Origin of the sequence: Glycomyces sp. NPDC021274, from assembly GCF_040641195.1 — a bacterium.
Lineage (GTDB): Bacteria > Actinomycetota > Actinomycetes > Mycobacteriales > Micromonosporaceae > Glycomyces.
This window is the reverse complement of the sequence record NZ_JBFADC010000012.1, coordinates 57181-114851: the sequence shown is the minus strand read 5'-3', so window position 1 is coordinate 114851 and position 57671 is coordinate 57181. Positions and strand designations below refer to the sequence as shown.

General features: G+C 71.3%; 46 protein-coding genes (2 of these 46 only partly in view). 15 read left to right on the top strand and 31 right to left on the bottom strand.

Annotation, left to right across the window (positions count from 1 at the left end; all coding sequences use genetic code 11):
* Nucleotides 1-927 carry the 3' portion of a glycoside hydrolase family 6 protein gene (locus AB0I03_RS22410; protein ID WP_360415874.1) on the top strand. It extends 840 nt beyond the left edge of the window, so 927 of the gene's 1767 nt are visible here — the last part of the coding sequence; its start codon lies off the left edge, out of view; its stop codon occupies nt 925-927.
* A gap of 255 nt (nt 928-1182) precedes the next feature.
* On the opposite strand, the gene AB0I03_RS22405 is transcribed toward AB0I03_RS22410, so the two are convergent.
* Nucleotides 1183-1893 carry a TetR/AcrR family transcriptional regulator gene (locus AB0I03_RS22405; RefSeq protein WP_360415872.1) on the bottom strand — a complete coding sequence of 237 codons (711 nt, stop codon included), beginning with the start codon at nt 1891-1893 and terminating at the stop codon, nt 1183-1185.
* A 14-nt stretch (nt 1894-1907) separates the two neighbouring features.
* The gene (locus AB0I03_RS22400; protein WP_360415870.1) at nt 1908-3509 is read right to left on the bottom strand and encodes an MFS transporter; all 1602 of its coding nucleotides are present in this window, start codon (nt 3507-3509) and stop codon (nt 1908-1910) included.
* 286 nt (nt 3510-3795) lie between these two features.
* On the opposite strand from AB0I03_RS22400, the gene AB0I03_RS22395 reads away from it, so the two are divergent.
* Nucleotides 3796-5265: a menaquinone biosynthesis decarboxylase gene (locus AB0I03_RS22395; protein WP_360415868.1), complete on the top strand. Its 1470-nt coding sequence runs from the start codon at nt 3796-3798 to the stop codon at nt 5263-5265.
* Nucleotides 5258-6145, top strand: a complete 888-nt coding sequence (mqnP, locus tag AB0I03_RS22390) for a menaquinone biosynthesis prenyltransferase MqnP (RefSeq protein ID WP_360415866.1) — start codon at nt 5258-5260, stop codon at nt 6143-6145. Before AB0I03_RS22395 ends, mqnP begins: the two co-directional genes overlap by 8 nt.
* A gap of 132 nt (nt 6146-6277) precedes the next feature.
* Here the strand turns inward: mqnP and AB0I03_RS22385 are convergent, their stop codons facing one another.
* A complete protein-coding gene (locus AB0I03_RS22385) occupies nt 6278-7006 on the bottom strand; it encodes an NAD(P)H-binding protein (RefSeq protein ID WP_360415864.1) in 729 nt (242 codons plus the stop codon).
* A 103-nt stretch (nt 7007-7109) separates the two neighbouring features.
* Between AB0I03_RS22385 and AB0I03_RS22380 the strand changes: the two genes are divergently transcribed.
* A complete protein-coding gene (locus tag AB0I03_RS22380; protein ID WP_360415862.1) occupies nt 7110-7787 on the top strand; it encodes a TetR/AcrR family transcriptional regulator in 678 nt (225 codons plus the stop codon).
* Nucleotides 7788-7803: 16 nt separating this feature from the next.
* Here AB0I03_RS22380 and AB0I03_RS22375 read toward each other — a convergent pair whose 3' ends face one another.
* Nucleotides 7804-8544, bottom strand: a complete 741-nt coding sequence (locus AB0I03_RS22375) for a GntR family transcriptional regulator (RefSeq protein ID WP_360415860.1) — start codon at nt 8542-8544, stop codon at nt 7804-7806.
* A 308-nt stretch (nt 8545-8852) separates the two neighbouring features.
* On the opposite strand from AB0I03_RS22375, the gene nuoK reads away from it, so the two are divergent.
* From nuoK to htpX, 5 genes are all read left to right on the top strand, one after another.
* Nucleotides 8853-9173, top strand: coding sequence for an NADH-quinone oxidoreductase subunit NuoK (gene nuoK, locus AB0I03_RS22370; RefSeq protein ID WP_360415858.1), 321 nt, complete (start codon nt 8853-8855; stop codon nt 9171-9173).
* Complete coding sequence (locus AB0I03_RS22365; RefSeq protein ID WP_360415856.1) at nt 9170-10972, top strand: NADH-quinone oxidoreductase subunit L; 1803 nt, start codon at nt 9170-9172, stop codon at nt 10970-10972. The genes nuoK and AB0I03_RS22365 overlap by 4 nt, the downstream gene beginning before the upstream one ends.
* Nucleotides 10963-12744, top strand: coding sequence for an NADH-quinone oxidoreductase subunit M (locus AB0I03_RS22360; RefSeq protein ID WP_360415854.1), 1782 nt, complete (start codon nt 10963-10965; stop codon nt 12742-12744). Before AB0I03_RS22365 ends, AB0I03_RS22360 begins: the two co-directional genes overlap by 10 nt.
* Nucleotides 12745-14214, top strand: coding sequence for a proton-conducting transporter membrane subunit (locus tag AB0I03_RS22355; protein WP_360415852.1), 1470 nt, complete (start codon nt 12745-12747; stop codon nt 14212-14214). It abuts the gene before it with no gap.
* A gap of 74 nt (nt 14215-14288) precedes the next feature.
* Nucleotides 14289-15152, top strand: a complete 864-nt coding sequence (gene htpX, locus AB0I03_RS22350) for a zinc metalloprotease HtpX (protein WP_360415850.1) — start codon at nt 14289-14291, stop codon at nt 15150-15152.
* Between the two features lie 86 nt (nt 15153-15238).
* On the opposite strand, the gene AB0I03_RS22345 is transcribed toward htpX, so the two are convergent.
* The 13 genes from AB0I03_RS22345 to AB0I03_RS22285 form a co-directional block, all read right to left on the bottom strand.
* The gene (locus tag AB0I03_RS22345) at nt 15239-15562 is read right to left on the bottom strand and encodes a DUF2516 family protein (protein ID WP_360415848.1); all 324 of its coding nucleotides are present in this window, start codon (nt 15560-15562) and stop codon (nt 15239-15241) included.
* Between the two features lie 43 nt (nt 15563-15605).
* Nucleotides 15606-15707: an AURKAIP1/COX24 domain-containing protein gene (locus AB0I03_RS22340; RefSeq protein ID WP_081687713.1), complete on the bottom strand. Its 102-nt coding sequence runs from the start codon at nt 15705-15707 to the stop codon at nt 15606-15608.
* 143 nt (nt 15708-15850) lie between these two features.
* Nucleotides 15851-16054, bottom strand: coding sequence for a helix-turn-helix domain-containing protein (locus tag AB0I03_RS22335; RefSeq protein WP_030155806.1), 204 nt, complete (start codon nt 16052-16054; stop codon nt 15851-15853).
* A gap of 197 nt (nt 16055-16251) precedes the next feature.
* Nucleotides 16252-18009 (bottom strand): hypothetical protein, encoded by a 1758-nt coding sequence (locus AB0I03_RS22330; RefSeq protein WP_360415846.1) that lies wholly within the window; start codon nt 18007-18009, stop codon nt 16252-16254.
* Between the two features lie 131 nt (nt 18010-18140).
* A complete protein-coding gene (locus AB0I03_RS22325) occupies nt 18141-19061 on the bottom strand; it encodes a proline dehydrogenase family protein (RefSeq protein ID WP_360415844.1) in 921 nt (306 codons plus the stop codon).
* Nucleotides 19062-19200: 139 nt separating this feature from the next.
* Entirely contained in the window at nt 19201-20817 is a 1617-nt protein-coding gene (locus AB0I03_RS22320; RefSeq protein ID WP_360415842.1) for a glycosyltransferase family 4 protein, read from the bottom strand.
* An 82-nt stretch (nt 20818-20899) separates the two neighbouring features.
* Nucleotides 20900-23005 (bottom strand): glycosyltransferase family 1 protein, encoded by a 2106-nt coding sequence (locus AB0I03_RS22315; protein WP_360415840.1) that lies wholly within the window; start codon nt 23003-23005, stop codon nt 20900-20902.
* Nucleotides 23006-23171: 166 nt separating this feature from the next.
* Nucleotides 23172-24674: a glycosyltransferase family 4 protein gene (locus tag AB0I03_RS22310; protein ID WP_360415838.1), complete on the bottom strand. Its 1503-nt coding sequence runs from the start codon at nt 24672-24674 to the stop codon at nt 23172-23174.
* 13 nt (nt 24675-24687) lie between these two features.
* Nucleotides 24688-25233, bottom strand: coding sequence for a hypothetical protein (locus AB0I03_RS22305; RefSeq protein WP_360415836.1), 546 nt, complete (start codon nt 25231-25233; stop codon nt 24688-24690).
* Nucleotides 25230-26549, bottom strand: a complete 1320-nt coding sequence (locus tag AB0I03_RS22300; protein WP_360415834.1) for a glycosyltransferase — start codon at nt 26547-26549, stop codon at nt 25230-25232. The genes AB0I03_RS22305 and AB0I03_RS22300 overlap by 4 nt, the downstream gene beginning before the upstream one ends.
* Nucleotides 26542-27054, bottom strand: coding sequence for a hypothetical protein (locus AB0I03_RS22295; RefSeq protein WP_360415832.1), 513 nt, complete (start codon nt 27052-27054; stop codon nt 26542-26544). Before AB0I03_RS22295 ends, AB0I03_RS22300 begins: the two co-directional genes overlap by 8 nt.
* Nucleotides 27051-28268, bottom strand: coding sequence for a glycosyltransferase family 4 protein (locus AB0I03_RS22290; RefSeq protein WP_360415830.1), 1218 nt, complete (start codon nt 28266-28268; stop codon nt 27051-27053). Before AB0I03_RS22290 ends, AB0I03_RS22295 begins: the two co-directional genes overlap by 4 nt.
* On the bottom strand, nt 28265-29794 hold the full coding sequence (locus AB0I03_RS22285) for a glycosyltransferase family 4 protein (RefSeq protein ID WP_360415828.1): 1530 nt from the start codon (nt 29792-29794) through the stop codon (nt 28265-28267). The genes AB0I03_RS22290 and AB0I03_RS22285 overlap by 4 nt, the downstream gene beginning before the upstream one ends.
* A 246-nt stretch (nt 29795-30040) precedes the next feature.
* On the opposite strand from AB0I03_RS22285, the gene AB0I03_RS22280 reads away from it, so the two are divergent.
* The 4 genes from AB0I03_RS22280 (at nt 30041) to AB0I03_RS22265 (ending at nt 35332) form a co-directional block, all read left to right on the top strand.
* Complete coding sequence (locus AB0I03_RS22280; protein WP_360415826.1) at nt 30041-30637, top strand: acyltransferase; 597 nt, start codon at nt 30041-30043, stop codon at nt 30635-30637.
* Nucleotides 30634-31719, top strand: a complete 1086-nt coding sequence (gene wecB / locus AB0I03_RS22275) for a UDP-N-acetylglucosamine 2-epimerase (non-hydrolyzing) (protein WP_360415824.1) — start codon at nt 30634-30636, stop codon at nt 31717-31719. The genes AB0I03_RS22280 and wecB overlap by 4 nt, the downstream gene beginning before the upstream one ends.
* A 242-nt stretch (nt 31720-31961) precedes the next feature.
* A complete protein-coding gene (locus AB0I03_RS22270) occupies nt 31962-33224 on the top strand; it encodes a glycosyltransferase (RefSeq protein WP_360415822.1) in 1263 nt (420 codons plus the stop codon).
* Complete coding sequence (locus tag AB0I03_RS22265) at nt 33221-35332, top strand: glycosyltransferase family 1 protein (protein WP_360415820.1); 2112 nt, start codon at nt 33221-33223, stop codon at nt 35330-35332. Before AB0I03_RS22270 ends, AB0I03_RS22265 begins: the two co-directional genes overlap by 4 nt.
* 54 nt (nt 35333-35386) lie before the next feature.
* Here AB0I03_RS22265 and galE read toward each other — a convergent pair whose 3' ends face one another.
* The 8 genes from galE to AB0I03_RS22225 all read right to left on the bottom strand — a co-directional run bounded on the left by galE (nt 35387) and on the right by AB0I03_RS22225 (nt 45188).
* Complete coding sequence (gene galE, locus AB0I03_RS22260) at nt 35387-36367, bottom strand: UDP-glucose 4-epimerase GalE (protein ID WP_360415818.1); 981 nt, start codon at nt 36365-36367, stop codon at nt 35387-35389.
* 2 nt (nt 36368-36369) lie between these two features.
* Nucleotides 36370-37962, bottom strand: a complete 1593-nt coding sequence (locus AB0I03_RS22255) for a glycosyltransferase family 4 protein (protein WP_360415816.1) — start codon at nt 37960-37962, stop codon at nt 36370-36372.
* 23 nt (nt 37963-37985) lie between these two features.
* Entirely contained in the window at nt 37986-39269 is a 1284-nt protein-coding gene (locus AB0I03_RS22250) for a nucleotide sugar dehydrogenase (protein ID WP_360415906.1), read from the bottom strand.
* A gap of 8 nt (nt 39270-39277) precedes the next feature.
* A complete protein-coding gene (locus AB0I03_RS22245) occupies nt 39278-40228 on the bottom strand; it encodes a hypothetical protein (RefSeq protein ID WP_360415814.1) in 951 nt (316 codons plus the stop codon).
* Nucleotides 40228-41235, bottom strand: a complete 1008-nt coding sequence (locus AB0I03_RS22240; RefSeq protein WP_360415812.1) for a Gfo/Idh/MocA family oxidoreductase — start codon at nt 41233-41235, stop codon at nt 40228-40230. Before AB0I03_RS22240 ends, AB0I03_RS22245 begins: the two co-directional genes overlap by 1 nt.
* Nucleotides 41232-42326 carry a DegT/DnrJ/EryC1/StrS family aminotransferase gene (locus AB0I03_RS22235; protein ID WP_360415810.1) on the bottom strand — a complete coding sequence of 365 codons (1095 nt, stop codon included), beginning with the start codon at nt 42324-42326 and terminating at the stop codon, nt 41232-41234. Before AB0I03_RS22235 ends, AB0I03_RS22240 begins: the two co-directional genes overlap by 4 nt.
* A 153-nt stretch (nt 42327-42479) precedes the next feature.
* Nucleotides 42480-44207: a stealth family protein gene (locus AB0I03_RS22230; protein ID WP_360415808.1), complete on the bottom strand. Its 1728-nt coding sequence runs from the start codon at nt 44205-44207 to the stop codon at nt 42480-42482.
* Nucleotides 44208-44387: 180 nt separating this feature from the next.
* A complete protein-coding gene (locus tag AB0I03_RS22225; protein WP_360415806.1) occupies nt 44388-45188 on the bottom strand; it encodes a sugar phosphate isomerase/epimerase in 801 nt (266 codons plus the stop codon).
* Nucleotides 45189-45325: 137 nt separating this feature from the next.
* Here AB0I03_RS22225 and AB0I03_RS22220 point away from each other — a divergent pair, with 137 nt between their 5' ends.
* Nucleotides 45326-46135 carry a hypothetical protein gene (locus tag AB0I03_RS22220; protein WP_360415804.1) on the top strand — a complete coding sequence of 270 codons (810 nt, stop codon included), beginning with the start codon at nt 45326-45328 and terminating at the stop codon, nt 46133-46135.
* Nucleotides 46136-46185: 50 nt separating this feature from the next.
* Here AB0I03_RS22220 and AB0I03_RS22215 read toward each other — a convergent pair whose 3' ends face one another.
* The 3 genes from AB0I03_RS22215 to AB0I03_RS22205 form a co-directional block, all read right to left on the bottom strand.
* Complete coding sequence (locus tag AB0I03_RS22215) at nt 46186-47880, bottom strand: CDP-glycerol glycerophosphotransferase family protein (protein WP_360415802.1); 1695 nt, start codon at nt 47878-47880, stop codon at nt 46186-46188.
* Between the two features lie 93 nt (nt 47881-47973).
* Complete coding sequence (locus tag AB0I03_RS22210; RefSeq protein WP_360415800.1) at nt 47974-48669, bottom strand: phosphocholine cytidylyltransferase family protein; 696 nt, start codon at nt 48667-48669, stop codon at nt 47974-47976.
* A 210-nt stretch (nt 48670-48879) separates the two neighbouring features.
* Nucleotides 48880-50712, bottom strand: a complete 1833-nt coding sequence (locus AB0I03_RS22205; protein WP_360415798.1) for a glycosyltransferase — start codon at nt 50710-50712, stop codon at nt 48880-48882.
* Nucleotides 50713-50959: 247 nt separating this feature from the next.
* On the opposite strand from AB0I03_RS22205, the gene ispD reads away from it, so the two are divergent.
* Entirely contained in the window at nt 50960-51697 is a 738-nt protein-coding gene (ispD, locus tag AB0I03_RS22200; RefSeq protein ID WP_360415796.1) for a 2-C-methyl-D-erythritol 4-phosphate cytidylyltransferase, read from the top strand.
* 80 nt (nt 51698-51777) lie between these two features.
* On the opposite strand, the gene topA is transcribed toward ispD, so the two are convergent.
* The 3 genes from topA to AB0I03_RS22185 all read right to left on the bottom strand — a co-directional run.
* On the bottom strand, nt 51778-54528 hold the full coding sequence (gene topA, locus AB0I03_RS22195) for a type I DNA topoisomerase (RefSeq protein WP_360415794.1): 2751 nt from the start codon (nt 54526-54528) through the stop codon (nt 51778-51780).
* Nucleotides 54529-54703: 175 nt separating this feature from the next.
* Nucleotides 54704-57028 (bottom strand): sodium-translocating pyrophosphatase, encoded by a 2325-nt coding sequence (locus AB0I03_RS22190; protein WP_360415792.1) that lies wholly within the window; start codon nt 57026-57028, stop codon nt 54704-54706.
* A 227-nt stretch (nt 57029-57255) separates the two neighbouring features.
* Nucleotides 57256-57671, bottom strand: the 3' portion of a protein-coding gene (locus AB0I03_RS22185) for an ATP-binding protein (protein ID WP_360415790.1). It continues 103 nt past the right edge of the window; only the last 416 of its 519 coding nucleotides appear in the window; its start codon lies off the right edge, out of view; its stop codon occupies nt 57256-57258.

The following is a 57671-nucleotide window of genomic DNA, read 5'->3' as shown; positions in this document are numbered from 1 at the left end:
TACGCCGACCTCAAGATCGTCAACGTGATCGAGATCGACTCGCTCCCGAACCTGGTCACCAACGTGACGCCGCGGGCGACCGCTGTCGACAACTGCGACACGATGAAGGAGAACGGCAACTACGTCGACGGTGTCTCGTACGCCGTGGCCGAGCTCGGCGCCCTGGGCAACACCTACAACTACATCGACGCCGGCCACCACGGCTGGATCGGCTGGGGCGACACGAACCCGCAGTACGACAACTTCTTCGCCGCGGCCGAGCTGTTCGGCTCGCTCATCGGCCAGAACGGGATGACCGCTGACGACGTGCACGGCTTCATCTCCAACACCGCGAACTACTCGGCGCTGGAGGAGCCCTACTGGGAGGTGGACCAGGTCGTCGGCGGCCAGGCCCTCAACCAGAACGGGAACCTGCCGTGGGTCGACTGGAACGACTTCAACAACGAGAAGGACTTCACCCAGGCGTTCCGCGAGGAGCTGATCGACAACGGCTTCAACGAGGGCATCGGCATGCTGATCGACACCAGCCGCAACGGCTGGGGCGGCGACTACCGGCCCACCGGCACCTCGACCTCGAATGACCCGGTGACCTTCGTCGACGAGTCCCGCATCGACCAGCGCTTCCAGAAGGGCAACTGGTGCAACCAGGCCGGTGCCGGTCTCGGTGAGCGGCCGCAGGCCGACCCCGAGCCCTGGATCGACGCCTACGTGTGGATCAAGCCCCCGGGCGAGTCCGACGGCGCCTCCGAGTTCATCGACAACGATGAGGGCAAGGGCTTCGACGAGATGTGCGACCCCGACTACCAGGGCAACATCCGCAACGGCAACAACCCCTCGGGTGCCCGCGACAACATGCCGCTCTCGGGCCACTGGTCCTCTGAGCAGTTCGCGGAGCTCCTCGAGAACGCGTACCCGCCGGTCAACTAGCGGCCTGAGGAGCTCCGCGAACCAGAACGCGGAGCGCGGAGCTCCTCGCGAACGCGAATACCGCCGGTCGACTAGGCGGTAGCAATCCGGTCCGGCTCGCCGGGAGGCGGTGAGCCGGACCCCCTAGACCAGATCCTCGGTTCCTTCCGGTGACCGGGCCCCGCGGGACGGCGGGGCCCGGTCATATCCGGTCCGGGGGGAACGAACGCGGCCTTCACGATCGGCGGATCGTGAAGGCCGCGAGGCGTTTGCGGGCTAAACGGTCGCTTCGAGCGCCGGGCCGGCGCCGATGCCGCGCAGCAGCGAGTCGACGATGCGCTCGACGGTGTCGGGCGACTGGAGCTCCGCGTACTGGCCGTACACGTAGATCGTCAGCATGGGGCTGACGATCATCGCCACCGCCAGGTGCAGGTCCAGGTCGGGACGCACCTGGCCGCGCTCGGCCCAGTACGCGAAGGTGTCGCGCACGAACTTGCGCCGCCGTTCCACGAGCCGGTCGTGGTGGACCTTGTACTCCGGGTCCTTCATGGCGAGCATCATGCACCTGAGGACCTTCGTGTCCCGCTCGCCGTGGGTGCGGATCATGCTGTGCCCCAGGTGGACCAGGTCGTCGCGCAGCGAGGTGCGCGGCATCTCGGCCGGCAGCGGGGCCTTGATGCACTCCATCGCCGCGGCGATCATCTCCTCTTTGGAGGACCAGCGCCGGTAGATCGAGGCCTTGGAGACGCCGGAGCGCTCCGCGACGGCCTCGATGCTCACGTCGGTGGTGTTCTCGTGCTCGGCGATGAGGTCGAGGACGGCTTCCAGGATCGCCTGGCTGACCGCCTCGCTGCGGGGCCGGCCCTTGTTGGGGGCCGGGGCCGCAGGGCCGTCGGGCGCGTTGTCAGGGGCGGCACCCAGGCCATGGGCGCCGTCTCGGGCGGCACGGTCCGGGACGGTCGGCGTCTCGCTGAGCTCGGGAGGCATGGTGCGATTCTCCCCTAGGCCTCGACGAGGGCGGGTTCGGCGGCCTGCTCCGGGGTCTCGGTCTCGCGGCGCTGCTTGCCGGGGAAGAACAGCAGGATCACGATGAGGCCCGCGAGGGCCACGCCGATCGCGCTGATGGCGGTGGTGTGCAGTGCGTCGAGGAACGAGGCGTTGGCCGCGTCCAGGACGCCTGCGGCCGGGACCTGGCCGGTCTCGACCGCGCCGTACGTGGAGGCGATGGATTCGCGGGCCTCGTCGGACAACTGCGGGGCGGTGTCGGCGATCTCGGCGCGGTAGGCCTGGGCCATGACGGTGCCGAGGACCGCGACGCCGAGGGCGCCGCCGACCTGCCGGAGCGTGTTGGCGAGGGCGGAGCCGACGCCGGCCTTCTCCTTCGGCACGGAGGACATGAGCGTGTTCATGGCCGGGGGCATGAGGTTCGACATGCCGATGCCGGTGATCGTGAACTGCGCGATGAGCAGCCACACGGAGCTGTCGAGGTCCAGGACGAACGCGGAGATCGCGAAGTTGGCGATGACCAGGAGCATCGCGACGGAGCCGACGACCTTGGCGCCGAAGCGCTGCACGAACATGTTCGACATCGGTGCGAAGACGAGCATCGCGGCGCCCATCGGCAGGAACAGCAGGCCGGTCTCCAGCGGCGAGTAGCCGCGGACGATCTGGATGTAGAACGTCATGAAGAAGAACAGGCCCATCATGCCGAAGAACGTGAGCACGATGATGGCCGAGGAGGCCGAGAAGCGGGTGTTCTTGAACAGCTTCATGTCGAGCGAGGCGTGCGGGACGCGCCGCTCCCACAGGACGAAGCCGATCAGGACGATCACGCCGAAGGCGAAGGTGCCCCAGACTCGGACGCCGGTCCAGGAGCCCTGGTCGCCGGCTTCGATGATGCCGTAGGTGAGGCTGACGAGGCCGAGGACGGAGAGGGCCATGCCGACGAGGTCGGGCTTGGCCTGGAGGCCCTTCGACTCGGGGGCCATGATCATGAGCGCCACGATGCCGAAGGCGACGATCGGGACGTTGATGAGGAAGACCGAGCCCCACCAGAAGCGCTCGAGGAGCGCGCCGCCGACGATCGGGCCGATGGCGCCGCCGATGCCGACCGCGCCGGTCCAGATGCCGAGGGCCTTGGGGAACTCCTTGGCGGGGAAGAGGTTGCGGAGCATGGAGAGGGTGGAGGGCATCATCATGGCGGCGCCGAAGCCCATGAGGGCGCGGTACCAGATGAGCTGGTCGGGCGTCTCGGCGTAGGCCGAGAGCAGGGAGGCGACGCCGAAGACGACGAGGCCGCCGAGGAGCATCTTCTTGCGGCCGATGCGGTCGCCGATGACGCCGAAGGCGAAGAGCATCCCGGCGAAGACCAGCGTGTAGGAGTTGATCATCCAGGCCAGCTCGCTCTGGCTGGCGCCGACGCCTTCCTTGGGGTCGGCGAGGGTCTTCATGGCGACGTTCAGGACGGTGTTGTCGAGGACGACGACGATGAGGCTGATGACCAGGACGCTGAGGATGGCCCACCGGCGCGGGTGGCCCGCGTCCTCGACGGCTCCGGTCTCGGGCGCCGCCTCTGGGGTCGGTTCGGAACGGGTGTCGCTCACAGGGTTTCCGTTTCTGTGCAGTGTTCTGCAGTGCAGCAGGTTCGTGATCTGCGTGATGTGGGCCGCGGCGCCGACCGCGGCTCGTGCGCGGGGCCGGCTCGGGCCCGTGGCGCGCGGGTGTTCGATGCCCGGGGTCGTCGGACCCCGGTCGTATCGTGGTGTCGACTCGAGCCTACGCCTATACGAAACGATACGGTAGCGTATCGTAATACGGCTCACAGACGCAAGCGTTGTCACTCCTAGGACGAAGTAGAGCCCGGAAATGTGACCGCGGCCGGGTGGTTGAATGAACGGCGTGGCACCCAAGTTCCCGTACGAAGACCTGCAGGCGTTCCTGGCCGCCCTCGAGGCGGACGGCGACCTCAGGCGCATCACCGCCGAAGTCGACCCGCACCTGGAGATCTCCGAGGTCACCCAGCGGGTGATCCGCGAGGACGGCCCCGCGCTGCTCTTCGAGCGCCCCTCCGGCAGCACGATGCCCGTGGCGATCAACCTCTTCGGCACCGAGGCACGCATGGCCAAGGCCCTCGGCGTGGCCTCACTCAACGAGATCGGCGACCGCATCGGCGCCCTCGCCAAGCCCGAGCTGCCCGTCGGCTGGTCCGGCATCCGCGACGGCCTCGGCAAGCTCATGCAGCTGAAGTCCGTGCCGCCCAAGAAGGTCCGCAAGGCCCCGTGCCAGGAAGTGGTCTTCACCGGCGACGACGTCGACCTCGACATGCTGCCCGGCCTCCAGGTCTGGCCCGGGGACGGCGGCGTCTTCCACAACTTCGGACTCACCCACACCAAGCACCCCGAGACCGGCAAGCGCAACGTCGGCCTCTACCGCCTCCAGCAGCACACCGAGCGCTCGATCGGCCTGCACTGGCAGATCCACAAGAACTCGACCTCCCACTACGCCGAGGCCGAGAAGCGCGGCGAGCGCCTGCCCGTCGCGATCGCGATCGGCCCCGACCCGGTGATGGCCTACGCCGCGACCGCACCGCTCCCCCCGGACATCGACGAATACCTGTTCGCGGGGTTCCTGCGCGGCGAGCGCGTCGAGATGGTCGACTGCCTCACCGTCCCGCTCCAGGTCCCGGCGAACTCGCAGATCATCCTCGAAGGCTGGGCCGAGCCCGGCGAGCGGATGCCCGAGGGGCCCTTCGGCGACCACACCGGGTTCTACACCCCGGTGGAGCCGTTCCCGGTCATGCACATCGAGGCGATGACCATGCGGCAGAAGCCGATCTACCACACCATCGTCACCTCGGCTCCGCCCCAGGAGGACCACGGGCTCGGCAAGGCGACGGAGCGGATCTTCCTGCCGCTCATCAAGATCATGGTCCCGGAGATCATCGACTACGACATGCCCGCCGCCGGGGTCTTCCACAACTGCGTCATCGTCTCGATCGACAAGAAGTACCCGAAGCAGGCGCAGAAGGTCATGAGCGCGATCTGGGGCCTCCAGCAGATGAGCCACACCAAGCTCATCGTCGTGGTCGACGCCGACTGCGACGTGCACGACTACCGCGAGGTCGCCTGGCGCGCACTGGGCAATGTGGACTACTCGCGGGACCTGCTCCTCACCGAGGGCCCCGTCGACCACCTCGACCACGCCTCCTACCACCAGTTCTGGGGCGGCAAGGCCGGCCTCGACGCGACCGCGAAATGGCCCGAGGAGGGCTACACGCGCGGCTGGCCCGAGGCGATGCGCATGAGCTCGGCGGTGAAGGCCACGGTCGACCGCCGCTGGAAAGAGTACGGAATTGACTAACGCCACCGCCCCGAAGCCGAACCACGTCAAGGACTTCCTCAAGCTGGTCGCGTTCGAGCACTCGGTGTTCGCGCTGCCCTTCGCGTACCTCTCCAGCCTTACGGTGATGGTGCGCGAGGACGCCTTCTCGTGGTGGGTCCTGGTCCTCGTGACCGTGGCGATGGTCAGCGCCCGCACCCTGGCGATGGCCGCGAACCGGATCATCGACCGCAAGATCGACGCCCTCAACCCGCGCACCGCCAAGCGCGAGCTGGTGACCGGCCGGGTCTCGCTCAAGACGGCGTACATCGGCTGCGCGGTGAGCCTGGCGGCCCTCCTGGTCTCTGCGGGCCTGCTCAACCCGCTTTGCCTGTGGCTCAGCCCCCTGGCCGTGGCCCCGCTGATCGTCTACCCGTACGCGAAGCGCTTCACGAACTACCCGCACGCGATCCTCGGCCTCGCCCAGATGGTCGCGCCCGTGGGCGCGTGGCTCGCGGTGACCGGCACCTTCGAGGGCTCGGCCCCGAGCATCGTCCTCGGTGCGGCAGTGGGCCTCTGGATCGGCGGCTTCGACCTCATCTACGCCTGCCAGGACGTCGAGATCGACCGCGAGATCGGCGTCCACTCCACCCCGGCCAGGTGGGGCGTGCAGGCGTCACTCCATGCCTCCACGGTCACCCACGCCATCGCCTGGGCCCTCTTCGCCTGGTTCGGCATCCTCACCGGCTACGGCTGGCTGTACTGGATCGGTCTCGCGGTCGTCGCCGTCGCGCTCGCCTACGAGCACTGGGTCGTGCGGCCCGACGACCTGTCGAAGGTCAACCGCGCCTTCTTCACCGCCAACGGCTTCGTAGCGGTCGCCCTGTTCGCCTTCGCCCTGGCCGACCTGCTCCTGCGCTGACAGGCTTCGTTGTTTCAGCCGGCCGCGTAGACGCGGGCCCCCTTCGGGCAGGGTGAACGCCGCCATCCGTCCGTCCTAAGTGCCCTCGAACGCAGATCGTCATCGCCTCCAAGGACCGCCGGCCGGTCGTCCTCAGGACCGCTCGGCGGCGTGGGCGAGGGCTGAGGGGGTGCGGCAACCGACGATGGCCGGGGCCTCTTGGACCAGGCTGTCGTCGGTGACGGCTTCGACCATGAAGAGCGCGTAGTCGATCCTGCGGGTCATGTTGCTCTCCAAGATCGGGTCGCCCACGTGGCGGGCCCACACCGGCAGGCCCTCGCTCTGGCCCTCTTCGAGGTCCGAGCCGCGCACGAGCGTCCAGCGGGTGTCGCTCTTGAAGATGAGGTCGGCGGCGCGGTACTGGTCGTCGAGGTCGAGGAGCCTGGTGAAGCGCATGAACCGTGCGAAGGCGACCGCGGCCTTGATCTTCCAGGAGTAGACGTCCCGGCCGTCGCGGGTGATGTGCCAGCCGCACGAGAAGACCAGGCGTGCACCGGGTTTCGCGTAGTCGATCACCGCGCGCGCGGTGCCCGAGGCGTAGTCGTTCACGCCCCAGGGCACGAGCACGGTGAGGACGGCGTCGCAGCCTTCCACGGCCTTCGCGATGACCTCGCGGTCGTTCGTGTCGCCGCCGATGACGGTGATCCGGTCGGCGACGTCCGCGAGCTTCGAGACGCTCTTCTCCCGGCAGACGCCCACGACCTCGTAGCCCCGGGCGAGCGCGTGCCGCACCATGTACTGGCCCAGCTTCCCTGATGCGCCGACGATGCACATTCGCTTGCCGACGCCGGCCTGCGGGACGATCGGGTTCGACGGTTCCATGACTTGCTCCTCGTTCGAAGGGTGCTTCTACCTTTACACTGTACAGGAAAACTGTACAGTGTAAAGTACCGGCGATGTGCGAACGACGGACAGGAGGCGACGCGTGACGACCGAACCGGCCGATCCGCCTTCCGCTCGGGGCACGCTGAGCAGGGAGAAGGTCGTGCGCACCGCCGTCGCGATGGCCGACGAGTCCGGCGGGAAGGTGCCGAGCACGCGCAAGCTCGCCGAGCGGCTGGGCGTGCAGGCCATGGCGCTGTACCACCACTTCCGCAACAAGGACGCGCTGCTCGACGGCATGGTCGACTTCGTCTTCTCCGAAATCGAGCTCCCGTCCCAAGGCGAGGACTGGAAGGCCGAGATGCGCCGCCGCGCCGCCTCGATGCGGGAGGCGCTGGTGCGGCATCCATGGGCGATCGCCCTCATGGACTCGCGAGCCGACGCCGGCCTGGCGACCCTCCGCCACCACAACGCGGTCATCGGCTGCCTGCGCGCCCAAGGATTCACCGTCGCCGGTGCGGCGCACGCCTTCTCCCTGCTCGACGCCTACATCTACGGCTTCGTCATGCAGGAACTCGCCCTGCCCTTCGAATCGCCCGGCGACCTGGAGGAGGTCGCGGCCCCGATCCTGGAGCAGGCGGCCATCGAAGGATTCCCGCACCTGGCCGAACTGGCGATGGAACACGCCCTCAAACCCGGCTACGACTATGCGGATGAATTCTGGATCGGCCTCGACCTCATCCTCGACGGCCTAGAGCGGCACCGGGACTCCTGGGCCTGAACCGGCTCGGCCGGGCTCAGACCTCGGCGTGGTACTCGAGTTCGTACGCGCTCGCGTCGATGATCATCTCGGTGACCTCCACGCAGCGGTCCTCGGCATCGAATGCGGTGCGCACGACCGCTATGACCGGCGTGCCGCCGGGAAGTTCGAGGGCGGCCCGCTCGGCCGGCAAGGGCATCCGCGCATGCAGCCGCTCGGTGAACCGGACGGGTGCGTGGCCGATCTCGGCGAGCCGCGCGTAGACACCGCCGGGTCCGGTGTCGGTGTAGACGATCGGGGTCGCGCGGACCATGTCGACCAGATAGAAGGAATCGGCGAGCTGGACCGGCCGCTGCTCGACCGCGAAGCGCCTGGAGCGGCGCAGCACCGGGTCGCCGGGCGTGAGGCCGAGCGGGGACGCGACCGTCTCGCTCGCGGGCACTTCGCCGACGGTCACCTCGACCATCCGGGCTCGCTTGCCCGTGTCGGCGTCCTGGATGGACTCGCCCTCGCGCCACACGGTGAGGCGCTGCGGGAAGGAGCGGACGATCCGCTCGAAGCTGCGGACATAACTGCCCGAGCTGGGCTTGGTGATGATGTACCCGGCTTCGCGGAGTTGCGCGAGCACGCTGGCGGCGGTGCCGCGATCGATGCCGAACTCTTCGCTGATCAAGGTGGCGCTGGGCATGCGGTCGCCGGGAGCGTACGTCCCGTCGATGATGCGCTGGCGCAGCGCTTCGACGGCGACCGCCGCTGACGCGCCCCGCTTGCCCGGCATATCCCTTGAACCCCTCCTCGCCTGATGCCGCATCAGCCTACCCAGAGGGCGCGCACGGCTGCGCGGCTCGCGAGTCCGCGGCGCGCCTGCCTCTACACCGCCGGCGCGGCCCAGCGAGCACGATCCGATGCGCCCTCACGTGGAGGTCCGCGCTCGCGCGATCGCAGGGCGGAGGTGAACGGCGCGTCCGCGGCGTGGCGATCGACCCGCATCAACACGCTCCTGATGCTGGACTTCAGGTGCGCGGTAGTCCAAGATGAGGCCATGCGGCCCCCATCGACCCGTCTCGCCCTTCCGGGGAGGACGCCGTGCACCCGCTGATCGGGTTCCTGATCGCCGTGGGGCTGTTCGCGATCGGCCTCTACGGGGTCCTCACGCGCCGCAACGCCGTGCTCCAGTTGGCCGCCGCGGAACTCATGCTCGGCGGCGTGCACCTCGTGCTCGTCACGGCCGACCTCGTCCACAATGCCTACACCGGGCAGAGCTTCGCGCTGTTCATCGTGGTCATCGCCGCGGCCGAGGTCGGGGTGGGTCTTGCGCTCATTCTCAACCTGTGGCGCGAGCGGGCCACCATCGACACCGACGACCTCCCCGAGGAACCGCCCGCCGACGCCCGGAGCCGCCGATGACGTACGGGCTGCTCCTCATCGGCTTCCCCGCGGCAGCGGGCCTGGCCGGGCTGCTGTTCCGGCACCGCGGCCTCGCGAGGTACTTCGCCCTGACCGCGCCCGCGTTCACGCTGTACGCGGCGGCGATGTGCGCCATCGTGAACCCGACGTTCGCGCTGACCCTCGCCGACTTCGGCCCGATCCGGGTCGACCTCGCGCTCGAACTCTCCGGGACCGCGACGGCCGTGGCGATCGCGACCGCGTTCGTGACCCTCCTCGTGCAGGTCTACTCGGTCGCCTACCTGCGCGACGACCCGCACTACCCGGCGTTCGCCGCGCAGGTCAACCTGTTCTGCGCCGCGATGCTCCTCGTCGTGACCGCCGACGACCTCGTGTTCCTCCTCATCGGCTGGGAGGTCATGGGCGCCTGCTCGTACCTCCTCATCGCCCACTACGCGAAGCTGCCCGAAGCGCCCGGCGCTGCGGCCAAGGCGTTCCTGGTGACGCGCTTCGGCGACGTCGCGTTCGTTCTCGGCGTGATGGTCCTCGGCGCCGCCGCCGGGAGCTTCCGGATCAGCGAACTGGCGGACGTGCCGGAGGGGCCCGCCGCGGCGGGGATGCTGCTGATCCTGTTCGGCTGCATCGGCAAGTCCGCGCAGTTCCCGCTCCAGATCTGGCTGCCCCCGGCAATGGCCGGCCCGACCCCGGTGAGCGCGCTCATCCACGCGGCCACGATGGTCGCAGCCGGCGCGTACGTGCTGACCCGGCTCATCCCGGTCTGGCCCGAGCACCTGCTGCTCGTGGTCGCCGTCGTCGCGGCGGTGACCATGGTCGGCGCGGGCCTGAGCGCGCTCGCGGCGAGGGACCTCAAAGGCGTGCTCGCCTGGTCCACGGTGAGCCAGGTCGGGTTCATGTTCGCGGCCGTCGCCGTGGCGGCGGGGGACGCGGCCCTGTTCCACCTCGTCTCGCACGCGGGCTTCAAGGCGCTGCTGTTCCTCACCGCGGGCGTCGTGATCGCGCTCGCGGGCACGAACGGTTCCCTGCGCACGACCAGGCTGCGGCCCGGCGACTCGCGGTTGACGTTCTGGGCCATGACGATCGGGCTCGCCTCGATGGCGGGCCTGCCGCCGCTGGGCGGCTTCTACAGCAAAGAGGCGGTCCTCGGCGCGGCGTACGAGGCCGGGACACCGGCCGGGGTCGTCGTGTTCTGGGCCGGGATCGGCGCGAGCCTCCTGACGGCCGCATACTCGGCGCGGCTGTGGCTGCTGCTGTTCTGGCGCGGCGCGCCCGCGCGGGACGAGCGGCCCGTGGTGCCGAGCGGCGAGGCGTTCAGCCTGTGGGCGTTGATGATCGTGGTCGTCGGCTTCGGCGGGCTGTACTTTGCGGGGCCGTTCCTCCTGCCGGAGCTGCACCTGGACTTGATGGCGCTGCTGCTGCTCGCGAGCCTCGGCGGGTTCGCCGTGATCGCCGACGCGTGGTGGCGCGGACACCGGCGAGAGGTGCCCGCAATGGACGATGCACGCGACCCGGCTGGCGTCCTCGGCCGCGCCCGGCCGGCGATGGCGGAAGGATTCTTCGCGGAGCGGCTGGCGGGCAAGGCGACCCGCGCGGTCGCGCGGACTGCCAGCGCGGCGGCCCGGGTGCTCGATGAGCAGTTGGTGGATCGGACGGCGGTGGAGGGTTCGGCGCGGGCGACGCTCGCGGCGGCCGAGGACACCGCGGCCGGGCACCGGGGCGGGCTGGTGCGGTACCTGCGGTTGAGCGCGGCGGGGACGCTGCTGGTCGCGGCGGTGGCGATCGGGGTGGGCATGTGGAGCTGATGCTGGTGCCTGCGGTGGCGGTGCCGTTCTTCGGGGCGGTGCTCGTGTGGGCTTGGCGGGACCGGGCGTTCGCGCACTGGATCGGGGTCGGCGCGGCGGCGCTGGCGCTGGCGGTGGTCGCGCTGCTGCCGCTGGGGCGCGGCAGCGGCGACTGGTCCACCATCGGCGGGAGCATGACCGGCGGCTGGTGGCACGAGGTCGAGTTCGCCTGGGCGCCTTCGATCTACCTGGACTTCTCGCTGGCGGTCGACGGCATCTCGTGGCCGCTCGCGGTGCTGACGGCGTTGCTGGGCCTGCTGTGCTGCCTCCACAATGCGCTGGGTGCGGAACGTCACACTTCAGCTGCGCTTCAGGTACCGCTCGCTACGGTTGCAACCGGGGGCCCTTCCCTGGCCGCGGGTGGTGTTACCGGGGTGCCCGGGGAATCTCCGCTCGGCGAGCCCGGCGGGGCGGTCGGCGCGAGTGCCGAAAGTCGCACTTCAGCTGCGCTTCAGGTTCCACTCGCTACGGTTGCAACCGGGGGCCCTTCCCTGGCCGCGGACGGTGTTACCGGGGTGCCCGGCGAACCGGCACCCAGTGTGTCCGGCGGCGCGCTCGGCCAGTCCGACGATGAAGCAACCGGCACGGCAGCCGCCGCTTCGCGGCCGTCGCCGACGCTCACCGCGCTGCTCCTCGCGGTGCAGTTCGCGTCGACGCTCGTGTTCTTCGCGGACAACCTGGTCCTCTTCTTCATCGCCTTCGAGTCGGTCCTCCTGCCGATGTGGGCGATCATCCACCGCTACGGCGACCCGGCCGCGCGCCGGCATGCCGCCGCGAAGTTCGCGCTGTTCACCGTCGCCGGGTCACTACTCATGGCCACGGGCCTGTTCGTCGCGGTCGCCGACACCGGCACCGCCGACCTCGGCGCGCTCATCCTCCTCGGCGGCGTCAGCCCGGACCTCTCGCTCCTCGTGTTCGCCCTACTGGCCATCGGATTCGCGGTCAAAGCCCCGCTGTGGCCGCTGCACTCCTGGCTGCCCGACGCGCACACCGCCGCACCCACCGTCGGCTCGGTACTCCTCGCCGGGGTGCTCCTCAAACTCGGCACGTACGGCCTCATCCGCGTCGCCGGAGGCATCGCCCCGCAAGGCGCGGCCGACGCCGCCCCGGTCCTCGCAGTGCTCGCCGCGCTCGGCATCGTCGTCGCGGGCCTGGTGTGCCTGAGCCTCCCCGAACTCAAGCGCCTCATCGCGTACTCCTCCGTGGGCCACATGGGCTTCGTGGTCCTCGCGTTCGCCACCGGCACCGAAGCGGGCATCCGCGCCGCGCTCTTCGGGAACCTCGCGCACGGCCTCATCACCCCCCTGCTGTTCTTCCTCGCCGGAGCCCTCAAGGCCCGCACGCACACCGGACTCCTCGGCTCGCTCGGCGGGCTCCGGCTCGCCGCGCCGACGTTCGCCGGGCTCCTCGGCTTCGCGGCGTTCGCGTCGCTCGGCCTGCCGGGCCTGGCGGGGTTCTGGGGCGAGGCCTTCACGGTGTACGCGGCGGCCGAACGCGGCGGGGCCTGGCTCGCGCTGGCCGCGGCGGCGGCGTTCGGGGCGTTCCTGGCCGCGGCGTACCTGCTGCGGATGCTGCGGCGGGTCAGCCACGGCCCCGTCGCGCCCGCAGTCTCCGGCATCGGTGACGTCTCCACAGTGGAATTGATCGTCTGGTCGCCGCTGGTGGCGGGGACGCTGCTGCTCGGCCTCATGCCGGGCCCGCTGCTGGACCTGTTCGGTGAGGGGCTGCTGTAGATGCAGGTGCAGGCGATCGACCACATGGCGCTGCTGCCGCTCTACCTCGCGGCCGGAGCGGGAGTGCTCGCGCTGTTCGCGGGTCGGTTCGCGAAGGCCTGCACGATGATCGGACTCAGCGCGGCGGCGATCGCGGCGGCCTGGGTGGGCGGCGGCGAGGACCGGGCCACGTTCGCGGTCGGCGGCTGGCACTCGTTCGTGGCCGACGACGCCGCGATGGGCGCGGCGGTCGTGTTCGCCGGATTGAGCGTGCTCGTGGCCGCATTGAGCGGGCGGCAGGCCGGGGAGTACTGGTTCCTGCTGGCGGTCTCGGCGGCGGGCGGCATCACGCTCGCCGGCGCGCGCGACCTGATCACGCTGATCGTGGCCCTCGAGACCCTCACGGTGCCGCTGTACGTGCTCGTCACCCGACCCGGCCGCGACGGGGCCGAAGCGGGCGTGACGTTCCTCATCGCCTCCATCGTGTCCTCGGCGACCGCGCTCATGGGCGCGGCGCTCCTCTACTCGGCGGCGGGCACCGTGCACCTCGAAGGGCTCGCGGCCGGCCTCGCCGGGGCCGACGCGGGGCTCGTGGCGGCCGGAGCCGCACTGCTGCTCGGCGGGCTCGCGTTCAAGCTCGCGGCCGCGCCGCTCCACGCCTGGGCGCCGCTCGTGCTCGAACGGGCCCCGCTGCCGATCGCCACGTACCTCGCCAGCGCCTCGAAGCTCGGCGGCGCGGTCGCGATCGTCTGGGTGGTGCACTTCGGACTCGGCGCGAGCGCGGGGACGAGCACCGGGATCGTGGTCGCGGCGCTGAGCGTCGCCTCGATCGTGACCGGGAACCTCGGGGCGCTGGTGCAGCGCCGGACGGTGCCGCTGCTGGCCTGGTCCGGGATCGCCCACGCGGGCTACGTGCTCGCGCCGCTCGCGGTGGTCGCGACCGCCGCCGGGCAGGAGGACGCGGCGGCGGCCGCATCGGCGGCCCTGGCGTACGCGGTGTTCTTCGTGCTGCTGGAGGCGGGCGCGTTCGCGGCGCTCACGGCCATCCGTTCAGGAGCGGTGTCTCCTGCCGACGGGCTCGACGCGGCACCGGCCGGGCGAGGCGTTCACGTTTCCGGCGAGGGCGGCTCGATCGCCGAGCTCGCGGGTCTCTGGCGCGCCGCTCCCCTGCCCGCTTCACTCCTCCTCTTCTCGGTGGTCGGCCTGGCCGGGCTGCCGCCCGCGCTCGCCGGGACGTTCGCGAAGGTGGCCGTGCTGGAGGTGCTGGCGTCCTCGGCCGTGTGGCTCGCCGTGATCGTCGCCGCCGGGGCCGTGCTCGGGCTCGCCTACTACCTGCCGCTCGCCCGCACCGTGCTCATGGGCCGCGGCGCCGCAGGCCGAGGGACCGGCAAGGGCCGCTTCGCGATCGCCCTCGCCTTGATCGGCATCGCGCTGCTCGCCGTCACGCTCGCGCCGCAGCTCGTGTTGGACTTCACCGCCATTTCTCGGTAAGTTCCCAGCTCACAGAGAAATACTGGCCGTAGTCAGGACGTTGCTTTTCCCACAAGAAGGGAAACCCAAGCATCATGAAGCATCACAACGGCCTCAAGACGGCAGTGTTGCTCGGCGCGATGTCGGCGCTCGTGATCGCCATCGGCTACGTGCTCGGCGGCTCCACGGGCATCCTCATCGCAGCGGTCATCGCCGTCGGCATGAACGCCTACGCCTACTTCAACTCCGACAAGATCGCCCTGCGCTCCATGCGGGCGCAGCCGGTGTCGGAGGCGCAGGCACCGCAGCTGTACGCGATGGTCCGCGAGCTCGCGCACCGTGCGAACCAGCCGATGCCGCGCCTGTACGTCTCACCCACGATGCAGCCGAACGCGTTCGCGACCGGCCGCAATCCCGAGAACGCCGCGGTCGCGGTCACCCAGGGCATCCTGCAGCTGCTCACGCCCGCTGAACTGCGGGCGGTGATCGGGCACGAGCTGTCGCACGTCTACAACCGCGACATCCTCATCTCCTCGGTCGCCGGGGCGCTGGCCAGCATCATCACGATGCTCGCGAACCTGGCGATGTTCCTGCCGTTCTTCGGCTCGAGTGACGAGGACCGGCCGAACCCGCTCGTGCTGCTGCTGACGATGATCCTCGGCCCGCTGGCCGCCGGCCTCATCCAGATGGCCGTGTCGCGCTCGCGCGAATTCGAGGCCGACGCCGACGGCGCGCGCCTCACCGGGGACCCGCTCGCGCTCGCGAGCGCGCTGGAGAAGATCTCGGCCGGGGTCGATCGGATGCCGGCGCGGTCCGACAGCCGCATCGCGGAGCAGTCGCACCTGATGATCGAGTCGCCGCTGCGCGGCGGCGGGCTCGCGAGCCTGTTCTCGACCCACCCGCCCACGGCGGAGCGGGTCGCGCGACTGCGGGCGATGGCCCGCGGCATCGTGCGCTAGGCCGCGACAGGCCGCGGTCAGGGCATGCCGAAAGCCGCGTCGACACTGGTCGACGCGGCTTTCTCACGTGTTCGAGCGGGAACCGCTCAGTACGACGAACCGCCGCCGCGAAGGTCTTTGAGCCCGGTCCGCACGTCCAGGAGGTACACCAGCGCCGCGGCGATGGTCACCAGGGTGAAGATGAGCCCCGACCCGGGACGCTGCATGAACAGCAGCGTCAATGCCAGGCTGACGGCCAGGATGCCGAGCCACGCGCCCTTGGACAGGGTGCCGACGGCATTGAACGCGTCGGGCTTCTGCACCGCGCAGTGGGTGAGAGCGATGACCGAGAGCAGGGCGGCTCCGAGCGTAATGAGCAGAAAGACGTAATAGCGCACGTCGAAGGCGAACACTGCTGCGAACTCTGGCATGCGCCCAGCCTACCCGCAGGTACTCGGGAGCCGGTCGACTCGGCTACTTGCCGAGCTTGCGACGCTGCACGCGGGTCTTGCGGAGCAGCTTGCGGTGCTTCTTCTTCGCCATGCGCTTGCGCCGCTTCTTGATGACCGAGCCCATAGAGCTTCCTCACAGATGTTCACTAGACAATTTTTCGAGCCCGACCAGCCTAACGCGCCTGCCCGGCGGCCCCCGCGCCGGGCGAGCGGAACCGCAGGCCCCGTCACAGCTCGCGCGTGGCGGGACCTGCCGGGCCGAGGGGATCAGTCGTCGGTCTGGAGCGCTTCGGAGAGGTAGGTCTTGACCGCGCTCTCGGGAACGCGGAAGGAGCGCCCGACCCGCACCGCCGCGATCTCGCCGTTGTGGACGAGCCGGTACACCGTCATCTTCGAGACGCGCATCAGCTCGGCCACCTCCGTCACCGTCAAGAACTTGACCTCGTCGAGGAGGTCCCCGGGTTCGCTCATGTGTCTCACCGTTCTGTCGAGGGCTGTTGCGAGCACTTATGCAAGGACGTGGGGTGTGTGATGTGTTTGCGGTGCGGCGGACGCGAATGCCCATATGAACCGAAACAAGTCGGTCGTCACAGACTGTGACGTTGATGTCTTTCGATTGGGATGAGGCTCATGTTACGGCAGTCCGGGCCACCCGGCAACACCCGATCTCACACGGTCTGGGCAATGAAGGCCGTAATCTCCTGCATCAGATCCGCATAGCTCTTTCCGTAGATCTCCTGCACCGCGTCCACCGCCGGCCCGCCCTCACGGGCCGTCGCGCCGAAGAGCTCGGTGAACTTCTCGAGCCCGTACTCGTCGATCAGGTAGGTGACGCCGAGGAACCCGCACCCGTACTTGCCGGAGCCGGCGAGCGCGTCGTCGTCCCCGTCCGGCGGGAGGATGTCGGTCTCGCAGCCGCCCTGCTCGACGTACTCGCGCACGTCGCCCCGGCGGGTGTACTGATCGTAGGGGCGGTCGCCCTCGTCGATGTACTCGGCGACGCCCTCGACCATCCACCAGGTGTCGTCGGCGTACCGCTCGGACGGCGCGGCCCACAGGGTCACTGCGTGGCCGAGCTCGTGCCGGATCACCGAGTCGAGGCCGGGGCCCCAGCCGGAGAGGTCGACGTTCATGACGGTGGCGTACGTGGACGGCTGGCGCTCGCCTTCGAGCGTGCCCGAGAGCGGCAGCGCGAACCCGACCACGCCCTCGGAGTCCCAGAAGCCCCCGAACCAGACCTCGAACTCCTCGTCGCCGGCGATGTAGACGACGTACCGGTCGGGCTTCTCCCAGAACGCCCACTGGTCCGCGTTCACCGCGGCGGCCTCGGCCACCTCCAGGGCGTCGTCCAGGCGGTCGGCCATCTCCAGCGGCACCGCCGTGACGGTGCGCTCGCCTACGGCCGCAACGAGATCGGTGACCTCCCACGGGTGCGGGCCCTCCCCGAACTCCGAGTTGGAGACCTCGACCATGACCAGGCCGTCAGCGCCCGCGCGCCAGCGCGAGTCGAAGACGATGTCGGCGGCCTTGCACGTGTCGGCCGGGTCGACGAAGCAGTAGGAGAGCGCGACCGAGATGTCGTAGAGCGGGACCGCGCCGGAGGAGTCCTCGATGGGTCCCGAGGCGATCTGGTAGTCGAAGCGCGAGACCTGCATCGAGCTCAGCGACTCGAAGCGGCGGGTCATCTGGTCGTGCAGGGTCGGGTCGTACGCGGCCAGCCAGCCCTCGACGCTGTTGTTGAGGAGCGACTCGCTCTGGGCGTCGAGGACGAGCTGCGCCTGCTCCTTGAGGTAGGCGAGGATCTCCGCCTCGGACGCGTTCGGGCCCGGGCTGGGGACGGTGCCCTCGCCGGGCTGGACCGCGAGCCCCTCGATCGTGCCGGTCTCGGCGGCGGGCATCCCCGGACGCCAGCCGTTGACGAGGGCCCCGCCGAAGACGGAGCCCGTGACGAGGAGGAGGACGACGAAGAACGTCCCGATCCGGGACGGCTTCCTGTCAGGGCGCGGGAAGTGGACGTGCCCGCCGGGCCACGGCGGCATCGCCGTGACCGGGATCGGCCCGGCCGGCACCTGGTGCGGCCCGCCCGGGTAAGGGGCCGTGGGGTACTGGCCCGGAGGCATATGACCCTGCATGTGCCCCTGCGGGACCGCTCCGGGCGGGAGCATGTCGACCGGCAGCGTCGAGGGCGGGGCCGTGGGCTCCGGCATCGGCGGCATCGGCGCGGCCTGCGGGATCACCGCGTCGCCCGTGCCCGCTTGCGGCAGCACCGGTTCAGGCGAGATGCTGCGCGGCGTTTCACCCGGCGCGGCGCTGACCGAGCGCTGGCCGGGCACGAGCGGGGACGAGGCGGCCTGCCCGGGGCGGGGTACGCCGGGGCGGTCGCGCTCGTGGGAGTCCGGGGTGAAGTCCTCGGGGGCTTGAGTCACGCTCGCAACTGTAGTCGCCGATCGCTACCCGTGCGAACCCCGAATACGCGGTGTGTGCTGGGCGTCCAACGCCATGAGCAGGAACGGACCGGGTCGGAGACCACTCCGCCCGGCCCGGTCCTCAGAACTCTCTAAGACTTGGTCCACAGTGAGCGCGCGAACACGGCCAGGTTCGCCGGGCGCTCGGCCATGCGGCGCATGAGGTACCCGTACCACTGGTCGCCGTACGGCACGTACACGCGCATCCGGTACCCCTCGGCGGCCAGCCGCAGCTGCTCGGCCGGGCGGATGCCGTACAGCATCTGGAACTCGAACGACTCCTTGCCGCGGTCGTACCAGCGGGCCCGGTCGATGCCGATCTCGATCAGCCGCGGGTCGTGCGTCGCGAGCATCGGGTAGCCCTCGCCGGCCATGAGCGCGTTGATACAGCGCACATAGGACCGGTCGACGTCGAGACTGCGCTGGTAGGCGACCGACTCGGGCTCCTTGTAGGCGCCCTTGCAGAGCCGGATGCGCGAGTCGGGCACGGCCTGCGTCTTGCAGTCGTCCTCCGTGCGGCGCAGGTACGCCTGGAGCACGGCGCCGGTGGACGGGTAGTCCTCGCGCAGGCGCTGCACGATCTCCAGAGTGGAGTCGGTGACGGTGTGGTCCTCCATGTCGACGGTGACCGAGGTGCCGGCGTCCGCGGCGGCGGCGCAGATCTCGCGGGCCCGGTCGTAGGCGAGCTCGGCGTCGATGCGCTGGCCGACGGCGGAGAGCTTGACGCTGACCTCGGCGGAGCCCGCGAGGCCCTCGCCCTTGAGGGCGGCGAGGAGGTCGAGGTACTCGTCGCGGGTGGCGTCGGCCTGCTCGACGACGACCGTGTCCTCGCCGAGGTAGTCGAGTGTGGCGAGCAGTCCGTCGGCCGCGAGGGTCCGGGTGGTGGCGACGGCATGGGCCGTGGTCTCGCCCGCGACGTAGCGGCGGACGAGCGATCGCGTCACCGGCGCGGTGCCGACGAGCCGCTCGATCTTCGATGACCTCGCGGCGGCGAGGATGACAGAACGCAGCATGTCTGCAGCGTAGCCGCCCGCGTCCCGGCCGCAGGTCACGGTGGCATAACACGTGTGCCGCAACATTGGAAACCAAGACGAGAATGCCGAGGAATCTTATGCTTCCAAGGTATTTCGGGGATCGAACCTCTGTTCCCGCCTATACCGGGAGTTGATTTGCCGGGTTCACACCGCTCTGGCCGTTCCGTGCCGCGGGCACCTTCGGCGCGGGACCGGCCGCGAGCAGGCGACGGTACAGCTCGTCGTACCGGGCCGCCTGCGCCTCCCACGTGAACTCGTCGAGGAAACCGGGCTCGGCATAGCGCTTCGTGTAGCCGGGCCGGTCGTCGAGCACCGCCCGCACGCCCCGCGCCAGGCCCTCCGCGTCCCCGTACCGGAACACCTCGCCGATGCCGAGGCGGCGCACCTCTTCGGACATCACCTTCACGTCGCTGATGACGATCGGCAGCCCCGCGTGCATGAACTCGAAGAACTTGGTGTTCAACCCCACCTCGTGGTTGACCAGACCGGTCTCCAGCGGGTGGACCCCGACGTCGGCCGTGGCCAGGAACGTCGTCAGCACGTCGTACGGGACGTACGGCATGAGGTGCACCCGGTCCGCCGCACCCAGCCGCTCCGCCTGCTCCAGCAGCGACTCCGCGTACGGACCGGTCGTCACGTTGACCACGAACGCCGCGTGCAGCTCCGGCTCCAGACCGAGCGCCTCGACCATCAGGTGGAGCCCCCGCTGCGGCGACGCCCCGCCGCAGTACACCATCAGCGGCGTCCCGGCATCCAGGCCGCAAGCGGCCCGCACGTCGCCGAAACCCTCAGGCGTCGCCCACGCCGCGCGCGCCGGGTCGGGGCGCGGCGGCGAATTGAGCACGACCGCGGGAAGCTCGGCGAGCCCGTGGGACTCCACGAGCAGCTCGGCGATCCGCGGCGAGACCGTCACCACCGCGTCCGCGTACGGCACGTACTCGCGCTCGTGCGCGATCTGCGCGACCTGCCACTTCCGGTTCCGCGGCTTGACCCCCGGCAGGAACTCGTGCGCGTCGTACACCACCGGGACCTTGCGGCCCTTGGCGCGGGCGCGGCCCGCCGCGCGGACCCCCACCCCGATCATCCGGTAGTCGTGCACGTGGATCAGGTCGGGTTCGAGCCGATCGAGGAGCGGCGTGAACGCGATGTCGAACCGCAGCGACCACGGGTCGAGCTTGCGCCAGCTCCGGTCCCCCAGCACCAGCTTCCAGTAGGCGGCCTCGAACCGCTCCAAACGCCCGTCGGGACGGGCCTTCTGCGCCTCGGCCATGCACCGGGTCTGGTCGAGGCGGAAGCGCAGCCAGCGCACGCCCGCCTTGACGCGGACCCGGTGGAACAGGAGCGGCAGGCCGCCTCCCAGGTTCTTGCGGCCCTCGGCGCGCAGCTCGGCCCGGAGGCGCCGCTGCGCGAGATCGGTGCGCAGGATCCGCCGCTGCTCCCATGCGAGTTCGGCTTCGGCGAGCCTGGCGTGCGCGAACGGGAAGCGGACGCGCGCGAGGCGCTGGCGCAGGGGCTTGAGACCGGGCCAGAGCTTCACGACGCGGCGGTACGCGGTGGCGCCGCCGAGTTCGAAGCGCGAGGCCTGCTTACCGGGCGCGATGCCGATGAGGTGCACGTCCCAGCCCGCGTCGGCCATCGACGTGGCGGCCTTCTGCACGCGCGAGTCGCCGTCGATGCCGTTGTCGACCAGCATCACCACCCGGCGCCCGGCTGTGGTTCGAGCCTCGTGCGTCATCCTCATCGCTCCCTTTGCGGCCCGGAGTGCAGCATGCGCCGGGCGGGCCCCATCCTAACAACCGTGCCGACACTGCAGGTCTTCACGATCCTGCAGGCAGCGCTTGCGGAACACCGTCGAGGAACGCCGCGAAGCGGGCCGCGCTGAGCGTCCCGTCGTGGACCTCGCGGACGTAGCGGCGCGAGGCGGCGCCGATGGCGCGGGCCCGGTCGCGGTCGTCCAGCAGCGACGCCACCGTCGCGCCGAGCGTCTCGGCCGTCGTGTGCAGCACCGGCAGGTCGGGCCCGTAGGCCTTCGCCGCGGTCTCGCCGATGCAGCCGGTCACGGGCTTCCCGGCGGCCATCGCCTCGCAGGCGAGCACGCCGTAGATGCCGATGCCGATCTGGTCGACGACGAGGTCGGCGTCCATCACGAACTCGCGCATCCGGGAATGGGCGACGCCTTCGAGGAGCCGCAGCTCGATCGCGCCGCGCGCCTGGAGGTCCTCCAGGACCGGGAGGATCAGGTCGGTGCCCTTGGTCCAGCGGTTCGAGGGGGCGTGAACGACCACCGGGACCGTCCGCTCGAAGACCGGGCGGTCGCAGTCCCACGAGTCGACGTCGACCACCACCGGGACCCACACCGCGTCGGGCAGGTCGTCGAGCAGGTCCGGAGTGGTGCAGAACTGCGGGAAGCCGCTCTCGTCGGCGATGCGCCGGTTGCGCTCGGTGGTGCCGACCAGGCGCGCGACGAGGTCGGCAGGGGCCGCGCGGTAGGCCGAGAACTCGTTGCGTTCGAGGTGGCGCAGCGGGTGGCGGACCTCGCTGCCGTGCGCGAGCAGCGCGGTCGGCAGGCCGAGCCGCTGGAGGGCCCGGATCTCGTCGCCGACATGGCCGCCGAACCGGCGGCCGAACACGGTCCGGAACCCGTCGGCCACCAGGTGCGTGTACGCCTGCGTGACCCGCTCCCAGCGCCAGTCCTCGTACCCGCCCTCGCCCTGGTGCTTCGGATCGACGAAGACGTCGGCGTCGTAGCGGAGGTGCTCGGCGTAGGGGATCATGACGCTCTCCGCGCCGAAGTCGGGCCGGGCGCGGGCCAGGACGCGCGCGAACTCGGCGAGCTGCCCCGCGGAGTTCGCCGTGCCCAGGCCCAGGCGCACCCGCTTCCCGTCCACGGCGGGCCAGGGGACCGGTCCGGTCCGGTGCGGGAAGGCGGCGGCGCGCAGGCTCTCGGCGAGCGTCACCGGCGCGGGCCGGGCCGGGGCCGGGCAGAGCCGCTCGTAGACGGCGAGCATCGCCTCCACTTGCGATTCGCTGGCGGGGTCGGCGGCGAACTGGAGGCCGGGGTCGGGCAGGACGTCGCCGACGACGACCGGGCGTTCGGGGAGGCGGTGCTCGGCGGCGAGGCGGTCGGCGAGCGGGCCGGTGGCCGCGGCGACCGCGTCCGCGCTCGCGGCGTGTTCGCGGAGGTACGCGGCCAGGCCCAGGTCCGCGCGGGGATTGCCTGCAGGGTCGGGTTCCCTTGCGTCCCAGACGATGCGGATCGTGCGGCCCGCGGCGGCGGCCCGGAGTTTCGCGCGGGCGGCGACGCCGAGGAGCTCGGGGTCGCCGACGTGGATCAGGTCGGGTGCGAGGGTGTCGATCTCGGGGCCGAAGGCCAGTTCCCAGTCCCACAGGGACGGCAGGAACCGCCGCCACAGCAGCGAGTCGGGGGCGAGCGTCCACAACCCGGTCGCGGCGCGGTCGAGCGCGGAGGACAGGTCGCGGCGGCGTTCGAGGAGCCGCGTGGTGCGCCCGGATCGCTTGCGGTACCAGAAGCCCTGGCCGCGCAGTACGACCGCGCGGGCTTTGAGGGCGGCGCGGCGCAGCGGTCGGGCGGCGTCGGCGCGCAGGCGGTCGTGGCGCAGGCGCAGCCGCGCGACCTCCAGCTGCCGCCGCCGGTAGGCGCGGGCGGGACCGTTCGGGTAGGCGAGCGGGTCGCGCCGCCAGGAGGGCCGGACCTCATGCGGCCGCAGGGCGAAGCCGTCCTTCACCGGGACGAGCGTGACGTGGCCTTGGCCGATCCGGCGTTCGCGCGGAGTGCGGGCCGGCGAGCGGCCGAGGACGCGGACGTCCCAGCCGGCGACGGCGGCGGCCTCGGCGAACCGGTGGGTCCGGGTGCCGGAGTCGGCTTCGCCGACGGTCAGCATCACGATTCGATGACCGGTCACGTGGGACTCCTTGGTCGGGCGAGGAGGCGGGGTGGACGGCATCGTACCGCCCCACCTGCGGTCCGAAGTGCCATGGGCGGCGGTGACCGGGCGGAGGCCCGGAGGGGCCGCAGTGGAGGGCGCGGGTGGCGACGGGGCGGCGTGCGGCGATCGACCGGGCCGGCGCTCAGCCGCCCAGGAGCCGCCGGTAGATCGCGTCGAGCTTGCGGGCCTGGACCTCCCAGGTCCACTCGTCGAACCGTTCGGGATCCTCGTAGGGCCCGCGGTAGCGGCCCGGGTCGTCGAGGACGGCCTTGAGGGCGGCGGCCAGCGAGGCCGGGTCCTCGGCGGCGAAGACCTCGCCGATGCCCATGTCGCGCACCGCCTCCGACATGGCGCGGACGTCGCTGACCACCACCGGGATGCGGGCCTGCATGAATTCGAAGAACTTGGTGCTCAACGCGACCTCGTGGTTGACCGGGCCCCTGCGCAGCGGGTGCACGCCGACGTCGGCGGTCGAGAGGAACGCGGGCAGCTCGTCGTAGGGCACGTACCCCATGGCGTGCAGGCGGTCCCGGGCCCCGGCGGACTCGGCGGCGGCGTACAGCGCCTGCATGTACTCCGAGTCGAGGGTGTTGACGACCAGGGCGATGTGCAGGTCGGGCAGGAGCGCGAGGGTGTCCACGAGGGTGTGGAGGCCGCGCTGCTCGGATGCGCCCCCGCAGTAGACGGCAAGGGGCGCTTCGGGTCCGAGACCGCACGCGTCGCGCACGTCGGTGCAGGTGCGGGCCGCGGCCGCGGTGAGGCGCGGCGGGGTGTTGAGGACGACCTCGGGCCGCTCGGCGAGGCCGTGCTCGGCGACGAGGAGGTCGGCGAGGGGCTCGGAGACGGTGACGACCGCGTCGGCGCAGCGGAAGTACTCGCGCTCGTAGAGGGTCTGGGAGACCAGCCAGCGGTGCCCGGCCGGGTTGGTCATGCCGGGCACGAACTCATGGGCGTCGTACAGGAGGGCGACGTGCTCGCCGCGGGCGCGGGCGCGCGCCACCGCACGGGCGCCGACGCCGATCATGCGGTAGTCGTGGGCGTGGATGAGCGCGGGCCGCAGCTCTTCGATGGTCTTGGCGTAGGACACGTCGTAGCGCAGCGGGGTCGGGTCGAGCCGCCGCCACGCCCGGGTGCCGTGCAGCGCGGACGCCCAGGAGGCGTCGGCGCGTTGGAGCCCGCCGTGGATCCTGGCCTTGCGCCACCTGAACATCGCGCGGGTCTGGCGGATCCGGGTCCGGAGCCACCGGCGGCGGACCTTCCCGGCGAGGTCGCGCAGGGGCCGCGGGAGGGCCGTGCGGCCGCGGGCGCCGGGGGCGTGGGCGCGCTGGGCCTCCTCGGTCAGGGAGACGGTCATGTCGCGCCACCGGATGTTCGCGATCTCGCTGCCGGCGTAGGCGAGCGGGTGCCGCAGGCGCATGGCCCGGTCGAGCATGGACCTGGGCTGGCTGAGATCCCGGAGCGGCAGGCGGTGCACGTGCGCCTCCCCGAGGAGGTACTCCTCGGTCTCGGTCCCGGGTGCGCGGCCGATGAGGTGGACCTCCCAGCCGGCGTCGGCCATCGAGCGGGCGCTCTTCTGCACGCGCGAGTCGCCGTCGATCTGGTTGTCCACCAGCATGACGACGCGTCGGTTCGGGTGCGGTTCCATCAGGCTCTGCCTCTCAGTCGGCGGAGAAGGAGTCGAGGCGGCGGGTGACCCGGAGCCCCGGGCGGCGGCGGGTGAGGCCCCAGCCGAACGGGACGGCGGCGTTGTCGACGATGACGACCCGGTCGGCGCCGTCGAGGTCGAGCGGCCCGGTGCGGCGGCGGGCGATGGCGCGCAGGGCCTGCGGCCGCACGAGCCGGTACACGGGCCAGAAGACGCGGCGGCGGATCACCTTGGCGACCTTGCGGTGCAGGGACGCGAGCTTCCCGAAGGCGCGGCCGGGGAGACCGGGCACGCGCTTCGCGGCGCGGTCGAGGACGATCCCGGGTCCGCGTTCGATGCAGGCGAGGTAGAGCCAGACGAGCGGCTGGCGGTTCTCGGCGCGGCCGATGGAGTGGACGGCGGCGGCCCCTTCGATCCGGTTGCCGCGCTTCCAGGCCTGGCCGCCCTCGGCGGTGAGCACAGTGACCGCGACGCCCGCCGCCCCGGCCTCGGCGACGAAGCGGTTGACGCGGCCGACCTGGCCGCCGGTGAAGAGCACGACGACGACATGGCCGCTCATGGCCGGCCTCCGATGGTCCGGCGGGCCTGCCGTTCGAGTTCGGCGAGGGCCCGGTCGCGGGTGTAGGCCGCGCCGTGGGCGCGGGCGCGGGCGGCGGTCTCGGGGTCGTGCTTGGCGGCGGCGTCGCCGGCCTCGGCCATGGCGCGGGCGACCGCGGCGGGCTCGAGCGAGGCGGGCCGGAACCACAGCGGGTAGTCGCGCAGCAGCGGCTCGGCGGCGCTGCCGGGCTCGTGCACCGACACGATGGGCTTCCCGGTGGCCATGTACTCGAAGATCTTCCCGGAGGTCACGTACTTGGAGCCGCCCGCGAGGAACACCAGGACGTCGCTCGCGCCGTAGGCGTCGCCGATGGCGGTCTTGGCGACCGGGCCGCGGTAGCGGACGTCGCCTTCCGCTGCGAAGTCGAGGCCGAACTCGGCGCGGAGCTTGTCGGGGCTGCCGGTGAAGAACCCGAAGTGCCCGTACAGGTCGAGGGTGGCGTCGGCGTGCTCGCCGGCGGCGGTCATGGCGCGGAAGCCGTCGATCATGGCGCGCACCGGCTGGTTGGCGGTGAGGGTGCCGACGTACGCGAACGAGAGCGGCCCGTCCGCCGCGGTCGCCGCGATCCGCTCGGGGTCCAGGAGGTCGGGGTCCCATCCGTTGGGCACCACGGACATGCGGTCCGCGGTGCCGGGGTAGCGGGCCGCGTGCCATTCGCGCAGGGCCTCGTTGACGAACACGGCTCCGGCGGCGCGGTCCATGACCCGCCGCTCCCAGGCCCAGGCCGGGTGGCCGGGCGGGAACGCGTCGGCGTTCGCGAAGAGGTCGAGCGTCCACGAGTCCCGGTAGTCCACCAGGTAGGGGACCTTGGCTCGGCGTTCGAGCTTCCAGGCGGCGGCGAAGGACGCGAACGGGTTCCCGGTGGCGAGCACCAGGTCGAAGGGGCGCTCCCGGTGCAGGCGAAGGCCTTCGGTGACGCAGTTCGCGCCCCAGGACCGGTAGTTCTCGGGGAAGGAGCGGCGCTGCCGCCATTCGTGCAGGGTCTTGGCGAGGACCGGCGCGTTCCCGCGCAGCCACCCGTACCGCGCCACCTCGGTCTCCCACGCGAAGAAGTCCATCGGCACGGGGACCGTCTCGACCGACGGGTCGATCCCGGCGACCAGGCCGGGGTCCTTGGAGCCGGCGACCTCGTCGAAGAAGCGGTCGGGGGCGCGCAGGACGGTGACGTCCCAGCCTGCGGCGGCGAAGTGGTTCGCGGTGGCGCGGGCCCGGAACACGCCGGAGGCGCGCGAGGGCGGGAAGTAGAACGCGAGGTAGAGCAGGCGCGGCCTAGGCACCGGGGTCCTCCGCGAAGTCCTCGTAGGAGTAGGTGGTGCGCAGTTCCGGGCGGCGCGCGAGCAGGCCGGGGAGCTCGTCGGCGAGCAGGTCGATCGCGCCGGGCTCGCCGAGGACGAGCCAGTCCGCGGCGTCGACGAGGTCCAGGACCGCCTGGCGGCGGTACGCCTGGCGCAGCGCGTTGGTGCGGTCCTGGCGGCGCCGTTCGATCGGGTCGGCGACCCGCCGGTTCCAGGTCTGCATGGCCCGCTCCCCCGGGCCGCCGAGGCGGCGCAGGACGGCGCGCGGGCCGCGGCACAGCGCGAGGGTGACCAGGCGGCTGCGGCGCGCCTTCGGGCCGGCGCCCAGCCAGTGCACCTCGACCCGCGGATCGAGCGGGTGCGCCTCCCAGTAGTTGCGGTGCTGCGCCACCAGGCAGATCTCATGGCCGTGCTCGGCGGCCAGGCGCGTCTCGGTCGCCATCGCGTTGTAGCGCTTGGAGATCGGGGCGGCGTACAGGATTCTCACGAGGTCTCCCGACCGGTCTCGGCGGGCCCGGACCAGGCCCGGTGGTGCTGGGCGGCGACGGCCTCGTATCCGTACCGGGCCTCCAGTGCGGCGCGCGCCCGGGCGAGGTCGGTCCCGCCGGGGTGGCGGCCGCGCAGCGCCTGCCAGGCCTTGACGAGGACCGCCGGGTCGTCGTCCACGTCGAAGTACTCGCCGGCGTCCGCGGCCGATCCCGCGAGGGCGTGCTCGGGGCCGCCGCAGCGGCTCACCAGGACCGGGATGCCCGCGGCGACCGCCTCGACGACCACCATGCCGAAGGTCTCGTGGCGGCTGGCGTGCACCAGCAGGTCGTGCTCGGCCATGGTGCCCGGGATCGTCTCGGGGGCGACGGAACCGCGGAAGTCGACGGCCTCGGCGACGGCGAGTTCGGCGGCGAGCGCCTCCAGGGCGGGTCGCTCCTTGCCGTCGCCGACGAGCGTCAGCGTCAGGTCCGGGTCCTCGGCCCGGCAGACCGCGAACGCCCGCAGCAGGTAGTCGATGCGCTTGCGCTCGGTGAGCGAGGAGACCGCGAGCCAGCGCCGCAGCGGCCCCGGGGCGCGGACGCCGCCGGAGCGGAAGTCGATCGGGTTGGCGATGAAGCCGATCTTGTCAGCGTGGTGGGGGAAGGTCGCGGCGACGAGGTCGCGCAGGGGCTCGCCGACGACGAAGTAGCCCTCGAGGCGGTCGAGGATCTCGTCGTAGCGGTCGCGGGCCGGGCCTTGGGCGAGGATGTCGGCGAGGAAGGAGGCGTGCTCGGTGGCGTAGACCTTCGCGCCGGGGGCCGCGTTCTCCAAGGCGGCCCAGCCGGCGGTGAGCGGGACGTGGGCGTGGATCACGGGGGCGGCGAGCCGGGCCCCGTCGAGGGCGACGGCGAGCCACTCGGCGAACAGGTCCGACTTCTCGCGCCAGTCCTCGGTGGGCGGGGCGAGGACGGGGACGCGGCGCAGGACCGAACCCGCGGCGGACGGGATCGGCGGGACGGAGCGGGGCAGGAGCAGCCGCTGCGCGGCCCAGGTCTTCTCGAGGCGCTCGGCGGTGCGGACGACGGTCCACAGGTTGAGGTGCCAGACGTCCACTTGCGAGCATCCGGGGGCCGTGGCCTCGACCATGGCGCGGACGAAGGAGCCGCGGAAGGGCACCTGCGGCTCGGGGTACCAGGGGGTGACGACGGCGACGTGCGGTCCCTCGGGGGTCACTGCGGGGCGGCCTCTCGGTCGGGGCCGCCGGGGCGGCCGATGAGTCGCTCGTACACGCCGCACAGGACTTCGGCCTGGCGCGCCCAGGTCCACTCGCCGAGGGGGACGCGGCCGTCCTCGTAGGCGGAGCGGTAGGCCTCGGGGTCGGCGAGGACCTGCTTGACGGCGCGCGTGAAGTCCTCGGTGTCCTCGGCGCGGAAGACCTCGCCCTGGCCGGTGCCGCGGACCAGGCCGGACATGGTCTCGACGTCGCTGACGACGATAGGGAGGCGGGCGTGGGAGTACTCGAAGAACTTGGTGATGAGGGATATCTCGTGGTTGCCCCAGTGGTGGATGGGGATGACGCCGATGTCGGCGCCGGAGACGAACGGCACCACCTGCCGGTGCTCCACATAGGAGAGCACGTGGACGCGGTCGGCGACGCCGAGCTCGGCGGCGCGCTCCTGGAGGCGGACCACATAGCGCCAGTGGGGCTTCGAGACGATGAACGCGGCGTGCGCGTCCGGCAGGGACGGGAGGGCCTCGACGAGGATGTGGAGGCCGCGCTGCTCCAGGGGCGCGCCGCTGTAGACGAGCAGGGGCGTGCCGGGGCCGATGCCGCAGCGCTCGCGCAGCGACGGCTCGGGCGCCGGGGCGGTCTCGGCCAGGTCGGGCGTGTTCATGACGACGGCCGGCGCCTCGTCGAGTCCGTGGCGTCCGCGCAGGAGCGCGGCGACGGTGTCGGAGACGGTGACGACCGCGTCGGCGTACGGCGCGAACTCGCGCTCGTGCGCGACCTGCGCGGCGTGCCACCACGGGTGGTCCTTCCACGGTTTCATGCCGGGCAGGAACTCGTGGGCGTCCCACACGAGCTTGACGTCCCGGCCCTTCGCGGCGGCGCGGAGCTTCGCGCGGGCGCCGACGCCGAGCATCTGGAAGTCGTTGGCGTGGATGAGGTCCGGGGCGAGCGCGTCGACGACGGGGCCGAACGCGAGCTCGAGCTCCCACAGGGCCGGGTCGAGCCGCCGCCAGGACCGGTCGCCGAGCAGGGCGCGCCACCAGGCGGCGGCGAGGCGCTCGGCCGGGCCGCGGGCGGCGGCGCGGGCCTCGCGGACGCGGCGGCTGGAGCGGGTGCGGGCCCCGATCCACAGCGACGCGCAGGTGACGGCGGCGGAGCGGACGGCGAGGCCGAGCCGCGGCAGGGACGCGCCGGCCACCGCCGCGCGGGCCCGGTCGCACTCGAGGTCGGCCCGCCAGGCGCGGACCTGCTTGCGGCGATAGTGCTCGAGGGGGCCGGGCGGGTAGGCCAGGGGACTGCGGAGCCAGGGGCGGCGGACCTCGTGGCGGCGCCGGTCGAAGTCGCGTCCGGTGGGCACCAGGCGCACCTTCGCGCCGCCGATGGTCCACTCCTCGGCGCGGCCGTCGGTGCGGCCCAGCAGGGTCACGTCCCACCCGGCGGCGGCGGCCGTCTCGGCCTCCTTCTGGATGCGGGAGTCACCGACCACGCCGTTCTGCACGAGCATCACGATGCTCCGGGGTTTGTCCATCGCTCCTCCGAACTGGGCCACTGCGCGACCGGGGATCGAGGGGCGACCCAGTCGCCGCAATCGTAGGATATTCACCGCTTCACTCGGCGTTTCCCTAAGTTCACCGGAGATTCGGCCTGCTGTTCAGACGCCGTTTCCCGGGGCGCTCGCGGCGGCGTTCTCGCGGAGCGCCCCCAGGCGGGTTCCGTATAGTCGACTCGACCGAACCCGGCGCGACGCCGGTTCCCATTGCAACGGAAGCGACGAATGTCCTACAGAGTCCAGGAAACCGCGCAGGTGCACGACAGCGCCGAGATCGGCGCCGGCACCTCGGTCTGGGAGCTCGCGCAGATCCGCGAGCAGGCCGTGCTCGGCACCGACTGCGTGATCGGCCGCGGCGCCTACATCGGCACCGGCGTGCGCATCGGCGACAACGTCAAGATCCAGAACTACGCGCTGGTCTACGAGCCCGCGACCCTCGCCGACGGCGTGTTCGTCGGCCCGGCCGCCGTGTTCACCAACGACCACAACCCGCGCGCGGTCGCCGCGGACGGGACGAAGAAGGCCGCCTCCGACTGGGAGGCCGTCGGCGTCGACGTCGCCGAGGGCGCCTCCATCGGCGCCCGCGCCGTCTGCGTCGCCCCCGTGCGCATCGGCCGCTGGGCCATGGTCGCGGCCGGGGCCGTCGTCACCAAGGACGTCCCGGACTTCGCACTCGTCATGGGCGTCCCGGCCCGGCAGGCCGGATGGGTCGGCCGCACCGGCGAGCGCCTCGTCACCGCCGGAGACGGCGTGTGGGAGGACCCGAAGGCGGGAGACCGCTACCGCGAGACCGAGACCGGACTCACCGAGGAGAGCAAGTGAAGGTCGTCAGCATCGTCGGGGCCCGGCCCCAGCTCGTGAAGCTCGGCGCGATCGCCGCCGCGTTCAAGGACTCCGAGCACGAGCACGTCGTGATCCACACCGGGCAGCACTACGACCCGGAGCTGTCGGACGTGTTCTTCACCGAGTTCGGCATCCCCGAACCGGACTTCCACCTCGGCATCGGCTCGGGCAGCCACGGCGCCCAGACCGGCGCGATGCTCGCCGCCATCGACCCGATCCTCGACGCCGAGCAGCCCGACTGGGTGCTCGTCTACGGCGACACGAACTCCACGATCGCCGGGGCGCTCTCGGCGGTCAAGCAGCACCTCAAGGTCGCGCACCTCGAGGCCGGCCTGCGCTCGTTCAACCGGCGCATGCCCGAGGAGCACAACCGGGTGCTCACCGACCACTGCGCCGACCTGCTGCTGGCCCCCACCGAGGAGGCCATGCGGCACTTGGCGAACGAGGGCCTGGGCGACCGGTCCGCGAACGTCGGCGACGTCATGGTCGACGTCTGCCACCGCACCCGCGACGCCGTCCTCGCCGCCGGGGAGCGCCCGGAGCTGCCCGCCGGGATCGACCCCGAGCAGCCGTTCCTCGTCTCGACCCTGCACCGGGCCGAGAACACCGACGACCCCGAGCTGCTCGCCGCGCTCGTCGAGTCCCTTGCGGGCCTGCCGATCCAGGTGGCGCTCCTGGCCCACCCGCGGCTGCAGGCCAAGGCCGACCAGTACGGGCTCAAGCTCACGCAGGGGAGCCTGCACGCGGGCAAGCCGCTGCCGTACCGCCAGCTCGTGGCCGCCGTCCTGGCGTCCTCCGGCGTCGTCACCGACTCCGGAGGCCTCCAGAAGGAGGCGTACCTGCTCGGCCGCGCCTGCACCACGCTGCGCACCGAGACCGAATGGGTCGAGACGCTCGCAGAAGGCTGGAACGTCCTCGTCCCCCGGCCCGACCGGCTCACCCGCGAGGAGTGGCACGCGACCGCCACCCGCCCAGCCCCCGAGACCGCGCTCGACGCCCCGTACGGGGACGGCCGGGCCGGGTTCGCGGTGGTGCGGGTCCTCGCGGAGCGGCTGGCGTAGCAGGCTCCCGGTCGGGCGGCCGCCGCCGCCCGGCCGGGTGCGTGAGGGGCCTCCCGCGCCCGGATCCGGGCAGGTCAGGGGTATTCCCTTACGTGCTAACGTCCACTATTATGTCTGCGTTCTCAACAGCCGGGGCCCCTCGCACGGACAAGGCCCCCGAGCCGGGTCCCGACGGGCAGCGCCCACACTTGGTCTACCTCGCGATCGGGTTCCCCCCTGCCGCGAAGAGCAGCACGTACCGCATGCGCGAGACCGCCAACCAGTTCGTGGCCCAAGGCTGGGACGTCACCGTCGTCAACCTCGAGGACGACTCCTGGCACCTCGAGTCCGGCCTCGACCACACCCTGTCGGACAAGGTCGACCCGCGGATCGAGATCGTGAAGCTCCCGCTGCGCCGCGAGGACGTCGAGACCGACATCCGCCGGTACAGCGAGGAGCGGGCCGCCTCCCCGTCGACCTGGCTCAAGGCGATGCGCGGACGCCCGCTGGAGCACTTCCCCGAGGCGGTCTTCGGCGACTGGCGCCCCGCCCTCGAAGAGGCCGTGCTCCGCATCCACAAGGACAAGCCCGCCGACCTGCTCCTGGCCACCTGCGTGCCGTACGTGAACCTCGCCGCGGCCTGGAAGCTGTGGGAGGCGTGCGGCGTCCCCTACGCCGTCGACTTCCGCGACGGCTGGTCGATCGACGTCGTCGACGGCCGCGTCGCCTTCGGCCCCGACACCGAGGAGGGCCGGTGGGAGGCGCGCATCCTCGGGTCCGCGGTCAGCCTGTGGGTCGTCAACGACCCCATCGCCGAGCACTACCGCGCCCGCTACCCCGACTTCGCCGACCGCGTCCACGTCGTCCGCAACGGCTATGACGCCGACAGCACGCCCGGCCGCGCGCACCGGCCCGACCCCGAGTCCGGCCTCGTCTTCGGCTACCTCGGCACCGTCAGCTTCTCCGCCGACCACTTGGGCGCGGTCCTCGAAGGCTGGCGCCGGGCCCGGCAGCGCGAGCCGCTGCTCGCCAACGCGCGCTTCGAAGTCCGCGGCCACATGGGACACGGCGCCTCCCGCGGCGCCACCCCGCAGGCCCAGGCGCTCCAGAAGGCCGAGGCGGACGGCGTGAGCTACGGCGGCCCCGTCGCCAAGGCCGACGTCGCCGCCACCTATGCCGGATGGGACGCCATGGTGCTCATCCTCATCGGCGGCCGCTACGTCACCTCCGGCAAGGTCTACGAGTACATGGCCACCGGCCTGCCGATCGTGTCCGCGCACGCCGTCGAGCACGACGCGTCGAACGTCCTCCAGGGCCATCCCCTGTGGACCGGCGCGCACGGCATGGGCGCCGAGGCGCTCGCCGAGGCCTTCGCGGCCGCCGCGCACCTCGCCGTCGAGTCCACCGACGCGCAGCACGCCGAGGCCATGGCGCACGCGGACCGGTTCACCCGCGAGGCCATCATGTCCACGGCAGTGAAGCACCTGGTCGAACAGTTCGAGGCTGAGAAAGGCCGCATCCAGTGATCGAGGTCCTGCTCATCAGCGGCGGCGCCCCGCCGGCCGCCCTCGTCGCCGACACCGTCGGCAAACTCACGGCCGCGGGCGCGCGGGTCTGCTACGCCGGCTCGGTCCCCGACGACTACCTGGAACGCGACCTCGCCGGGGCCGGCCTCGCCGAAACGCACCAGCTGGCGCGCTCCAACCTGCGCCGCGCCGCCAAGCTCCCGTTCGGCGAACGCGTGTGGATCCGCAGCCGCAAGGACCGGTGGCTGCGCGAGCACGCCGCCCGGGCGCACGTGATCGCCGCGATCGACGACGGCGGGGTGTACACCGTCTGGCAGCTCGCCCAGCGCAACCGCACCGCCAAGGCCGTCAACGGCTTCTCCCCCGCGGTCGACGCCGCGCGCGAGCTCGCCGCGCAGGGCGCCCCCGAGCCCGGGCCGTTCCGCGCCCCGGCCTCGCTCGTCGCCCGCGAGTTCGGCCGCTCCGTCAAGGACCTGCCCGCCGCCGCGGCGCGCCTGGCCAGCTCCCGGCGCATCATGCACAACCGCCTGGGCGCGAAGCTGTGGCGGCTCCCGCTGCGGCTCCCCGGCGTGCCGGAGGGTCTGCGCCTCGCGATCGGCAGGCGCGTGGCCGAGGCCATGGGCTGGGCGCGCCGGCACGCCGACGCCGAGTACGCGCTCGCGCAGACGGCGTCGAAGATCAGCGACCCGGAGACCAAGGCGGAGCTGCTCGACGAGGCCGTCAGGCTGTCCGTCAACCGCGGCGCCAACCCGAAGTACGTCGACCGGGCCGTGTCCGCGCTGCTCGCCCTGGCCGACCGCGAACTGGCCGCCGGGAACTTCGACGGGGCCGCCGACCGCCTCAAGCGGGCCCACCTGTGGGCCTTCCACCGGGTCATCCACATCGACCAGCTCTCCACGAGGCTCTCCACCGACACCGCCGGATTCATCAAGCCGTTCCACGACTCCCAGGTGATGCGGCAGTTCGCGACGCCTCGCGGCCGCCGCCTCCCGGCGGCCCCGCCGCCGACCGACCGGCCGGTGCGGCTGCTGGTCGTGACCAGCGCCAACGACAACTTCCTGGGGCACATCCTCGACCGCTACCGGAAGCACCCGGACGTGGAGGTCCGCTACCTGGACCTGGCGACCCATGCGTCCCTCAAGCGGATCTCCTGGAGCGACAAGCAGATCATCCTGGACCGGCTCGGCCACGACGACGGGTACAGCGCGCTCGCCGAGGACCTTCTGCGCCCGTACCTGGACTGGGCCGACACGGTGTTCCTCGACTGGTGCGTCGGCCCCGCCGCCATGCTCACCACGATCGACCCCGGCGACACCCGGATCGTCGTCCGCCTCCACTCCTACGAGGCGTTCACCCGCTGGACCCAGCTGGTGGACTTCTCCCGCATCGACGACCTCGTGTTCGTCGCCGACCACGTGCGGGACCTGACGAAGGCGCTCGCGCCGCAGCTGAACGGCCCGCTCGCCCCGCGGATGCCCGTGGTGCACAACGCGATGGAGCTCAGCGGCTTCGTGCTCGAGAAGACCGCCGACGCCCGCTTCAACCTCGGCCTCATCGGTGTCAACTCGGTCGCGAAGGACCCGCTCTGGGCGCTGGAGGTGCTACGGCTGCTGCGTGCGGAGGACGAGCGCTACCGGCTGCTCATCGTCGGCGGCGACATGGACCCGGCCCTCAGCAAGGCCACTCGGAAATACCGCAAGCAGTACGAGAAGGAGCTCGAGCCCCTGGTCGAGTCCGGGGCCGTGCTGCGGCTCGGGCCGACGGACGATGTGGCGGGCAAGCTCACCGACATCGGGTTCGTGCTCTCCTCGTCGGTGCGCGAGGGCTCCCATGTGGGCCTGATGGAGGGCGCGGCGAGCGGCGCGGTGCCCGTCGTGCGCGACTGGCCGTTCTACGCGGGCAAGGCGAACAGCGCCCGCACGCTGTACCCGGAGGGCTGGGTCGTGGAGACCCCCGCCGAGGCGGCCCAGCGGGTGCTGGAGGTCAACGCGACCGAGGGCGGCTGGGGGGACCAGGCCAAGCTCGCCTCCGAATACGCCCTGTCCACTTGGGACTGGTCGGTGGTGAGCGCCGACTTCGACGAGCTGCTCCTCGGCGAGCGGCCGTAGCCGAAACGAGCGAAGCCTCCCCGGCCGTCGGCCGGGGAGGCTTCGCTCATGCGTTCAGTGCGCGGCCTCGGGGTGGCGCAGGCACCAGCCCTCCCAGGCGGACTCGACCATCTCGCGCACGCCGTACCGCGCGGACCAGCCCAGTTCCTTCAGGGCCAGTTCGGCGGAGGCGACGACGCGCGCGGGGTCGCCCTCGCGGCGCGGCGCGATCTGGGGCTTGACGCCCTCGCGGCCGGTCACGTCGAGGATGACCGCGGCCATCTCCGCGACCGAGGCGCCCTCGCCGCGGCCGATGTTCAGGACCAGGCGGGTCTCGGGGTCGGCCGTGAGGCGGCGGACCGCGGCCAGGTGCGCGGAGGCGAGGTCCTCGACGTGCACGTAGTCGCGTTCGCAGGTGCCGTCGGGGGTCGGGTAGTCGTCGCCGAAGACGACCGGCGCCTCGCCCTTCGACAGGCGGTCGAAGACCATGGGGATCAGGTTGAACACGCCGACGTCGGCGAGTTCGGGCGCGGCCGCGCCCGCGACGTTGAAGTAGCGCAGGCAGACCGTGGCCATGCCGTGGGCCCGGCCCGCGGCCCGCACCAGCCACTCGCCGGCGAGCTTCGTCTCGCCGTAGGGGCTCATGGGCGCGCACGGCGTGTCCTCGGTGACGAGGTCGACGTCGGTCATGCCGTACACGGCCGCGGAGGACGAGAACAGGAACCGGGTCACCCCGGCCGCCGCGGCGGCCTCGAGGACGAGGCGGAGCCCTTCGACGTTCTCGCGGTAGTACAGGAGCGGCCGCTCCACCGATTCGCCCACCTGCTTGCGGGCGGCGATGTGCACGACGCCGGTGACCTCGTGCTCGCGCATGACCTGCTCGAGCCGGTCCCGGTCGAGCACGTTGCCCTGCGCGAGCGGCACGTCGGCCGCGAGCCGGTCGGGGATGCCGGAGCTGAGGTCGTCGAGGACGACGACCCGCTCGCCGGCGGCCGTCATCGCGCGCACCACATGGGAACCGATGTATCCGGCGCCGCCGGTGATCAGCCAGGTCATTGTCACACTTCCTTAGGGGGTAGAGCCTTAGGAGGTAGGGCCTTAGGCGGTAGAGCCTGAGGAGGCAGGGCCTGCTCCAGGCCCGGGGAGGGCGAGGGGGCGGGCCCGATGAGCCGCTCGTAGACGCGCACGTATTCGCGCGCCTGGTGCTCCCAGGAGTACTCCTCCAGCAGCGCCGGGTCCTTGTAGGCGCGGCGGTAGCCGTCCTTGTCGGCGAGGATCCGCTCGACGGCCCCGGCGAGGCTCCGGGCGTCGCCGGAGGTGAAGACCTCGCCGTTGCCGAGGCGCCGCACCTCTGCCGAGAGGGTCTTCACCTCGGTGACGATCAGCGGCAGCCTGGCGTGGCAGTACTCGAAGAACTTGTTGGGCAGCGCGATCTCGTGGTTGACCGAGCCCGTGGGCATCGGGTGGATGCCCATGTCGGCGGTCGCGATGAACCGGGGCAGGTCCTCGTAGTCGACGTAGCCGCGGAAGTGGAGCCGGTCGGCGATCCCGTACTCCTCGCCGAGGGCGATGAGCCGCTTGACGTAGGGGTTCGTGGTGTGGCGGCTGACCATGAACGCGACGTGGAGGCCGGGCACGAGCCGGGCGGCCTCGACGATGACCTCGATCTGGCGCTCCGGTGAGGCCCAGCCGATGTAGACCGCCAGCGGCGTGTGCGCGTCGAGTCCGCAGTCCGAGCGGAGGTCGCCCGGGTCGGGGCGGGGCGCGGGGTGCGCGAGCGGCGCGTTGTACACGACCGAGGGCTCGCGGTCGAGGCCGTGGCGCGCCTTGAGGAGCTTCGCGAGCGGGTGCGAGACAGTGACGACGGCGTCCGCGCCGGGCAGGTACTGGCGCTCCCAGCGCGACTGGGCCTCGAGCTTGTTCGGTTCGAGGCCTTCGTGGCCGGGCACGAACTCGTGGGCGTCGTACACCACTGCCACCGTCTTGCCCTTGCGGCGCAGGTGCTCGGCGGCGCGCACGCACACGCCGATCGAGTAGGCGTCGTGGGCGTGGAGCAGGTCCGGTTCGAGCTCGACGATCTCGGGCCGGTACGCGAGCTCGAAGCGCTGCATGGCGATGTCGAGCCGGCGCCAGGCCCGGTCGCCGAGGAGCGCGCCCCACCAGCGCCGCTCGATCCGGTCCAGGCGGCCGTCGCGCTTGAGGTACCGCTCGCGCTGCTTGGTCTGGCGGACGCGGCGGCCGACCCAGGCCCGTTCGAGCCTGCGGCCGACCCGGTGGGCGAGCAGCGGCAGGCGGACCCCGCCGTGGACGTCGCCGCCGCCGCGGAGCGCTTCGAGTTCGAGCCGGGCGGCCTTCAGGTGCCGCTCGCGGCGCTTCGCGCGCTCCAGGTCGACGTAGGCGAGCGGGTAGCGCAGGGCCGCCGCGTTCCGCCGGAAGGACCGGGGCGGGTCCATCTTCGGCAGCGGGATCTTGTGGATCACCGCGCCGTCCTGCTCGTACGGCTCCTGCTTCCCGGTGACGGAGACGCCGATGAGGTGCGTCTCCCACCCGGCGGCGGCGATGGACGCCGCCGCCTTCTGGACGCGGGAGTCCCCGTCGATCCGGTTGGGGACCACCATGACCACGCGGGCGGGGCCTGGAGCGGGCTCCATATCGATTCCTTACCTGTCCGGGGTCAGCTGCCGAGCACGATGTGCTCGCGGCCCTCCCAGACGGCGGGGTCGGTCACGCGGCGGCCGTCGAGCAGCACCGTGACCTCGGGAAGATCCGCAGGGGACAGCGTACGGTACTCGTCGTGGTCGGCCTGGACGACGGCGGCGGTCACGGCCTCGCCCCGGTGGGCCGGCAGCCCTTCGGCCTCGAGTTCCGCCACGGTGTACATCGGGTCGGACACGTACGGCACGGCGCCCTTGGCCCGCAGCGACTCCACCAGCGGGAAAACGCCGGAGAACGCGGTCTCCTTGACGGCGCCGCGGTAGGCGGCGCCGAGCACGAGGACGTGTGCGCCCGCGAGGTCGCCGTAGGCGGCGGCGAGCACGTCGACGGCGTACGAGGGCATCGCGGCGTTCGCTTCGCGGGCGGCCCGGACCACGGAGGCCTCGGGGTCGTTCCACAGGTACATCTGCGGGTAGATCGGGATGCAGTGCCCGCCGACGGCGATGCCGGGCCGGTGGATGTGGCTGTACGGCTGGGAGTTGCAGGCCTCGATGACCTTCATGACGTCAAGGCCCTGCTGGTCCGCGAACCGCGCGAACTGGTTCGCGAGGCCGATGTTCACGTCGCGGTAGGTGGTCTCGGCGAGCTTCGCCATCTCGGAGGCCTCGGCGGAGCCGAGGTCCCACACGCCGTTGGGGCGCGGCAGGTCGTCGCGCTCGTCGAAGTCGAGCACGGCCTCGTAGAACGCGACGCCCGCCGCGGCCGAGGCCTCGTCGACGCCGCCCACGAGCTTCGGGTACCGGCGCAGGTCCGCGAAGACCCGCCCGGTGAGGACCCGCTCGGGGCTGAACACGAGGTGGAAGTCGGTGCCCGCGGTCAGGCCGGACCCGGCTTCGAGCATGGGGCCGAACCGGTTCCGGGTGGTGCCGACGGGCAGCGTGGTCTCGTAGGAGACGAGCGTGCCCGGCTTGAGCCCGGCCGCGACGGCGTTCGTCGCCGCGTCCATCCAGCCGAAGTCCGGCACGCCCTGGGCGTCCACGAACAGCGGCACCACGATGACCACGGCGTCCGATTCGGCCACTGCCGCGGCGGTGTCGGTGGTGGCCTTGAGGTTCCCGGCGGTCACCGTCTCCTTGAGCAGCTCGGCGAGGCGGTGCTCGCCGGGGAACGGCTCCACGCCGTCGTTGACCGACTGCACCGTGCGGGCGTTGACGTCCGCTCCGATGACTTGGTGGCCCTTGTGGGCGAACTGGACCGCCAGCGGCAGCCCGATCTTGCCCATGGCGACGACACAGATCCGCATCTCACGCATCACTTTCTGAAGTCCAGTAGTCGGAGGCGGGAAAGGCCCCGCCAGGTGGCCCGCTCGTCGACCTTGACGACCAGGCTTCGTTTCTCGCCCCACGCGACAGCGAGGCCGATCGGCATCCCCAGGCGCTGGAGGTAGCCGCGCGGGGCCTTGAGCGGGAGGTCGTAGCCGAAGCTCCCGAGGTCGAGGTACACCCGCAGGGACCATCGGCCGACCCCGCGGGCGGTGAGCTCCTCGGTGCGCACGGCCGCGGTGAGCGTGGCGGTCGCGCCTTCGGCCCGGATCTCCACGACAGCGTCGATCTCGGGTCCGGCCGCCTCGGCGGCGGGCGCCGCCGTGCGCTTGCCGGGGGCCTCGCCTTCGGCAAGGCGGACCACGCCGACGCGCACGGCCGCATCGGGCAGGCCCTCCACGGGCAGGTAGCAGGAGTACTCGAGCCGGTAGTTCTCGCGCTTGACGCCGGTCCACACCAGGTACCGCGGTTCGATGCCGAGGGCGAGGGGCGCGGTGACGCGCTCGTCGGTGGCCTCGAACCACTCGTCCGCCAGGTCGTGCGCGGCCTCGCGGAAACCGGGGTAGCGGGCGAAGAGCCGGCCGTCCTCGAGCAGGAACCGCGGCTTCCGCTCGGCGATCGCGGCTTCGAGGAGGGCGTGGTCGCGGTGCTGCGCGAGCGAGAGGCGCACCCGCTGCTCGACGGGGAGCCGCAGGCGGATCGCGTCGGTGAGGTGCGCGTCGGCGAGGTCGGCGATCGCCGACCAGCACTTGACGCGTTCGTCCGGGGCCAGGGTGAGCGTGAAGGGCTGCAGGGCTTCGGCGACTTCGCCGGCGAAGACCCGGTAGGCCTGCTCGTCGTGATCGGGCCCCGCCGCCGAGTCGAGGATCCGCTCGGCGGCCGCGACGCGCTCGGCAGGCTCGGAAGCGTGCGCCGGGGCCGCAGGAGGGCTCGCGTTCATCATCGCTTCCCGGCGCCGTCCAAGACCACGGTCTGGCCGGTCGCCGCCGAGCGCAGCATCATCTCGGAGACTTCGACCGTGGCCGCGCCGTGGCGCAGGTCCACGATGTCGTTCGGCTTGCCGAGGACGGCGTCCCGGAACTGCTCGTGCTCCACCAGGAGCGGCTCGCGCTTGCGGATCGCGTACCGGATCATGTCGCCTTCGGAGACGCCGCGGAAGTTGCTGATGGCCTCCCACTCGGTGTCCACCACGCCGTTGGCGTAGAACGTGAGGTCGGCGGTGAGCGTGTCGGCGACGAAGCAGCCGCGGTCGCCGGTGACGACGGTGGTGCGCTCCTTGAACGGGCTGAGCCAGTTCACCGAGTGGTTCGCGATGGTGCCGCCCGAGAGCTGCCCGACGGCGGCGATCATGTCCTCGTGCTCGCGGCCCGAGCGCGAGACGGTCTGGGCGCTGATCGTGCGGTAGGTCTGGCCGGTGACGAAACCGGTCAGGTCGATGTCGTGGGTCGCGAGGTCCTTCACGACCCCCACGTCGGCGATGCGGCCCGGGAACGGGCCCTGGCGACGCGTCACGACCTGGAGGATCTCCCCCAGCTCGCCGGCCTCGAGCCGCTCGCGCAGCGACGCGACGGCCGGGTTGAAGCGCTCGATGTGCCCGACGCCGGCGACCAGGCCGGCGGCCTCGAACGCGGCCGCGAGCTTCACGGACGCCTCGGCGGTGTGCGCCAGCGGCTTCTCGATCAGGGCGTGCACGCCGGCGCCGGCCAGTGCCAGGCCGACCGCTTCGTGGTACGCGGTCGGGCAGGCGACCACGGCGTAGTCGATGCCGAGCCCGATGAGCTCCTCGACCTGCGCGACCAGTCCCACTCCCGTGGGCAGGGCGGCCGCGTCCGCGACCGGGTCGGCGACGGCGACGAGTTCGACGCCGTCGAGGGCGTTCAGCACCCGGGCGTGGTTGCGGCCCATCGCGCCGAGGCCGATGAGTCCGGCGCGCAGCTGTTCGGTCACTGGTCGAGCTCCAATGCGTTCACCGCGGCGATGACGCGGTCGATGTCGCCGGCGGTCAGCGACGGGTGGACCGGGATCGAGAGGACCTCGGCGGCGGCCTTGTCGGTGACGGGCAGGTCGACGTCCATGTGGGCGTACGGGACGAGCTTGTGGATCGGCGTCGGGTAGTACACGGCCGAGCCGACACCGGCGTCCTTGAGCTGGGCGAGCGCGCTGTCGCGGTCGCCGGTGACGCGAACGGTGTACTGGTGGTAGATGTGGCGGGCGCCGGGGGCCACGGGCGGTGTCGCCACGGTGGTGATCTCGGCGTCGAAGCGCGCGGCGTTGGCGCGGCGCTGCTCGGTCCAGCCCTCGAGCTGGCCGAGCTGGACGCGGCCGATCGCGGCGGCGACGTCGGTCATGCGCATGTTCGCGCCGACGATCTCGTTCGCGTAGCGCTGCTCCATGCCCTGGTTGCGCAGCAGGCGCAGGGTGCGCGCGAGCTGGGCGTCGTCGGTGGAGACCATGCCGCCTTCGAGGGAGTGCATGTTCTTGGTCGGGTAGAAGCTGAAGGTCCCGGCCTTGCCAAAGGAGCCGACGGGCTTGCCGTCGACCTGCGCGCCGTGCGCCTGGCAGGCGTCCTCGAGGATCGCGAGGCCGTGCTTGTCGGCGAGCGCGGTCAGGCGGGCCATGTCGGCGGGGTTGCCGTACAGGTGGACCGGCATGATCGCGGCGGTCTTGGGGCCGATGAGGGCGGCGACCGAGTCGGGGTCGATGTTGAACGAGTCGGCCTCGATGTCGGCGAAGACGGGCTCGGCGCCGACGAGGCGGACCGCGTTGGCGCTCGCGGCGAAGGAGAACGAGGGCACGATGACCTCGTCGCCGGGGCCGATGCCCATGGCGAGGAGGGCGAGCTGGAGCGCGGAGGTGCCGGAGTTCACGGCGACGCAGTGCGCGGTGCCGGAGACCTTGGTGAACTCCTCCTCGAAGGCCGCCACCTCGGGGCCCTGCACGACCTGGCCGCTGCGCAGCACGCGCACGGCGGCTTCGATCTCGGCCTCGCCGATGTGCGGTCGCGCCGGGGGAATGAACTCCCTCTGGTCGTCTGGCATTCGTCCCCCCAGGGATGTCGGTACACGGGCATCGGTTCGTGATGCGCCATCGATGATACAGAGGTGATCTTCGGTTAATTTACTCAGAACCCGAGGAAGCGACCAGGTTCCGGAGGGGAATCCGCAGGGTGAACCCCGCGGGTCCCGGGCTGGTCAGCGGCGTTCGTAGGGCGAGGGGAACGGGAAGTAGCGCTCGAGGAACCCGCGCACCATCGCGTCGACCGCCGCCTCCCGCTCGGGCGGCGTGTCCACGTCGTTGACGCAGAAGAACTCGGCGTCGCGCTCGGACGCGAGGGCGTCGAGCTTGGCCGGGGCGCCGGGGTCGGCGACGTCGACGTACATGAGCTTGGAGGTGCCGGGCACGCCGCGGCCGGTGAGCACCGAGTAGTGGTGCAGCAGCCCGGCGAACTCGATGTCGGCGGGGTCGCGGAAGCGCGAGCGGGCGGTGGCGGCGACGGCTTCGGGGTGGCGCGCCTCCAGTTCGAGGGCGACCTCGCGCAGCTGCGGGTGCGGGACGTGCTTGAACTTGCTGGTGATGAAGCGGTCGAAGTCGGCTTGGAGGAGGCGCCTGGCGTTGCGCCCGGCGAGGTTCGGCGCGGAGTCCTCGGGCCGGGCGTCGCCGAGCCCGATCTGCATGGAGGAGAACGGGACGCGGGCGATCCCGTTGGCGTGGAAGAACTGCTCGGGGCGGCTGGCCCGGCCGAAGAACACGTCGTCGTTGAGGATCACGTAGTGGTCGGCGAGGCCGGGGATGCGGTGCAGCTGCGTGGTGATCGCGTGGGAGTTGAACACCGGGAGCGCCGTCGGGTCGGCGAAGATCTCGCTGTGGTCGACCACGCGGACGCCCGGGGCGTCGGTGTCGAGCCAGGCGGGGGTCTGGCCGGCGGTGACGATGAAGACGTTCCGCAGGTACGGCGCGAACGTGTGCAGCGAGCGCAGCGAGTACTTGAGCTCGTCGCGGTCGGTGTAGCGGGAGGCGCCGCTGAGGTGCGAGTGGCCCTCGGTTCCGGTGCCGTCGTACTCGGCGCGGCGCGCCGCCCAGGCCGGATCGGCGCCGTCGACCCACATGTAGACCGCGTCGATCGGGAAGTCGACGTCGTCGACGAGCCTGCGGGTGAACGGCTCGAAGGTCGCGTACTTGTGCTCGCCGATCACCTGGGTGGCGGCCTTGCGCGCCTCGGCGGGCAGCACGTCGGCGATGCGGTTGGGCCGCGGTGCGACCCAGGCGCCCGCGAACATGGGCTTCGGGACCAGGACCTTGACGCGGTGGATCCGCTCGCCGTAGTCGGGGTGGGCGGCGAAGTCCTCGCCGTCGGTCCAGAACTCCACGTCGCAGCCGTACTCGAGGCCGGCCAGCAGCTGGTCCTCGGGGCCGAGGAGGAAGCGGCCGTAGCGGAGCGTGGAGGAGCTCTTCACGTCGCGCGGCAGCGCGCCGTCGGCGTAGAGCGCGGGCCCGGCGGTGATCTTGTCGGTGCGGCCGGTGCGGGCGACGTAGAGCTCGGTGTCGCCGTGGCGTTCGCGCACGGACTCGAGGAAGGCCTTCTTGTCGGCCCGGCGCAGGCCCACGACGTAGCGCTCGGGAGCGGCGCCGCGGACGAGGAAGTACTCGAGTCCGGCGGCTTCGGCGGCCTCGACGACGAGGCGCAGGTTCGCTTCGGCGGCCTCGGCGGCGGTGAAGTGCTCGACGCGGCGGCCGACGAAGGCCCCGCCGTCGTGCTCGAACCGGCGCAGCGCCGGGTCGGCGGCGAGGAGCCCGGCACGGCGCTCGGCGGCGCGGCCTTCGCGGATCCGCTCGGACCGCTTCTCCTTCAAGGACGCCGGGACGAACCGACCCACGACACGTCGCATCCGCGCGGTCGAGCTCCGCTGCTCGTTCGGCATCCGTACTCCTCCATGATCGGCCGCCCGCCAACGGTTGTTGCACGGCGAGGCGCCTTCCGATGATACAAACGCACGAGCCGGTGACCGGGTTGCTGGTCACCGCCGCGAATCGGAGGGCTCCGGAGCCGCCGCTGCGGGTTGCGAAGCGGTGCGCTGATCGCTACGGCGATCCGCGGCCGGTCACTCGCGCGCGCGGCCGCCCAGGGCGTCCCTGGCGAACTTCAGCGATTCGTGCAGGTCCGCGGACCGGCGGGTCCGGTTGCCGCTCTTGCGGGTGTTGACCTCGACGGTGATCGAGCCGTCCCAGTCGGAGGCGCCCAGCGAGCCGAGCAGCTCCGCGCACGGCTGCGTCCCGCGCCCGGGGACGAGGTGCTGGTCCGCGCCCGGATCGGTGCCGTCGCACAAGTGGATGTGCCGCAGGCCCTTGCCCATCCGCTCGGCCATGGCCACCGCGTCCGCGCCGGCGGCGGCGCAGTGCGAGAGGTCGAGCGTGTAGGCGTCGTAGCCGTGCCGGGTCGGGTCCCAGTGGGGCCGGTAGGGCACGAGCTTGCGCTTGCCGAGCTTGAGCGGGAACATGTTCTCGACCGCGATGGTCACGTGCGGGTACCGGGCCCGCAGCCCGTCGAGGACCGTCGAGAACTTCGACGCGTACTCCTTCTGCCACGAGAACGGCGGATGGATCACGACCGTGGGCGAATCGAGGTACTCGGCGGCCTGCACCGAGCGGCGCAGCCGCGTCCACGGGTCGGCGCTCCACACGCGCTGCGTCACGAGCAGGCACGGGGCGTGGACCGCGCCGATCTTCACGCCGTAGTGCTTGGCGAGGCTCGCGGCGGCCGACGGGTCCTGGGAGACCCGGTCGGTGAAGACCATCAGCTCCACCCCGTCGTAGCCGAGCTCGGCGGCGAGCTCGAAGCCCACCGCAGTGGGCTCCGGGTAGACGGAGGTGGTCGACAGCAGAACCGGGACGGACTGGGTCACGCCCCCCAGAGTACGCCGTTCGGTTTTCCGGCTCGCAAGCTTCGCCGCCGGACCGGTCCGGCGCCGCGCCCCGCGGCCGCCCGCTGCACCGGGCGCGGTTCCCGTGCAACCCGTACCGCTCCGGGTACCTTGGTGGGATGACCGACGAGGTGGCGCAGGACTTCGACCGCGAATGGGTCGAGTTCCTCGATCCCGACGACCCCGGGACCATGGTCCGGGCCGATCTCACCTGGCTGCTCTCGCGCTGGGGATGCATCTTCGGCAAGCACCCCGATGAGGGCGGCTGCCCCGGCATCGAAGCGGGCCAGCCCGCCGACGGCTGCTGCCTGCACGGCGCGTTCTACACCGACGAGGACGACATCAAGCGCACCAGGCAGATCGTCAAGAAGCTCACGCCCGAGACGTGGCAGCTGCACCGGCGCTGGAAGGACACCATCGTCGACGACACCCTCGAGAACGAGGACGGCGAAGAGGAGCCCGCGAAGAAGACCGCGGTCGTCGACGGCGCGTGCGTCTTCCACAACCGGGAGGGCTTCCCCACCGGGGCCGGGTGCGCGCTGCACCAGCAGGCGATGCGCGACGGCGTCCACCCCATGGAGTACAAGCCCGAGGTGTGCTGGCAGCTGCCGGTCAAGCGCGATTTCAAGACCGAGCACCGCGCGGACGGCACGGAGGTGTCGGTCACCCTCATCACCGAGTTCGACCGGGCCTCGTGGGGCCCCGGCGGCCACGACTTCGACTGGTGGTGCACCGCCTCCCCGAAGGCGCACACGGCCGTCGAGCCCGTGTACCTCTCGTACGCGGTCGAACTCACCGAACTGCTCGGTGCGCGGGCCTACGAGAAGCTGGCCGACCTGTGCGACGCGCGCGACAAGCTCGGCCTCGTCGCCCCGCACCCGGCGAGCGAGCGCGCACTGCGGCTCCTACCCATGCCCCGCCGCCGCTGAGACCTCTAAGGGGCCCTGCTTCCGCAGAGCCCCTTGGGAAAGCGTCAGATTCAGGCCGCGAGCGCGGACTCGCCCTTCGCGGTCTTGCGCACCGGCTCGGCGTAGGTCGCCTTGACCTCGGCGACGAACAGCGGCACCAGGTCCTGCGGTTCGACGTCCCCCAGGTAGTACTCGCGGGTCTCCGCGCGCAGCATGGCCTTCGAGTCGGTCACCAGGAGTTCGTCGAGCACCTTCTCGATGTTGCCGGCGTCCGGCTCGAGCAGGTACGCGGCCTTCGCGAGCGGGAACTCCTCGAGGTAGGCCTCCTTGAAGCCCTTCGGGTCCGTCATCGCGAACGGCCGTCCGCTGTAGATCCAGTCCGAGGCGGTGCCGCTGATGTCCGAGATCGCCACGTCGGCGGCGTTCACGCAGTCGGTCAGGCTCACCTCGGTCTCGGCCAGCGCGCCCCACAGGTGCGCGCGGCCGGTCTTGGCGGCGTCGGCAGCGATCAGGGCCTTGATCTCGTCGGCGAGCGCCTGGTAGGCCGCGTTGGTCCGCGTGTACGGGTGGGTGCGGAAGATCAAGGTCACGTCGCGCTTGAGCACGGCCTCCACGATCTTCCTGCCCTGCTTCAGCGACGAGTAGTTCACCTCGGCGGTCAGCCCGGTCCAGGTGGGCGTGTAGAGCACGACCGGACGCGCGCCGTCGACCTTGTCGCGCTCGCCGACCCGCATGTCGTGGAGCTGGGGGCGGGCGATCTTCCGGAACTTGTAGTTCGGGATGTCGACGCCGTGGCGGTGGTAGCGGTCGACGCCGGCCTGGCCCGCGACGAACACGCGGTCGTACATGAGCGAGACGGGGCTGCGGCTGATGGCCTTGTCCGAGTCGCCGTGCATGAGCTGCACGTGGAGGTAGTTGTCGAGCTTGATGAGCTGGGCGTTCTTGACCGCGTGGTTGACGTAGTAGCAGGCGCGGACGCTCCTGGGGAGGATCGTGTCGAGCACCGACTGGGCGGGCACCAGGACGACCGGAGCGCTGGTGCGCGCGACGATGCCGTCGTAGAGGTAGCGGTCGCGGATGAGGATCATGTACGGGTCGCCGACCTTCTCGAAGTACGGCAGCCACATGGTGAGCTGGTACTCGGACTCGCGGGCGCCGGCGAAGTGGATGATGAACTTCGGCTGGAGCCGCGTCACGGCGGTCATGACGCGCCCGTCCACGGGGTGCGGTTCGCGCTTGCGGTGCAGGTAGCCGCCGAGGACGGCGATGCCGGTCCAGGTGACGGCGGCGACGGTGAGCGCGGCGAACGCGACGTCGCCGGCGGTGCCGAGCGGCCAGGCCGCGAGCGCGTAGGCGATGGTGAGCCAGTTCAGGACGCCCCCGACCGCGGGCGGGGTCGAGCAGCGTTCGCGCAGGGACCGCTCGACGTCGAGGTTGCTCGTCTGGAGGTAGCCGACGTTGAGCGCCTTGGCGATGTTGTCGGCGCCGACGATGAAGAGCGTGACCAGGACGGCCGCGGCGAGGAAGGGCCAGCGTTCGGCGCCGTCGTGGTTCCAGACGGTGATGAGGACGCCGAGCGCGGTCATGGTGCGGGCCATGCGCATGCCGGTGAGGGCGTCGGGGACGCGGAAGGTGATGGTGGCGAACACCGCGAGGGCGAGCAGGAGGGTGAGTCCCGCGAGGTCGGGGAGCGCCACCGCGGCGACGACCGTGGCCACCGCGAGCAGGTTGAGCCAGATCGGCAGGGACTTGAGCAGGTTCTTCAACGGATCGCGCCTTCGGCTGGAATCGTGCGCGCGGGACCGGGTCGACCCCGGTCCCCCACGGTGCCTGTCGAGGTGGTCACTCCTGCGGGACCCTTACTTGAATGCCTGGTTGACGTGGTTGAGGTCTTCGGCGAAGTCGACCTCGATGACGTTGTGCTGCGAGATGTCGACGGCCTCGAACTTGAGGCCGTCCTTCTCGATGGCGAGTTCGATGCCGCCCTCGAAGTAGTCCTGGTCGTCGACCTCGGCGAGGCGCTTGGCGACCAGGGCGCGGTCGTCGGCGGAGACGTAGTTGATGCCCACGGCCTCGCCGAGCGCACCGTCGGTGACCTGCTTGGAGAGCTTGTTGATGTAGCCGTCGGCACCGAGCGTGTACTTGACCTCTTCGTCGGAGACCTTCGCGGTGTTGACGGAGATGAAGGAGCGGTCCATCGCGATGTGCGGGAGGATCACGTCGAGCACCTGGGGGTCGAACACGACGTCGCCGTTGAGCCAGAGGACGCCGCCGGGGCCGAGGATGTTGAAGGCCTTGAGGAGGCTCTTGGAGGTGTTGGTGTCGCCGTAGGCCTGGTTGTAGATGAAGCCGACGTCGGGCACCTCCTCCATGATCATCTCCTTCTTGAAGCCGACGACGAGGTGGATCGAGTGGCGGCTGAACCGGGAGGTGAGCAGCCGCAGGGCGCGGCCGAGGATGGTCTCGCCGGTGTTCAGGGGCGTCAGCGGCTTCGGGTGCGGCTTGCCGAGCCGCGAGCCGACGCCGGCCGCGAGGATCACGATGTTCGTGGACATGTCGGTGCCACCTCGTTCGGTTTGGATACTGGACCGGTGCAGTTTACCTAGGCAAACGGACGTCGACGCATGCGCCAACACCAGGTTTACGGGAGCGTCACACAAGAATCGGCTGATGGCACCGCCCGTCGCCGAGGCCGGACCGCGCGTAGCCGGGCCGGACGGCGTGGAACGCCGCCGTCCGGGACCGGCCGCTCGCGCGGTCCCGCGTCAGTCCTCGTCAACCGGCGGATACAGGACTTTGGCGCTCATATTCCCCTCAACCGTGGAATATAGTTCGATACTACTGGTCTTGAGCGCCACGGTGTCGGCCGCGGCGACCCGCCGCTTGGCGAACCCGCGCGGCGTCTCGATCTCGATGTGGAAGTCGAGGATGTCGCCCTCGGCCTCCCGCGACCGGGCGATCGGCCAGGCGGCTTCGAACTCGAGCGCCCCGTCGGCGCCGGGGCGCTCCGTGACGGGCACCCTGCCGTACACCGGGACGCGGCGGGCCGACCACGACAGGGCCACCGAGGCGTCCTCGACGTTGACGCAGTCGCGCAGCGTCCCCTTCACGTGCAGCACGTCCTCCTTGACGAAGGCCTCCTCGACGAGCGGCTTGAACGAGGGGAGGCGCACGGGCGTCTTCCGCGCCTTCGCCGCGACGAGCGCCTCGATCCAGGCCTTGGTCACCGCTTCATCGCTGAAGTCCGAGGCGCGCTTCTGCGCGTTCCTGCGAAGCTCGGCGAGCGTCGCCTCCGGCAGGGACGACACGCGGGCGACCGCGTCGGCGAGCGCTTTGACGTCGCCGGCGGGCACCACGAACCCGTCCACCCCGTCGGTGATGATGTCGCTCGGCCCGTAGCGGATGTCGTAGGCGACGGGGATGCAGCCGGCGGCCATGGCCTCGATGAGCACGAGCGGCATGCCCTCGAACCGGCTGGAGAGCACGCTGAAGGAGGCCGTCGCGAACTGGGCGGAGGCGTCGGGCTGGAACCCCATCAGCTTCACGTAGTCGCCCGCCTCGGCCTTGTCGATCCGCCCCTGCAGATCGGGGCGCGAATCGCCGTCGCCGAAGATGCGCAGGCGCGCTTCGCTGCCGGCCGCGTGGGCGAGCGTCAGTGCGGTGATGGCGTGGTCGATCCGCTTCTGGTACCCGAAGCGCGCCAGCATGATCCCGTCGTTGGGGTCCCGGTCGTGGCGGATGGGCTGCGTCTTCACCGGGCGCGAGTTCGGGATCGGCGTCATGTTGGCGCCCGCGAGGTCCGCTTCGGCGAGCTCGCCGGCCTGCCGGGGCGTCAGCGGGGCGACCATGTCGAAGGACCTGAGGTTCTTGATGATGGCGATCTTGCCGCCTGAGAGCCTGCCGAAGGCGTCGGGGGCGTCGCGGTCGAGGTGGGAGTTGTGCAGGACCTGGACCGTGGTGACGTTCTCGCGCCGGTACCGGTGCAGGAACTTGGCGACGAAGTGGGAGTCGTTCACCAGGTAGGCGTGCTCTTTGCCGATGACGTGGTCGAGCCAGGCGAAGTAGAAGTCGGCGGCCCGGGTCCAGCGGGCGACCACCTCGCCCTTCCTGGTGAAGAGGGTGATCTCGCGCCCGCCGACGACCCCCTCCTCGTCGGCGTCCTTCCGGTCGGACACCAGGAGGGTCCCGTTGGACCGGAAGGTGTCGACCTGCAGCTCGGCGCCCTCGGGCGACATCCGCTTGGCCTGCTTCTTCCCCTTGTAGGGCAGCAGGATCGCGGGCCGCTCGAGGCTGCCGCCGCGCTTCCCGTACCGCCGCACCAGCGCCGCGTCGGAGGTCGACGCGATCTCCTCCCAGAGGTTGCGCAGCCGCACGCCCTTGCCGATGTACCCCTGCTTCCAGAGCCGGAGCTTGGCCGCCCGCGTGTCGAAGTTCGGCGCCAGCGTCAGGATGTCGATCCGGCGGCGGCCGAGACTGGAGAACACGGCGTTGCGGTGGAGGAGGACGTTCGTGAGCCCTCCGAACTCCTTCCCGACCGACCAGGTCAGGCCGTAAATGGGATCGTCTGGCAACGCGATGGCGGGCTTGCGTTTGAACATGCTGAAGCGCTTTCGCTATCGGGGTTCGCGGAAAGAGTTATCCAATTATCGACGATGATAGGACTCTGCGATGAACGGACGATGACGCTCGGGGGTCGAGGTCGGCCGTTTCCGCACGATCGTAACCCTTCCGCACCACGCCGCCCTGTCCACATCGGCATTCGGCGCGCCGACCGGATCCCGCGGCCGGGCGACGCCCCTCCGATATCCTTTGGCGGCCATCCGGACCCCGCCGACGGGAGCGACCTTGCGGACACCGAACGCCCTGCCCCGACCGCCCGTCATCGCCGCCGTGCTCGCCGGAGGCAGGGGGACCCGCATGGGCTCGCCGCTCCCGAAGCAGTTCATCGAGGTCGGCGGGAAACCGGTGCTGCAGCACACCTTGGAGGCGTTCGAGGCCGCGCCGGCGATCGACACGGTGGTCGTGGTGACCGCGGCCGACCACCGGGAGCGCGTGCTGGCCCTGGCGCGCGAGTGCGCGCCGAAGGTGGCCGACGTGGTCGACGGCGGCGAGACCCGCTCGGACTCGTCTCAGGCGGCGATCGACTGGGCCGGGGCGCGGGTCGGCGCCGACGCGCTGATCCTCCTGCACGACGCGGCGCGGATGCTCGTGCCGGGACGGGTCATCGCCGACGTGGCGCGGGCCCTGGGCGACTGCGAAGCGGTCACCGCCGCGGTGCCGTCAGCGGACTCGATCATCGAGACCGGGGACGGCGAGACCATGACGGCCGCGCTGGACCGGTCGCGGCTGCGGTGCGTGCAGACCCCGCAGGGCTTCCGCCTCGGGACGATCGCCGAGGCGTACCGGCGCGCCGCATCGGATCCGGCGTTCACGCCCACGGACGACTGCTCGGTGGTGCTGCGGTTCCTGCCGGAGGTGCCGGTCCGCATCGTCGAAGGCTCCGAGCGCAACCTGAAGGTGACCACTCCGATCGACCTCGTGGTCGCCGAGGCGCTCCTGGCGGATCAGCGTTTCGGCGGATGAGCCGTCGCCAGGGCTGACCGCTCGAAACGCGCAGCACCGCCGGAACGCGGCAGCCGCCCGGGGCGGTGCCGCGTTCCCGCTCATCCGCCGCCGGGCGCGGCCTTCTTCACTGTCTTTTTAGCGGCCTTCTTGACCGTCTTCTTCGCGGCGGTCTTCTTTGCCGTGGTCTTCTTGGCCGCGGTCTTCTTCACTGCTTTCTTGGCCGCGGCCTTCTTCGCCGTCTTCTTGGCGGGCACGGCACCGGAGGAGACCTTCTCGCGACGCTCGGCGAGGAGCTCCGCGGCGCGGTCGATGGTGAGGTCCTCGATCGAGTCGGTCTTGCGGATCGACGCGTTCGTCTCGCCGTCGGTCACGTATGGGCCGAAGCGGCCGTCCTTGAGCGTGACCTCTTTGCCCGTCACGGGGTCGGGGCCGAGCTCCTTGAGGAGGGTCTGGGCCCGCTGCTGGCGACCGCGGGTCTTCGGCTGCGCGAGCAGCTTCTCCGCCTCGTCCAGCGTGAGCGTGAACAGCTGCTCCTCGTTCTCGAGCGAGCGGAAGTCGCGGTTCTTCTTCACGTAGGGGCCGTGCGGGCCCAGGCCGGTGCGGATCTCCTCGCCCTCGGCGTCCTTGCCGACCAGGCGCGGCAGCGTCAGGAGCTTCACCGCGTCCTCGAGGGTGATCTCCGAGAGCTTCTGTCCGGTGAGCAGCGACGAGGACTTCTCACCGCTGGTCACGTACGGCCCGTACCGGCCGGTCTTGGCGAGCACCGGCTCTCCGGTCTCGGGGTGCGTGCCCAGCTCGCCCTCGTTCTCGGCCAGCTCGAACAGCTCCTGGCCCTTCTCGGGGGTGAGCTCGTCGGGCGCCATGGACTCCGGGATCGACGGGCGCTTGCCCGGTTCCCCGCCCTCTTCCTGGTTCGGCGTGGTGCGCTCCAGGTAGGGCCCGTACCGGCCGACGCGGGCGACGACCTTGCGGCCCTTGTCGTCCGTGTACAGCGGGATCGAATTGACCTCGCGGGCGTCGATCTTCGCGAGCTCTTCCTCGATCATGTGCCGCAGTCCGCCCGAGGCGGCGACGGTGCCCTCTTTGTCCTTGCCGCCGAAGTAGAACTTGCGGAGGAACTCCTCGCGCGACTCCTGCCCGGCGGCGACCTCGTCGAGCTCGTTCTCCATGCCCGCGGTGAAGTCGTAGTCGACCAGGCGCGGGAAGTGCCGCTCCATGAGGCCGATGACGGCGAACGCGCGGAAGGCCGGCACGAGCGCCTGGCCCTTCTTGAACACGTACTCGCGGTCCTGGATGGTCTGCATGATCGACGCGTACGTCGACGGCCGCCCGATCCCCCGCTCCTCCAGTGCCTTCACGAGGCTCGCCTCGGTGTAGCGCGCCGGCGGCTGCGTGGTGTGCCCGGCGGCCTCCAGGCCCCGCTCGCTGAGGTGCTGACGCTCGTGGAGCTCGGGGAGGCGCTTCTCGGCGTCGTCCGCGTCGCCGTCCTCGATGGACTCGACGTAGGCGAGGAGGAAGCCCGGGTTCGTGATGGTCTTGCCGGAGGCCCCGAAGTCGGCCTGCTCGCCGTCGGCCGTGGTGGCGCGGGTGCGCACCGACGTGGAGTTCCCCGTCGCGTCGACCATCTGGGACGCGAGCGTGCGCCGCCAGATGAGCTCGTACAGCCGGTACTCCTCGGCGGAGAGCTGGCCCTTGAGCTGTGCGGGGGTCTTGAAGCGGTCGCCCGAGGGCCTGATGGCCTCGTGCGCCTCCTGCGCGTTCTTCACCTTCCGGGCGTACCGGCGCGGCTCGGACGGCACGTACTGGGCGCCGTAGAGCTCCGCGGCCTGGGCGCGCGCGGCGTTGATCGCGGTGTTCGACAGGTTCGTCGAGTCGGTCCGCATATAGGTGATGTGGCCGTTCTCGTAGAGCCGCTGGGCGACCCGCATGACCTGCGCGCTCGAGAGGCGGAGCTTGCGCCCGGCCTCCTGCTGCAGCGTCGAGGTGATGAACGGCGCGTACGGCTTGCGCCGGTACGGCTTCTTCTCCACTTTGAGCACGGTGAAGTCGCGGCCCTCGAGCCGGCTGGCGAGCCCGCGGGCGCCGGCCTCGTCGAGGTGCACGACGTTGCCCTTGACGCGGCCGGTGGCCGCGTCGAAGTCCTTGCCGGTGGCGACCCGGTCGCCGTCGACCGCGATCAAAGTGGCCTTGAACCGCTCGTCGCCGTCGGTGGCCAGATTGGCCGAGACGTCCCAGTAGTCGGCGGCGCGGAAGGCCATGCGGGCCCGCTCGCGCTCGACGACCAGCCGCGTCGCGACCGACTGGACGCGCCCGGCGGACAGCCGCGGCATGACCTTCTTCCACAGGACCGGGCTGACCTCGTACCCGTACAGCCGGTCGAGGATGCGCCGCCCCTCCTGGGCGTCGACCAGGTCCTGGTTGAGCTCGCGCGGGTTCGCGGCGGCCTCGGCGATGGCCTGCGGCGTGATCTCGTGGAAGACCATCCGCTTGACCGGGACCTTCGGCTTCAGGGTCTCGAGCAGGTGCCAGGCGATGGCCTCCCCCTCGCGGTCCTCATCGGTGGCGAGGAAGAGCTCGTCGACCTCCGCGAGGTACGCCTTCAGCTTCTTCACGTGCGCGGACCGGTCCGGGTTCACGATGTACAGCGGCGCGAAGTCGTTCTCGACGTCCACGCCCAACCGCGACCAGGCCTTGTCCTTGTATTTCGCCGGGATCTCCTTCGCGCTGCGCGGAAGGTCCCGGATGTGCCCGAGCGAGGAGTCGACGATGTAGCCGGGGCCGAGATAGGAGGCGATCGTCTTGGCCTTCGCCGGGGACTCCACGATGACAAGGCGCTTGATGTCCGCCACTGCTCCCACCGTTCACTCGGAAAATGCACTCGATTCGTTACGGTAGCTCACGCTTCCGCATTGCGTCCCCTGAGTATGGGTGTGCCCCGGTCTCAACGACCGGGGCACACGCGGAAGCGTTCCCGAATTAGCACCACTGATTCACGGCTCGAGAGCCGGCGAATGCGCGCAGTGGCTAGCCGACGTTCACCGACTCACGCTGCTCCGGGGTGCGTGCTTCCCCCGCCTCCACCACCGCAGAGCGACGCTTGGAGACGAGGATCGCGGCGACCAGGACGCCCACGGCGATCGCCGTGATGATCCAGCGGACGGGGCCGTCGGCGTGCTCGCCGACACCCTCGACGGTGTAGACCACCACGACCGGCGCGATGATGAGGCTCACCAGGTTCATGACCTTGAGGAGCGGGTTGATGGCCGGACCGGCGGTGTCCTTGAACGGGTCGCCGACGGTGTCGCCGATCACGGCTGCGGCGTGGGCCTCAGAGCCCTTGCCGCCGTGCGCGCCGTCCTCGACGTCCTTCTTCGCGTTGTCCCACGCGCCGCCCGAGTTCGCGAGCATGACGGCCATGAGCACGCCCGTCGCGATCGCGCCCGCGAGGTACGCGGCGAGCGGGCCGACACCGAGGCCGAAGCCGACCGCGATGGGCGCGGTGATGGCCAAGAGGCCCGGGGTGACCAGCTCGCGCTGGGCGTCGCGGGTGCAGATGTCGACGACGCGGCCGTACTCGGGCCGCTGCGTGCCCTCCATGATCCCGGGGAAGCGCGCGAACTGGTCGCGGACCTCGTTGACGACGGACCCTGCGGAGCGGGCGACGGCGTTGATCGCGAGGCCGGAGAAGAGGAACACGACGGAGGCGCCGATGATGAAGCCCACGATGTTCGCCGGGTCGGCGATGTTGAGCGCGCCCAGGAGCGCCTCGCCCATGAGGCCTTCGGCGGCCACCGCGTCGGTGTAGGAGCCGAACAGGGCGGTCGCGGCCAGGACCGCGGTCGCGATCGCGATGCCCTTGGTGATGGCCTTCGTGGTGTTGCCGACCGCGTCGAGGTCGGTGAGGGTGCGCGCGGCGTCCCCTTCGACGTCGCCGGACATCTCGGCGATGCCCTGGGCGTTGTCGCTGATGGGCCCGAAGGTGTCCATGGCGACGATGACGCCGACGGTGGTGAGCAGGCCGCAGCCGGCGAGCGCGACCGCGAAGAGGCTGACGAGGATCTCGCCGCCGCCGAGCAGGTACGCGCCGAGGACCGCCGCCGCGATGCACAGCGCGGTGTAGACGGCCGACTCCAGGCCGAGCGAGAAGCCCGACAGGATGTTGGTGGCCGCGCCGGTGCGCGTCGAGGCCGAGACGGCCCGGGTGGGCTTGTAGCGGGTGTCGGTGTAGTAGCCGGTGAGCGCCATGATGACCGCGGCCAGCGCGATGCCGATGATGACGGCGACGATGGCGTAGACCTGCGGGTTGACCGGGATGCCGGAGCCGTCGATGCCGGTGCCGAGCGAGGCCCAGTCGGACGGGACGTACCACAGGACCGCGCCGACGGTGAGCAGCGCGGAGATGATCGCGGAGAGGTAGAACGCCCGGTTGATGGCGGTGAGGCCGGAGGCGTCGGCGGCCCGCATGCGGGTGATGATGACGCCGATGATGGCGCAGACGATGCCGACCGAGGCGACCAGGAGCGGCAGGATCAGGCCGGTCTCGCCGAAGGCGGCGCGGCCGAGGATGAGGCTCGCGACGAGGACGACGGCGTAGGACTCGAAGAGGTCGGCGGCCATGCCGGCGCAGTCGCCGACGTTGTCGCCCACGTTGTCGGCGATGGTCGCCGGGTTGCGGGGGTCGTCTTCGGGGATGCCCTGCTCGACCTTGCCGACGAGGTCGGCGCCGACGTCGGCGGCCTTGGTGAAGATGCCGCCGCCGACGCGCATGAACATGGCCAGGAGCGCGGCGCCGAAGCCGAAGCCCTCCAGGACCACGGGCGCGTCGCCGTTGTAGACGAACACGACGACCGAGGCGCCGAGGAGGCCGAGGCCGACGGTGAGGAACCCGACCACGCCGCCGGTGCGGAAGGCCAGGTGCATCGCGGTGGTGGGCTGCCCGTCGCGGGCGGCGGCGGCCACGCGCACGTTCGCGCGGGTGGCCATGTTCATGCCGGCCCAGCCGATGAACGAGCTGAACAGCGCGCCGACGATGAAGAACACGCTGCGTCCGACGCGGACGTCCGTGCCTCCTTCGGCGGGGAGCAGGAACAGCAGGACCACGGCGATGACGACGAAGATCCCGAGGGCGCGGAACTGGCGGCGCAGGTAGGCCGAGGCGCCTTCCTGGACGGCCCCGGAGATCTCGCGCATCTTGTCAGTGCCGGTGCCGGCCGCCAGGATGTTCTTGACGAGCGCGGCGGCGCCGCCGAGGGCGACCAGCGCGAGCGCGGCGGCGACCACGACGAGGCTCAGGTTCGAGCCCGTGAGCTGACCTACGCCCTCGTCGCCGTTGGCGAGCAACGTATGCATGTAGTTCCTCCATATGCTGTGCAGATCCCTGGCTCGCAAGCTTCGCCGTGGGGCCCGCGGGGCACCGCGGGGCCGGGATCGCGATCACGTCGGGGGCCGCGTGACGGGTAGGACGGCGCGGCCGTGGCCGGGCCTGCGGCCCGGCCGTACTTAACGTGCGGAGTGTAACGATGTGAGGGCTTTGCGAGTGGGGATGGTCACGCTCGCCGGCCGGGGTGGCCAAGGCCTCAGTGATCGGTCGCGGAACCGGAGCCGGGGAGGGGCCAGGACATGCTGACGGTGGTCCCGCCGTTGGCGTCGGGACCGGTCACGACCAGGTCTTCGACCAGTCCGCCCAGGACGATGAGGGTGATCTCCTCGGAGAGGGTGTCTTCTTCGATGGTGTCGCTGTCGCTCGCGCGCGGCTCGCCGCCGCCGATGCTCGCGCCGATCCGGCTGCTCGGGCGCGCGCGCAGATCCTGCGCATTGTCGGTGATTTTCGCAACAAAACGATCACCGATCGAAAATTCTACGCGCACGAGGTCGTCGATGCCGCGGTCGCGGTGGCGCAGTACGGCGCGCGTGCATGCTTCGCCGACCGCTTGGCGCACCTCGTCGAGGAGGCCGGTGGCGACGCCCGCGTGCGCGGCCACGTCGGCGGCCA

Coding starts and splice junctions, on each gene's coding strand:
- AB0I03_RS22405 (WP_360415872.1), bottom strand. CDS start 1,893: ATGCCTCCCGAGCTCAGCGAGACGCCGACCGTCCCGGACCGTGCCGCC.
- AB0I03_RS22395 (WP_360415868.1), top strand. CDS start 3,796: ATGAACGGCGTGGCACCCAAGTTCCCGTACGAAGACCTGCAGGCGTTC.
- AB0I03_RS22385 (WP_360415864.1), bottom strand. CDS start 7,006: ATGGAACCGTCGAACCCGATCGTCCCGCAGGCCGGCGTCGGCAAGCGA.
- AB0I03_RS22375 (WP_360415860.1), bottom strand. CDS start 8,544: ATGCCGGGCAAGCGGGGCGCGTCAGCGGCGGTCGCCGTCGAAGCGCTG.
- AB0I03_RS22365 (WP_360415856.1), top strand. CDS start 9,170: ATGACGTACGGGCTGCTCCTCATCGGCTTCCCCGCGGCAGCGGGCCTG.
- AB0I03_RS22355 (WP_360415852.1), top strand. CDS start 12,745: ATGCAGGTGCAGGCGATCGACCACATGGCGCTGCTGCCGCTCTACCTC.
- htpX (WP_360415850.1), top strand. CDS start 14,289: ATGAAGCATCACAACGGCCTCAAGACGGCAGTGTTGCTCGGCGCGATG.
- AB0I03_RS22345 (WP_360415848.1), bottom strand. CDS start 15,562: ATGCCAGAGTTCGCAGCAGTGTTCGCCTTCGACGTGCGCTATTACGTC.
- AB0I03_RS22340 (WP_081687713.1), bottom strand. CDS start 15,707: ATGGGCTCGGTCATCAAGAAGCGGCGCAAGCGCATGGCGAAGAAGAAG.
- AB0I03_RS22335 (WP_030155806.1), bottom strand. CDS start 16,054: ATGAGCGAACCCGGGGACCTCCTCGACGAGGTCAAGTTCTTGACGGTG.
- AB0I03_RS22325 (WP_360415844.1), bottom strand. CDS start 19,061: ATGCTGCGTTCTGTCATCCTCGCCGCCGCGAGGTCATCGAAGATCGAG.
- AB0I03_RS22320 (WP_360415842.1), bottom strand. CDS start 20,817: ATGACGCACGAGGCTCGAACCACAGCCGGGCGCCGGGTGGTGATGCTG.
- AB0I03_RS22310 (WP_360415838.1), bottom strand. CDS start 24,674: ATGGAACCGCACCCGAACCGACGCGTCGTCATGCTGGTGGACAACCAG.
- AB0I03_RS22305 (WP_360415836.1), bottom strand. CDS start 25,233: ATGAGCGGCCATGTCGTCGTCGTGCTCTTCACCGGCGGCCAGGTCGGC.
- AB0I03_RS22285 (WP_360415828.1), bottom strand. CDS start 29,794: ATGGACAAACCCCGGAGCATCGTGATGCTCGTGCAGAACGGCGTGGTC.
- AB0I03_RS22280 (WP_360415826.1), top strand. CDS start 30,041: ATGTCCTACAGAGTCCAGGAAACCGCGCAGGTGCACGACAGCGCCGAG.
- AB0I03_RS22270 (WP_360415822.1), top strand. CDS start 31,962: ATGCGCGAGACCGCCAACCAGTTCGTGGCCCAAGGCTGGGACGTCACC.
- galE (WP_360415818.1), bottom strand. CDS start 36,367: ATGACCTGGCTGATCACCGGCGGCGCCGGATACATCGGTTCCCATGTG.
- AB0I03_RS22255 (WP_360415816.1), bottom strand. CDS start 37,962: ATGGAGCCCGCTCCAGGCCCCGCCCGCGTGGTCATGGTGGTCCCCAAC.
- AB0I03_RS22250 (WP_360415906.1), bottom strand. CDS start 39,269: ATGCGGATCTGTGTCGTCGCCATGGGCAAGATCGGGCTGCCGCTGGCG.
- AB0I03_RS22245 (WP_360415814.1), bottom strand. CDS start 40,228: ATGAACGCGAGCCCTCCTGCGGCCCCGGCGCACGCTTCCGAGCCTGCC.
- AB0I03_RS22235 (WP_360415810.1), bottom strand. CDS start 42,326: ATGCCAGACGACCAGAGGGAGTTCATTCCCCCGGCGCGACCGCACATC.
- AB0I03_RS22230 (WP_360415808.1), bottom strand. CDS start 44,207: ATGCCGAACGAGCAGCGGAGCTCGACCGCGCGGATGCGACGTGTCGTG.
- AB0I03_RS22220 (WP_360415804.1), top strand. CDS start 45,326: ATGACCGACGAGGTGGCGCAGGACTTCGACCGCGAATGGGTCGAGTTC.
- AB0I03_RS22210 (WP_360415800.1), bottom strand. CDS start 48,669: ATGTCCACGAACATCGTGATCCTCGCGGCCGGCGTCGGCTCGCGGCTC.
- AB0I03_RS22205 (WP_360415798.1), bottom strand. CDS start 50,712: ATGTTCAAACGCAAGCCCGCCATCGCGTTGCCAGACGATCCCATTTAC.
- AB0I03_RS22190 (WP_360415792.1), bottom strand. CDS start 57,028: ATGCATACGTTGCTCGCCAACGGCGACGAGGGCGTAGGTCAGCTCACG.